Source organism: Parendozoicomonas verongulae (assembly GCF_009711465.1).
Taxonomy (GTDB): domain Bacteria; phylum Pseudomonadota; class Gammaproteobacteria; order Pseudomonadales; family Endozoicomonadaceae; genus Sansalvadorimonas; species Sansalvadorimonas verongulae.
This window is the reverse complement of record NZ_SMME01000853.1, coordinates 1,726-48,828: the sequence shown is the minus strand read 5'-3', so window position 1 is coordinate 48,828 and position 47,103 is coordinate 1,726. Positions and strand designations below refer to the sequence as shown.

Below are 47,103 nucleotides of genomic sequence, written 5' to 3'. Positions count from 1 at the left end.
CGCGGTGTTGCATGGGCACGAATAGTTTTGCGAATATAGGTTTGCAGCACATCATCCAGCTTGATACCGTCACGCAGTCGAACAAACAGCACAACCCGCTCATCATCGTCTTTACGTTGCCCTACAGCTAACGACTCCAGCACCTGATCGACCTTTTCCACCTGCCGGTAAATTTCTGCAGTGCCGATACGCACGCCGCCGGGATTTAATACAGCATCGGAGCGGCCGTGGATAATCACTCCACCCTCAGCGGTCAGTTCACCGTAGTCACCGTGGGTCCAGATATTTTTGTAACTGGAATAATAGGCTTTCCTGTACCGGCTACCATCTTTGTCTCCCCAGAACATCACAGGGCGACTGGGGAAGCTTTTTAAACATACCAGTTCACCACGTTCACCGGTCACAGACTGGCCTGTATCACCATAGAACTGCACAGCCATCCCTAACCCACGACACTGCAACTGTCCGCGATAAACCGGTTTTACAGGGTTACCCAGAGCGAAGCAGGAGACTATATCGGTACCACCAGATATGGACGACAGAATCACATCACTCCTGATAGAGCGGTAAACAAACTCAAAACCCTCGTGGGGCAGGGGAGACCCGGTGGAGAGAACAGTACGCAGATTAGGAAGAAAGCACTCTTTAATCGGTTCAAAGCCAGATTTCTGCAAAGCCCCCAGATAGCGAGAACTGGTACCCAATACAGAAACATTCTCCTCTTCCGCCATCCTCCAAAGAGCCTCTGGCCCCGGATAAAAGGGTGAACCATCAAACAGCACCAAAGTTGCGCCAGTCATCAAACCAGAGACCAGCCAGTTCCACATCATCCAGCCGCAGGTGGTGAAGTAGAAAAAGCGTTCCCCCGGACGCAGATCTGTGTGCAGTGCCAGTTCCTTACCATGCTGTAACAGCGTTCCCCCATGGCCATGTACAATACACTTGGGAACGCCAGTGGTACCGGAGGAGTAGAGAATGCAGAGAGGGTGATCAAAAGGCACCTGTGTAAAACAGAGAGAGCTATTACTATCAAGGAAATCGCTCCAGGCAACGCCTTGTTGATACTCAGCGTCCATATGCCCTGTGAAAGGAACCACAACAATGTTTTCAACAGAGGGAAGCCGCTCAGAAAGTTCTGCGATGCGGGGGAGGCAATCAATAGGTTTGCCGTTGTAGTGATAACTGTCAGCAGCAATCAACAGTTTGGGTTCAATCTGCTCAAATCGATCCAATACTCCTTGGCTACCGAAGTCCGGAGAACAAGACGACCAGATAGCACCAAGGCTGACAGTGGCCAGCATAGCAATAACCGTTTCCGGCATATTGGGCATAAAGCCCGCAACCCGATCACCTTGAGTAATGCCTGCTTTGCGCAGAGCATTGGCTGTACGACCAACCTGTTCCCTCAATTGGTTACGGCTCATCTCACGGCGACTGCCGTCTTCTCCTCGAAAAATGATGGCTGTTTCCGAGCCTTGGTGACGCAGGAGGTGTTCAGCATAGTTGATAGTGGCCCCGGAAAACCACTTGGCAGAAAACATACCATCCGACTCATCAACCACAGACGTATAACCGGAAAGTGGAAGCTCAATAAAGCGGGCAAGGTGAGGCCAAAATTCTTCCCGCCTCTCACAACTCCATGCATAAAGCTCATCGTAACTGGCAAACTGCTTATCAAAGGTGTCGTTAACCGATTGCAGAAACTGCCAGAGCTGAGTCTGCGAAATATGCTCCGGTGATGGAGTCCATAAAGGCTTCTCTGACATAAGCGACTCTTTCATCTTATTCTATTTATAAATCAGTGAGTTAGTTGATATTACTGACATTCACCTCAAAACCTTTCCCGTGCCGTTAACAAAGCTTTTGCTGTACGAGAAAAATTCGGAAAATCACCCTGACTGCAAACAAGAGTATTCACATCCAGCAGTCTGTCCATATTCACACCTGTTTCAATGCCCAGGCCATTCAACATAAACAAAACGTCTTCTGTCGCAACATTGCCAGAAGCGCCCTTAGCATAAGGACAGCCCCCTAAACCAGCCACAGCACTGTCGATAATGGTAATACCAGACTCCATAGCTGCATACAGATTGGCCATGGCCAGCCCATAGGTGTCGTGAAAATGGGCTGCCAGCACTTCAACCGATAACTGCCGTGTTATTTTTTCAATCAACTGGCGTACCCGAACAGGGTTACCTACACCGATAGTGTCACCAAGGGAAATTTCATAACAACCCATCTGGTGTAACTCCCAGGCAAGACTGGCTACCTGATCAAGAGCAACCTTCCCCTCATAGGGGCAACCCATGGTGCAGGATAGGTATCCTCGTACCAATACACCGGCCTGAGAGGCTTTTTCGATAAGGGGCTGAAACCGCTCAAGGCTTTGAGCAATAGAGCATTGAATATTTTTCTGGGTAAAGGTTTCTGAAGCACCCGTAAACACTGCAACTTCTTTTACACCTGCCTCTAAAGCTGCATCAAGGCCCTTCATGTTTGGGGTCAGGGCGCAATAACGAACACTTGCTGTTGCCGGAAGCCGAGCCAGTACCTGATCCGTATCCCGCATAGCCGGGATACGTTCGGGGTTCACAAAACTGCCCGCCTCAATACGGCTTAAACCGCTGGCAGCAAGGCTGGAAATCAAAGCAACCCGCTGTTCAACAGACAATACTGTTTTCTGGCCCTGCAGCCCATCCCTTGGGCCCACTTCAACAAGCGTCACTGCTCCTGGCAAGCTCATGATTCAGATTCCTCACAGAAACTCAGAAGCGGCGCACCTTCTTCCACAAGGCTTCCGGCCTGATGGAGAATCTGATCGATAATGCCGCTATGGGGGGCACGAATGGTTTGCTCCATTTTCATGGCTTCCAGTACCACCAGAGGCTCACCCTCTTCCACTGCCTGACCATCTCTGACCATGACCGCTACAATACGACCGTTCATAGGGGCAGTCAGATCGTTTTCATCTGCTTCTGCCACAGCATAATCCGGCTGAGAGAGAGGTAATGTCAGGGCAGGGGATATGGCAGTCACACCACCATCAGCGTTTGCATAAACGGCAATGTGGTTTTGCTTTCCAGCAAACGTTATATCTACGGCATTATTCTCAATAAATATGTTATCGAAAGCCGTGATCTGACCATTCACTTTTAACGCCCAGCCCCGTCGAGCATCAAACGAAATATTTACACTGTAATGTTCACCTTCACACTGCCAGCAGCTATACCACTGTTTTTGCCCCATTAACCGCCAGCCACTACCAGCATGCCACGGAGAGTTATCAGCAGCTGTGGAGTGAGCCAGTAATGTGGCCGCTGCCATGGCCATCAAGCGCTCTTGTGGTTCAACACCAAAAAGTTGCTCCTGATTATGGGAAATAAATCCGGTATCCGGTATCTCACTGAAGGCAGGCTGGCGAAGAGTGCGCAGCAGAAAATCCCGATTACTGGTTAAACCGGTTAAATGAGTCTGATCGAGAGCCTGAACCAGGCGCTCTGTCGCCTGTTCACGGTCATGGCCCCAGGTGACCAGCTTGGCAATCATGGGGTCATACCATGTGGTGATTTCATCGCCAGCACGTACGCCTGTTTCTACACGCAGCCAGGGCTGAACGGGAGGCCAGCTCAGAGTTTGGATTGTGCCTGTTGCTGGCAAAAAATCACGCTCAGGTTCTTCCGCATACAGACGCACCTCAAGGGAGTGACCGGACACCTTAAGCTCATGCTGGGATAAGGGCAGGGGGTGACCCTGTGCAACACGAAGCTGCCACTCCACCAGGTCCAGACCCGTGATCATCTCGGTAACCGGGTGCTCTACCTGCAGGCGGGTATTCATTTCCATGAAGTAAAATTCGCCATCGGTATCCAACAAAAACTCAACCGTTCCTGCCCCTACATAACCGATGGAACGCCCTGCAGCTACGGCCGTCTCCCCCATGGTTTTACGAAGCTCATCCGACAGCCCTGGAGCCGGTGCTTCTTCCACTACTTTTTGGTGACGTCGCTGAATGGAACAGTCCCGATCAAACAGATAAACTCCTTGTCCTGCCTGATCAAAGAAAATCTGAACTTCAATATGCCGTGGAGCAGCCAGGTATTTCTCGACCAGCATAGTGGTATCACCAAAGGCTTTCTCTGCCTCACGGCGGGCTCCATCGAGTGTGACCGGAAAATCATCAGGGGAATAAGCAATACGCATACCCTTGCCACCACCACCGGCGGCGGCTTTCAGCATCACTGGATAACCAACATCGGCAGCGGCCTGTCTGAGGGTTTCATCATCCTGTTCCAGCCCATGGTAACCGGGAAGCAATGGAACACCAGCTTGCTCCATCAAACGTTTAGCTTCACTTTTGGACGCCATGCTTTCCATAGCGCTGTCAGGGGGGCCGACAAACACAATATCGTTCTGAGCCAGCAGGTTAGAGAACTCAGCGTTTTCAGAAAGAAAACCGTAGCCTGGATGAACAGCATCCGCACCCCAGTGTTTAGCCGTATCAACAATTTTTTGTTGATCCAGATAACTGGCACTGGCTTGTGCTGAACCAATCACAAAGCAGGCATCAGCCATTTCAACCGCCAGACTGTTTGCATCAGGTTCCGAGCAAACAACAGCTGTTTCTATACCTAGCGCCTTGGCTGTTTTAATAACTCGGCAGGCAATTTCGCCACGGTTAGCAATCAGCAGCTTTTTTATTGTTAGTGTTGTCATCATCTATTCTTCTCCTGCCTGCTTTTGCCAGCTTGGTGTGCGCTTTTCCAGAAAGGCTCCGAGACCTTCCTGCCCCTCTGGTGTATTGCGAATCTCAGCAATAGCGTTGCTGGTTAGCTGCAGAAGTTCATCATCAATCTCTCGTCCGGATATATCAGCAATAAGCTGTTTACAGGCACGTGTTGCTTCAGGGCCATTGTTGCGAATGGTGGCAACAAGCTTTTCAACGGCACTGGCAGCATCAGCCTGCTCATCGAACAGGTGATGAATGATATTCATGGAGAGAGCCGACTCAGCTGAGATCAACTCCGCCGTCAGCATATAACGTCGTGCATTGCGTTCCCCCATCGCTCGCACCACATAAGGGCTTATAACGGCTGGGATAATGCCAAGTTTGACTTCACTCAGACAGAAGCGAGCATCAGTGCTTGCCAGCACAATATCGCTGGTACAGATAATGCCAAGAGCACCACCAAAGGCAGAGCCCTGTACCAACGTAATAACGGGAGCAGGGAAGCTATCCAGCAACTTCATCATCTGAGCCAATCCCTGGGCGTCAGCCAGATTGGCCTCATAGTCCAGTTTGGCTGTGCGCTTCATCCAGCCAAGGTCAGCCCCTGCACAAAAGGTGTCGCCTTGTGCTGAAATAACCAGTGCCTGGATAGTGTCGTCGTCATGCCAGCCCTGCAAAGCAGATGTGATGGTGGCAATCATGGCATCATCAAAGGCATTACGCTTTTGGGGGCGATTCAGCACCAGTCGGGCAATCCCTTCACTGACAGTCGTTTGTACTGGTGAGGTATGGGTGTCATTCGTCATAATCATTTACCTCACATGCGGAACACGCCAAAACGGGTCTCTTCAACCGGTGCATTCAAGGCAGCGGCCAAACTCAAACCCAGCACGTCCCGGGTATCTCTGGGATCTATAATACCGTCGTCCCAGAGGCGCGCGCTGGCGTAAAGAGGGTGACCTTTCCGGTCATAGTCGTCGATGACATCCTGTTTGCAGGCTTGATCCTGATCCTCCGTCCAGGGCTGACCTTTCTTTTTAGCCGATGCACTTTTCACCATACTCAGCACCCCAGCGGCCTGTTCACCACCCATGACAGAAATACGAGCGTTTGGCCAGCTCCACAGAAAGCGCGGATCATAGGCTCGACCACACATGCCATAGTTGCCCGCTCCAAAACTACCACCGATGATCACCGTCAGCTTTGGAACCCTGGCACAGGAGACGGCGTTAACCAGCTTGGCACCATGCTTGGCAATGCCGCCTGCTTCATAACGAGCACCCACCATAAAGCCAGTGATATTCTGGAGGAACACTAGAGGAATTTTGCGCTGGCAACACAGCTCTACAAAGTGCGCGCCTTTTTGAGCAGACTCAGAAAACAGAATACCGTTATTGGCCACAATGCCTGCGGGGTAACCATGGATGCGTGCAAAACCGGTGACCAGAGTTGTGCCAAAGTTTGCCTTGAACTCGTCAAACTCTGAGGCGTCCACAATACGTCCAATCACTTCCCGTACATCATAGGGGGTTTTCAGGCTGGCAGGGATAACACCGCACAGTTCATCCGGGTTCAATTTGGGAGGTTGGGCTTCGATTTTATCGGGAAGAGGGGGAGGGGCTGTATTCAGTCGAACCACAGACTGCCGGGCCAGCTGCAAAGCATGATGATCATTTTCGGCAATATAGTCCACGACACCGGATACCTTGCCATGAACTTCAGCTCCACCCAGTTCTTCCGCTGTCACGTCCTCGCCCGTAGCGGCTTTAACCAGCGGAGGCCCTGCCAGAAAAATCGTACCCTGGTTGCGCACGATAATGCTCTCATCTGCCATAGCCGGCACATAGGCGCCACCTGCCGTACAAGAGCCCATAACCACAGCAATCTGGGCGATCCCCTGGGAGGACATATTCGATTGATTAAAGAAAATTCGCCCAAAATGTTCCCGGTCCGGGAATACATCGTCCTGTCTGGGCAAATTGGCTCCGCCAGAATCCACAAGATAGATACAGGGCAAATGGTTTTCCGCTGCAATGGTCTGGGCGCGGAGATGTTTTTTTACCGTCAGGGGATAATAACTACCGCCCTTTACCGTGGCATCATTAGCAACAATCATACAGAGTCTGCCAGATACCTGCCCAATACCGGCTACCGCTCCCGCCGCAGGAACGTCTTCACCATACACATCGTGAGCTGCAAAACGACCCACTTCAAGAAACGGTGAGCCTGGGTCCAGCAGGGCGTTTATGCGATCCCGCACCAGTAGCTTACCCCGGGACTCATGACGATCACGGGATGCTTTCGGGCCACCGTCCTGAATGGTAAGAGAAAGCTGGTCTATCGCCTCTATCTGCGCCAGCATATCATTACGATTACTTTCATATTCAGACGACGATATGTCTATTTTACTTGAGATAACGGGCATAGTCTTTTGAATTCCTGTTGCTTTTTATACGTTATATAGAAACAGCTCAGATACTATTTTCCGGCAAAAAGCTCACGACCAATCAACATACGACGAATCTCTGATGTGCCCGCACCAATCTCATAAAGTTTGGCATCGCGGAGCAAACGACCGGTTGGGTACTCGTTTGTGTAACCATTGCCGCCTAACAACTGAATGGCATCAAGCGCCATCTGGGTTGCCTTTTCGGCACAGTATAAAATCACTCCAGCAGCATCTTTGCGGGTCGTTTCTCCACGATCACAAGCTTTGGCGACAGTATAAAGATAAGAGCGACAGGCATTCATTGTGCTGTACATATCGGCCACCTTACCCTGTACCAATTGGAACTCTCCGATGGGCTGACTGAACTGTTTGCGCTCATGAATGTAGGGCAACACCGCATCCAGACAAGCCAGCATAATACCGGTGGGACCAGCGGACAGAACCACTCGCTCATAGTCCAGACCACTCATAAGCACTTTCACGCCTGCATTCTCTGTTCCCAGAATATTTTTCCTTGGCACAGGCGTGTTTTCAAACACCAGCTCGCAGGTGTTTGAACCGCGCATGCCGAGCTTGTCCAGGTGGGGTGAACGAGAGAAACCAGTGAAATCCCGCTCCACAATAAAGGCAGTAATACCGTGGGCTTTCTTTTCCGGTGCGGTTTTGGCATAGATGACATACGTGTCCGCATCCGGACCGTTGGTGATCCACATCTTGCTGCCGTTAAGAACAAAGTGATCGCCTCTGTCTTCCGCCCGCAAGCCCATGCTTACGACATCAGAGCCAGCGTTGTGCTCACTCATTGCCAGTGCGCCGACCTTGTCACCACTGACCAAATCAGGAAGGTACTTTTGTTTTTGTTCTTCTGTACCATTTAAACGAATCTGATTGACGCAAAGGTTTGAATGGGCGCCGTAGCTCAGAGCCACAGAGGCTGATGCACGACTGATCTCTTCCATCACCACCGTATGAGCCAGGTAACCAAGACCAATACCTCCGTACTGCTCCGGCACAGTCATACCCAGCAGGCCCATATCACCAAATTTCTTCCAGAGATCCATGGGGAAACGGTTGTCTCTGTCGATCTCCGCCGCCCGGGGGGCAATCTCGGCTTTAGCAAACTGCCGTACCTGCTCGCGGAACATATCGATGGTTTCACCCAGGCCAAAATTCAGATCAGTCATTGCGATCACGGTTTTACCCTCTGTGTGGTTTTTATTGTTCTTGGATGTCTTTAAGTGCCTGCCTGCAGCGAGATTCCGCATCATCCAACTCATGCACCATTACTTGAATATCATGAAGCTGCTGGGCGAGGTTAGCACGATGGGATTCGATCGTTGCCAGCATGGTGTTCAGCTGACGACGGTTACCGCTATCAGGGTCATATAGGTCAAAAAGTGCCTTCGACTCATCCAAAGTAAAACCAAGACGTTTACCCCGCAGAATCAGCTTTAGACGAACCCTGTCGCCCGGCGCATAAATGCGTACTTGACCACGGCGGGCAGGGGAGAGCAGCCCCTGCTCTTCATAGAAACGAATGGTGCGTGGCGTGACATCAAACTCACGGGCCAGATCCGAGATGGAATAGGTTTTTCCAGATGCGCTGAGAGTCTCTGCACTCATAAAAAGGAACCCTGTCAAAAGCCATTATTATTTTTATAGCGTCATTGTATGCACTAATAACCTTTACGTAAACGTAAGCCTGTAAATAAAAAAATAAGCCTGAAATCTAGTCCCAGGCTTGCTGAAAAAGCTATCAATCTGTGTTTCTTGCAAAAGTGTCGTTTATAGCTGTGCCCAGACAGGAGCGTGATCTGATGGTTTATCCATTCCTCGCACATCGTAATCCACACCGGCACCCGTGCAGTTCATCAGTAAGGTCGCCGTCACCAGAATATGATCAATACGCAAACCACGTTTGGGGTCACGCTCAAAGCCTCGTGAGCGATAGTCAAACCAGCTGAAATGCTCCGCTGCCGTTGGGTAAAGATGGCGATAGGTGTCGGTCAGTCCCCAGTTCAATAGTTTTTGATACCACTCTCGTTCTTCGGGGAGGAAGCTGCATTTGCCGGTTTTCAACCAGCGCTTGGCATTGTCCGGGCCTATGCCTATATCGGTATCTTCTGGTGAAATATTGAAATCCCCCAGTACAACAATAGGCTGATCGGGCTTACAGCTGTTTTCCAGAAACGACTGCAAGTTCTCATAGAATCGTGTTTTGTTAGGAAACTTCTCAGGATGATCACGGTTTTCCCCCTGAGGAAAGTAGCCGTTGATAATTTTGATAGTGCTTCCTTTATAGGGCAGATCAACCATCACCATGCGACGCTGAGCATCTTCCGGCTCATCTTCAAACCCTTTCTGTACAGCCACAGGCTTTTCCCTGGTCAGTGTAGCGACACCATAATGGGTTTTCTGACCATGAAAAGTGGCATGATAGCCCAGTGCTTCAATCTCCTGAACAGGGAAGTCAGGATCGGAGACTTTGGTTTCCTGAATGCCGATTACATCGGGCTGATAGGTTTGAATCAATGCTTCCAGTTGATGTATTCGCATGCGAATACTGTTGGCATTGAATGAGATGATTTTCATAACAATTATATTCCTGGCACCACCTTTGTTTGGGGATTGAACAGGACAATGACGCTATAGGCAAGAAGAATCAGGAGCCCCTCAGCCGATCATTGCTTTTTTAACATAATATACATTATGCGCATTTTGAATCATTCCGAATCCTGAGCCAGATAGCCAAGATAATCCAACAATGCCTGAATCTCACCATCACTCAAATCCGGGTTACCCGGCATTTTCGAGTAACGAAATGCTGATGGCTGTTTGATAAACTCTTTCAAAAACTCCTGGGAGCGGTACGACACAATCGCTCTGGGAGCCAATAAATCCGGCCCCTTATCTCCACCGTGGCGGTTCAGCCCATGGCACACCATACAGCGATGGCGGAACAGCTCATAGCCTTTATAAACGCTGGAATCTCTGGGAGCTTGCTTGGGCACGGCATGGGCGTATTTGTCCTGATAATTCCCCAGTTCGATAGCAACTAGCCGTGCTGGCCACGGATACCCCACCTCAGCTCTTTCATGGTCACCCGCCCAAACCAGATAAAACGGCCCCATAGTCTTCGCGCCACCCCTGGGCTCCCAACCGCCTTCCCAGCTTAAATCCTCAATAGCCAGCCAGCCGCCCTTTCTGTTCAGGCCTGATGACAGTGTCGGGTTGTAACCGTCCTGTGCATAGAATGTCAGGGTGTCCTGATTCAGGGGAAATGGATACCCGAGGGCTAAGGCTTCATCCAGCCTGAAAGCCTTATAGGTTTTCTGCTTTTTATAATAAGGGTCATAAAGGGCGATTCGGTGAATTTGCAGCTTCTGCTTCATCTCTTCCAGCGAAACCACCCTGTTATAATCCGTGCCGCGAAACTCCAGCTGATCAGCCTGCAATAATCCAGATAGAAGACACACAATAGAACACCACACCCGTATTATTATTGGATACCTCATCCTGGACGCCTTTATTTGCTCGTTTAATTTCACCATAAAGCTAGATGATTTTGGCTATTTTTGTTTTATTTATAATTCAGCAGTAAATAGTCGTACGACAAAAGCAGATTTTTTTATGAAGTTGTTTGCATATAGAGTCAGCTTCTGTCTAGTATTTAAGCATGGTGAGAATTGGCGGAGCTGTGAATCGCTATTTCGCCATAGTGATTAAGAACAATAAGAACGTAAAAAGAACAGGTAATAGCCAACAGGTTCTCACCACGTCGTTTTTGGCTGACTCATACCCGTAATAAATGTCATGGGAAGACACATACAAAGAGGGTTTAAAAATGACACTCAAAGGACTAATTAAGCTCACCGGTATTATGCAGGCTCAGCCTCTGACAATCATTCAGTGGCAGATTCTGCTGGTTGTTGCTGAAAACCCCGGTGAAACCATTACTGACCTGGTGAATGACGGTAAACTGGATTGCGGCACTCCCAGCGATATCGCCGTTAGTGTGAAGCGTCTGGGCGAAGGTCGTCACGACCGTCCAGGTCTCGGCTTGCTGAAAAAAGTACAGCATGAGGACGATGGCCGCTATTTCCGCCTTAGCCTCAGCCCGAAAGGCAAGAAGCTGGTTGATAAGTTGAAGCAACAGATTAAGTCTGTGAAATAACCAGTTCCAGCCTATTGCCCTGAGCCCTTCCCCGAGGGCTCAGAGGCCTTCTCTCAAAGCTCTCTTCTGATCATCCATAGCTTTTTCACCGTTTTCTGGCAAACTATATTAAAAAGTGCCTCACACTACAGGAACCCCCATGGCCAAGGAAACAACTGTTCGTGCACGCATCAGTGAAGAGCTCAAGCAGGATGCTGAAAGTATTCTCAAACAGCTCGGATTAAATACCTCCCAGGCAATTAATCTGTATTTCAGCCAGATAGTTCTCCGTAAAGGGCTCCCCTTTGATGTCGTCATTCCTGAGGAAGAACCCTCTCAGGATCATCCTTATTAAAGGCTGGTAACTCTTGGCCAGAGCCTGATTCTCAGGCTCTTTGTTATTATTCCTGACAAAACTGTTATTTACCGGCAACTTTCCCCTCTTACTCTGTCTAATCATGCATTCACCACTTGTTCATGAATTCAGGGAGTCATCACATTATGTCAGGTCCATCATCTATTACTCGTCCAGTATCCACACCATCCTGCGGTGAGAGCTGTGCTATTTGCCTGGAAGATATGCACAATATCTCTCCGGTAGATAACACTCAAAACGCCAATGAGCGCTTCGGTTTAACCCGGGATGGTCGCCATGTTCGCTTAAGCTGTGGCCATACATTCCACAAGGATTGTGCCGTTGGATCCAGAGAAAGCAAAGGCTTCCTGAGGATGAAAACAGAGTGTCCAACCTGTCGACACGGTGTTGAGCCTCATGTGCTCCACAATATCAATCGCAAACTGGGAACGGATCTCAAGCCAATTTCAGCCGTTGAGAATATGAACAGTGTTCTTCGTGATGATCTGGAAAATGGCCACCACGATGTCAACAGTGAAGAAAACCAGATGCTATGGGAAGCCGAACTCCACCAGCGAGCGTCTCACCCCGATCAGACGCGGCCTGCAGCCCGTTCTACTGCAAGAGCCAACGATCTGGACCTGTATTCAATGCTGTTTGGCTTCCCCTCCCTCCCTCATAGAGTAGTCAGGCAGGAAAGAGCACCTGGCAGTCTGAGTAGTCTGGTGGGCCGACTGCTTTCTGAGGCATCCAGTCCACGGCGGTGCACACATGAGCACAGGTCAGAATCACGTAACCGTACAGGGAATCAAAGCCGCCGTAGACATAGGCAAGAACAACAGCCACTACGCACATACCAGCGCTTATCGCGATCAACGGAATCTTACCGGAGCCGTATTGACGATAACAGCAGCTACATTTCGCACGCTCCCAGCAGAAATACCACTGCGCCGATGTTCCACTACAACCTGGCTATGCCTGCGTTTACACCTCGTCCGCGTCTTAGCTTCGGCCTGTTTGACACATTCAATATGCTGAATGCTCTGCAGTTCAGTACTCCCTGTGCTCGCCCAACATGCGGATCTGCTTTCGGAGGATATTTTGGTTTCCCCCAACCCGTGGGAAATTTCTGGCTGGGAGATAGCTTGATGATGAGCCCTACTCGTATCAGAATCCTGATCTAGGGCTTATTGAGATTTCGTTATACCAGTGGAAGTGGAGAAGAAATAATCCCGTTGTTATCGGCATACACATAGGAGCCGGGTACAAAGGTCACGCCATGGAAGGTGACCGGGATATTCACTTCTCCAATACCTTTCTTATCGGTTTTCATGGGATGTGCCCCCAGCGCCTGCACACCTAGAGGTAGCTCCGCCAGTACATCTACATCCCGGACACAGCCGTACATAATGATGCCGGCCCAGCCATTCTTTACGGCTTTCTCTGCCAGCATATCTCCCAGACACGCCCGGCGCATAGAACCACCAGCATCCACCACCATGACCTTGCCGGTACCGTCTTCGTCCACCAGCTCTTTTACCCGTGAGTTATCTTCAAAACATTTCACAGTGACGACTTTACCGCCAAAGGACAATACTCCGCCAAAATTCCGGAATCCTGGCGCGGCTGCTACGACCTGATCCGGGTGCTCGTCACAAAGGTCTGGCGTTACATACGTCATTACAGCTCTCTCTTTTATGATTATTCGTTAAACGTAAAGAGCCTTTTATACTGGAACCTAAGCCGTTAGAAAAGCAGGGAAAGCGTGTTATGTCAGTTTCAGGAATAGATGGCCCAAGCACTGCTGGAGAATCAAAGCCCGGCCGCCATAAGCGGAAAATTGCTATTGGCAGCTACCGTCGCCGTCGAGTGGAGAGTGCCTTTCTTGGCAAGCGTCTTGGTCATAAAGCTCCCAAGCTGACACCCGGCGAGCGCAAAGCCCTGCGTAAAGCAGCTCGATTACAGAAAGCTGCGGAAGAAGCGGTTCAGAAAACGGAAAAGGCCGAAGCCATCAGTACTGCCAGAGCAGAAATGCGCAGGGATTATAGCGACCCGTTTACCGTCGTTCTGGAGCTGGCCCGTATCGCCGACAAAATGCACCCAGAGGATTACTTCGATCAAGGGGAATATATAAAGGCCGTAACGGCCATCAACACCCTGATCTCAACCCTGCTCAAGGAGATCGACAAGCAGCAAGAGCGTAAAGCCGAGCGAGAACGTGAAGAACACGATCAGGACGTACAGGACCAAAAATGTCTCGAGGAGCGCCGAAAGCAGGAAAAGAGGAAAGAAGTTGCTGCTCTTAAAGAGATTGAGCACGCCAATCAGCTCAGGGAAGAGTGGCTGAAAAGCATCCCCCCTTCCCCAAAAGCCTGACGGGGAACGTTACTTCACAAAACGCTGGTAAATGCAGGAGAAGTCTTTTTCCCCCAACCCCTGTTCACTCTGCTCCTGAAACAAAGTTCTTGCCCTTTCCCCCATGGGGGTTTGCTGATCGCTGCCTTTTGCAATATCGAGAGCCAATCCCAAGTCCTTCAACATCAGGTTCACCATAAAGCCTCCCTGATAATCGTTACTGGATGGCACATTCGGCATCACATCCGGCGCAGGGTTGTACTTCTGCAAAGACCAGTTACTCCCGGAGCTTTGCAACATAATTTCCGAGAGCACCTTGGGATCAAGGCCATTAGCCGCACCGAGAGCCAAAGCTTCCGCTGTACCTGCCATATGCACCGCAAGAAGCATGTTGTTACACATTTTCACCAACTGGCCATTACCCGCTGCACCAGCGTGGAAGGTATTCGCTCCCATAATATCCAGAACGGGTTGGGCGCGGGCAAAAGCTTCACTGTCACCACCCACCATAAACGTCAGAGTGCCTGCCACAGCTCCCGCAGTACCGCCAGAAACAGGGGCATCTATAAACTGCAGCCCCTGCCTCTGGGCTTGCACAGCCATATCCCGAGCCGTTTCCAGATCGATAGTACTGGAATCAATCACCAGGGTTTGTGGTAACAGCCTGCCAAAAAGGTTGTCCTTGCCGGTATAGAGATCCCGTACAATCTGCCCGTTTGGTAACATGGAAATCACAACATCCACGCCTTCTACAGCCAATGCCGGGCTGTCCGCAACCGTGCCGCCCACTTTCCGAAAAGCCTCAACTGATGCAGGAGAAAGGTCAAAACCTTTCACTGTATGCCCGGCTTTCACAAGGTTGGCCGCCATGGGACCACCCATGTTACCAAGGCCAAAAAATGCAATATTCATAACCTGCCCTCTCACTTTTCTTATTATTTGAGGTTAATGGTCATATTCGGGCCAGAAGCTTTGGTGCTAGCGCCTTCAAACCAGCGACTGGTCACCGTTTTGGTTTCCGTATAGAAACGCACCGCCTGTTTGCCATAGGCGTGCTGATCTCCATAGAAGGAACCTTTCCAGCCGGTAAAGGAGAAGAACGGCAGAGGGACAGGAATCGGCACATTGATACCCACCTGCCCTACTTCCACTTCATGGCGATAGCGGCGTGCAACTGCCCCACTGTCGGTAAAAATAGAGGTGCCATTGCCATAAGGACTGTTATTGACCAGCTCTAATGCTTCATCCAGGTTATCAATCTCCATACAGCACAAAACCGGACCGAAAACCTCTTCCTTATAAATTGTCATGTCAGGCGTTACACCGGAAAACAGCGTAGGCCCAACCCAGTTACCATTGGGCAAACCATCAACCGTACAGACAGAACCATCAAGCAGGCACTCAGCACCCTCTTCCTTGGCCTGTTGAATCAAAGACAAGACCCGTTCACGGGCCTGAGGGCTGATCAGCGGGCCAAAAGCCGCATCAGTGTCATTCCAGGCACCCGGGCGTACAGCAGCCAGTGCTTCTTTGATGTCAGGCAGCCATTCACGGGCTTCACCCACAAGTATCACCACACTGATTGCCATACACCGTTGCCCTGCTGCGCCGACAGAGGCACCGACAATATTATTGACAACCTGTTCTTTACTGGCATCAGGCATCACCACCATATGGTTCTTGGCACCGGCAAAGCACTGGGCACGTTTCAGGTTATTTGTCGCTGTGCGGTATACGTGTTGTCCGACGTTCACAGACCCTACAAACGACACGGCTTTTATATCATCATGGTTAAGCAGTGTATCCACCTGCTCCTTGCCACCATGAACCACCTGAAGCAAACCTTCAGGGGCACCGGCCTCCCGGAACAGCTCGGCAAGGCGTATAGGGGTATGAGGGTCCTGCTCAGAAGGTTTCAGGATAAAGGTGTTACCACAGGCAACCGCCATGGGAAACATCCATAAGGGAATCATGGCCGGAAAGTTAAAGGGAGTGATACCGGCACATACCCCCAGAGGCTGGATATAACTCACCGTATCAATATTGGGCGCCACATTTTCAACAGACTCTCCCATTAACTGGGAGGCAATATTGGCAGCCTGCTCCACCACCTCAATGCCGCGCCATACATCGCCCCTGGCATCGTCAAACACCTTGCCGGTTTCCTGGCTGAGAATTTCTGCCAGCTCATCGTGGTGCTCTTTCAACAGTGCCTGATAGCGCAGCATCAAACGGGAACGTTCCGGGACCGGCACATTTTTCCAGGTTTGAAATGCCGTCCTGGCATCGGCAATGGCTTTTTCCATTTCCTGAGAGGTCGTGAACGGTGCCTCCGACAGCACCTCACCGGTTGCAGGGTTGGTAACAGGAATCGCCTGGCTGGCGTCAGACTCAACCAGCTTATTATTGATGAACAACGGAACACGCTTTGTCATGGTGTAGCCTCCAAGTCTTTATTCTTATTAGATGGTGGTTTTGTGGTACAGGTTACTCTGAAGGCACTCGAACCCACCCTTCCATCAGAATTCGGGCACTCCGACTCATAACGGCTTTTTTCGCACACCACTCACCGTTAACGCACTCTGCCTCAGCTCCCACGCGAAGAGTACCAGAGGGGTGACCGAAACGAACTGTCGTTCGCTCCTCTCCCCCCGCAGCCAGATTCACCAGCGTACCGGGAATTGCTGCTGCCGTACCAATGGCTACAGCAGCGGTTCCCATCATCGCATGGTGCAGTTTGCCCATAGAGAGCGCACGTACCAGAATATCAATATCCTCAGCATTCACCTCTTTGCCACTGGACGATGTGTACGATGTTGGCTTGGCGACAAATGCAATCTTGGGTGTGTGCTGGCGCTGCTCCGCTTCCCCAATGGTCTTAATCAGCCCCATCCTGAGCGCGGCATGGGCGCGAATAAGCTCAAAGCGCGCCAGTGCCTCTTCATCGTTGTTGATGGCATCCTGCAGCTCAGTACCTACATAGCCAATATCTTCCGCATTAACAAAGACCGTGGGAATCCCGGCATTGATAAGGGTGGCTTTGAAGGTCCCCATACCCGGAACCTCCAGATCATCCAACAGATGCCCTGTAGGAAACATAGAACCTTCACCGTCAGAAGGGTTCAAAAATTCCACCTGCACTTCTGCTGCCGGGAACGTCACGCCATCCAACTCAAAGTCACCGATTTCCTGAGCCTCACCATTGCTCATGGGAATACAGGCGACGATGGTCTTTTCGATATTCGCTTGCCAGATACGCACAGTAGCCAGCCCGTTCTCAGGAATGAGACTGCGGTCCACTAAACCATGACTGATAGCAAAAGCACCCACAGCAGCAGTCAGGTTGCCGCAGTTACCACTCCAGTCCACAAAGGGTTTATCGATAGAAACTTGCCCAAATAGATAATCCACATCGTGATCAGCCTTAGCGCTCTTCGAAAGAATGACCGTTTTACTGGTACTGGAAGTTGCCCCGCCCATACCGTCTATCTGTTTACCATAAGGGTCGGGGCTGCCGATAACGCGCAATAACAGTGCATCACGCGCTGGCCCTGCAACACGGGCAGCTTCAGGTAAATCGTCCAGCTTGAAGAAAACCCCCTTGCTGGTGCCGCCACGCATATAAGTGGCGGGAATTTTCAGTTGTGGTTTGTAACCCATACCCTTCCCCTTTATGCGCCCTGGCTGTAAGAAGCGGTAGCCAAAAAGTCTTTGGCAAAGCGTTGCAAGACGCCACCGGCCTCATAAACAGAGACTTCTTCCGCTGTATCCAGACGGCAGGTCACCGGCACCTCAACAGTTTCACCACTGTGCCTGTGCACCATGAGGGTTAAAGTCGCTCCCGGCGTGCGCTCACCTACCACGTCATAGGCTTCCGTGCCATCCAGCCCTAAAGTCTTGCGCGTGGTTCCAGAATGGAACTGCAGCGGAAGTACACCCATACCAACAAGGTTGGTGCGATGAATACGTTCAAAGCCTTCCGCAACAATCGCCTCGACACCAGCCAGCCGAACACCTTTGGCAGCCCAGTCCCGTGAAGAACCTTGCCCGTAGTCCGCTCCGGCCACAATAATCAGGGGCTGCCTGCGCGCCATGTAGGTTTCAATCGCTTCCCACATACGGCTTTCCTGACCTTCCGGCTCAATACGAGCCAGTGACCCCTGTTTAATCTCACCTTTGTCGTCCAGACACATTTCATTCAGCAGTTTCGGGTTAGCAAAAGTGGCTCGTTGCGCTGTCAGATGGTCCCCTCTATGGGTGGCGTAGGAGTTAAAGTCTTCTTCCGGCAGCCCCATCTTCGCCAGATACTCCCCTGCGGCACTGGAGGCAAGAATGGCATTAGAAGGAGACAGGTGATCCGTCGTGATATTATCACCGAGTATCGCAAGGGGGCGCATCCCTTTCAGGGTACGCTCCCCAGCCAGAACACCTTCCCAGTAGGGAGGGCGGCGGATGTAGGTACTCATCGGGCGCCAGTCGTACAATGGGCTTTCCGCCTCTGTCGTTTTGCCCATCTCAAACATGGGAATGTAAACCTGTTTGAACTGCTCCGGTTTGACATATTTTCCCACAATGCCATCAATCTCTTCATCGCTGGGCCAGATATCTTTCAGAGTGATGGGGTTGCCGCTCTGATCATAACCCAACGTATCTTTTTCGATATCAAAACGCACAGTTCCGGCAATGGCATATGCCACCACCAGAGGAGGTGAAGCCAGAAACGCCTGCTTGGCGTAGGGGTGAATGCGTCCATCAAAGTTACGATTTCCAGACAACACCGCAGTGGCATACAGATCCCGTTCAATCACCTCTTGCTGAATCACAGGATCAAGGGCACCACTCATGCCGTTACAGGTTGTACAGGCGTAAGCAACAATACCAAAGCCCAGCTTTTCCAGCTCAGGGAGCAAACCCGCTTCTTCAAGATAAAGCCGGGCCACCTTGGAACCTGGGGCAAAAGACGACTTTACCCATGGTTTACGAGTCAATCCTAAGTCGTTGGCTTTCCTGGCAATAAGCCCGGCTGCGACAACGTTACGGGGGTTGGAAGTGTTGGTGCAACTTGTGATAGCGGCAATGATCACTGCACCATCAGGCATCTTACCTTCAGCCTCTTCAGCCTGCGCTTTCTCCAGATCAACGGCAATGCCACGAGCATTCAGATCGGATGTTGGCAGACGACGGTGGGGGTTCGATGGTCCGGCCAGATTTCGAACCACCGTAGACAGATTAAACGTCAGTACACGTTCATATTCTGCTTCTTTTAAACTGTCAGCCCATAAACCTGTGGTCTTGGCATAATGCTCAACCAGTTCCACCTGTTCAGGTTCACGGCCTGTCAGTTTCAGGTAGTCAATAGTCTGCTCGTCGATATAGAACATACCGGCAGAGGCACCGTATTCCGGTGTCATATTGGAAATGGTGGCACGATCGCCGATGGTCAGGGTTGCCGCTCCGTCCCCAAAGAATTCCAGGTAAGACGACACCACCCGCTCTTTGCGCAGAAATTCAGTGATAGCCAGAACTATATCTGTAGCCGTAATACCCGGCTGTCGCTGCCCCACCAGTTTGACACCGACAATATCCGGCAACCGCATCATAGATGGACGCCCCAGCATTACGGTTTCCGCTTCCAGACCGCCTACGCCAATGGCAATCACACCCAAGGCATCCACGTGGGGAGTATGGCTGTCGGTTCCCACACAAGTATCCGGGAAGGCTACACTATCCCGTACCTGAATCACTGGCGACATTTTTTCCAGATTGATCTGGTGCATAATGCCGTTGCCCGCAGGGATCACATCCACATTTTTGAAAGCGGTTTTCGTCCACTCAATAAAATGGAAGCGGTCTTCATTACGTCGCTCCTCAATCGCGCGGTTTTTCTCAAAGGCTTTTGGGTCAAAACCCGGTGCCTCAACGGCCAGAGAGTGATCCACAATCAACTGGGTGGGTACAACCGGGTTCACTTGAGAGGGATCACCGCCCTGCCCGGCTATTGCATCCCGTAAGCCAGCCAGATCAACCAGTGCTGTTTGCCCGAGAATGTCGTGGCATACGACCCGCGCCGGATACCACGGAAAATCAAGATCACGCTTACGTTCAATAATCTGTCTAAGAGACGCAGTTAAAGCCTCTGGAGCACAGCGGCGCACCAGCTGTTCCGCCAAAACCCGAGAGGTGTAAGGCAGCTTGTCATACGCACCGGGGTGAATGTCTTCAACAGCTTCACGGGCATCATAATACTCAAGTTGAGATCTGAGCTGAGAACCGGTCAGCGTCTTTCTATATAAGGTATTCATAACAACACGACCCAATTAACGGTTCTCGATATCCACCCATTCAGCATTTTCAGGCCCGGTATAATCTGCAGACGGGCGAATGATTCGATTGTTAGAGCGCTGCTCCATCACATGGGCCGTCCATCCGGCCACACGGGAGCAAACGAAAATCGGAGTAAACAGTTTGGTAGGAATATCCATAAAGTTGTAGGCCGAAGCGTGGAAAAAGTCGGCATTACAGAACAGTTTCTTCTCCCGCCACATCACTGATTCAACCCGTTCGGATATCGCGTACAGGCGCGTGTCGCCTACCTCTTCGGAAAGCGTCTTCGACCACTCTTTGATAATGGCGTTACGAGGGTCAGACTCCCGGTAAATAGCATGGCCAAAGCCCATAATCTTGTCTTTACGGGCCAGCATACCGAGGATGGCCTCTTCCGCTTCATCGGCAGACGACCATTGTTCAATCATATCCATTGCCGCTTCATTGGCACCACCGTGGAGCGGGCCACGCAGGGAGCCGATTGCACCTGTGACACAGCTATGAATATCGGAAAGTGTGGAGCCACACACACGGGCGGTAAAGGTGGAAGCGTTAAACTCATGCTCGGCATATAGAATCAGTGAGGCATGCATCACCTTCACATGGAGAGGCTCCGGTTTCTTATTGTGGAGAGTCCAGAGGAACTGCTCTGCAATAGAGTCAGCGTCCGTTTCCGTCTCTATGGGAATACCGTTATGGCTGAAGTTGTACCAGTAGTTAATCATACCCGGGAAAATTGCCAGCAGCCGGTCAATATGGTCCAGCTGCTCGTCAAAACCCTGTTCGGTTTCCAGGTTACCCAGCATGGAACAGCCGGTGCGCATGACATCCATAGGGTGTGCAGATGCAGGAATCTGTTCCAGAACCGTTTTCAGTGCTGACGGCAGTGCACGCATGTTTTTCAGGCGAGCTTTATAAACACTCAGTTCAGCCTGATCAGGCAGTTTGCCGTAGAGCAGCAGATAGGCCACTTCTTCAAACTGAGCTTTATCCGCCAATACATTGATATCGTAACCGCGGTAGGTCAGCCCGGCACCGGTTTTACCTACGGTACACAGAGCAGTCTCACCTGCAGATTGTCCGCGCAGTCCTGCTCCGCTCAGCTTTTTAGCTTCAGCCATTGATTCGTCTCCCCACCCACCTGTCAGAATGTTGTTTGCTATTTGTTTTTGTGTATATTTTTGTCTTGAGCAAATAACCGATCGAGCGTTTGCTCGTAATCGTGATAACCCAGAAAATCGTACAGTTCCATACGGCTTTGCATAGCGTCCAGAACCTGTTCCTGGGAACCGTCACGGAGCAGTGTCTCATACACGTTCAACGCCGCCTTGTTCATAGCGCGAAAGGCACTGAGAGGATAGAGCACCAAATCAATACCGACGCTGTCCAGCTGTTCACAGTTAAATAATGGCGTAGCTCCAAACTCGGTAATATTAGCCAGAGTTGGTACCTTAACCGCCTCAACAAAACGCTGATACTCTTCCAGCGTGTGCATGGCTTCCGGGAAAATCATATCAGCACCGGCTTCCACACACAGGCAGGCACGTTCGATAGCCGCTTCCACCCCTTCTACCTGCAAGGCATCAGTGCGGGCCATAATCACAAAGTCATCGTTGGTGCGAGCATCAACGGCAGCTTTAACCCGATCCACCATCTCTTCTTTAGAGACAATGGCTTTATTCGGGCGATGGCCACAACGCTTCTGGGCGACCTGATCCTCAATATGAACGGCGGCAGCACCGGCTTTTTCCATATCCATGATGGTTTTGGCGATATTGAAAGCGCCACCCCACCCGGTATCAATATCAACCAGCAGAGGCAGACTGGATGCGGACGTGATACGACGCACGTCTTCCAGTACGTCGTTCAGAGAGGTCATACCTAAATCCGGTAAGCCATAGGACGCATTCGCAACACCGCCACCAGAGAGATAAATCGCCTGATGGCCTACTTTCTCTGCCATCATCGCGGTGTAGGCATTGATGGTACCCACGACCTGCAGAGGGTTATTCGCTTCAACGGCATCACGAAACCGATGCCCGGGGGACAATGTACTTATAGGTTTACTCACAAGACGGCTCCACTCTCACTGTATTCTTTGTTGTTATTCGCTGGTGTGTGCATGCGCTCAAGGCGTAACCGAGCTGTGCGTATATGCCTGCGCATCAGTAATTCAGCCATTTCACTGTCCCTATCGGCGAGAGCATCCACAATCTGGCGGTGTTCGCGGAACGCTTTTTCCGGGCGTCTGGGGCTGGTACTGGTCTGGTAGCGATACATACGCACCAGGTGGTAAAGCTCGCCGCAGAGATTGTCAATCAAGCGCTGGTTGCCAGAGGCCATAACAATCCGATAATGAAAGTCCAGGTCCCCCTCTGCCTGGAAATAGGCGACACCTTCTCGAAAATCCACCTGCTGGCTATGTTCATCCAGCAAAGTGTACATATCCGCTACCTGATCTTCGGTCATATTCTTTGCAGCAAGGCGGCAGGCTAACCCCTCAAGTACCTCACGCACCTGATAGATATGGATCAGCTCTTCATGATTCAGGGAAACAACACGGGTACCGCTATGGGGGGTACGAACAACCAGCCGGCGCCCTTCCAGACGATGAATAGCCTCACGCAGTGGCCCACGGCTGACACCGTACTGGCTGGCCAGGCTGGTTTCACTCAAACGGGTGTTGGCAGGAATGTCCCCACGCACTATCGCCTGTTGCAATTGCTTAAACAGCTGATCGGATAATGTGCGTGAAGAACCAGCAACCATAACGCCCAGAGAATTGTCGACAATTTGTTGTTATTTTCAGGATGGCTGTGAGCTTATTGCGGCAAACACGTATCGTCAAGAAAAGGTTGTCGACAATCTGCCGTGATTCCGCTCTCTGCTCTTTTCCTGTTCTATAGCTACAAGTACAATGCCTGCAGAAGTTATTACAAGGCGTTCTATTCTGTGCCTCATTTGCCCTATCGCCCCGACCCGGCTGACTGGCTCGAGCCTCTGCGACCACTTGGTTATGCGTTATTGCTCGACAGTTCTGACAACACCAAAAGCAAACCCCAGCCCGCGCCTACATCCAGCGCGAGCCGCTTCGACATTATCACAGCAGCTCCCGAGCTGGTGACTGTCGTCGATGGTGAGACTATTGTCGTCTATGACCACAATAACAAAACATCTTCACACAGTACTCACACGATTTTTGAAACCCTTAATCAACAACTGCAAACCCTTGAAGACCAGAACTTCAGCCACTTGCCCTTTGCCGGTGGTCTCGCAGGCTTTTGGGGTTATGAACTCAATCACCTGCTGGAACCTGGCCGTATTCCTCCAAGGAAGCAAAACCAGCCAGACATGGTTGTGGGCCTGTATCTCTGGGCGGTGATAACCGATCACCATAAGAAAACTACGGAACTGTTCTTTCATCCATCCATGGAAGAAGAGAAAAAACAGCAGATTTTAACTCTGTTATCCGAATACAAGGGTGGACGAGAGAACGAGCAGCCTGCATTCAGTCTGGACAGTGCCTTTCAGCCAGCTATCACGCGGGAACGTTATCACGATTCCTTCAATCGTATTCAGGAATGGATTGGCTCTGGCGACTGCTATCAGGTTAACCTCACCCAGAAGTTCTCCGCTTCTTATTCCGGCGACCCATGGCAGGCTTATAAGAAGCTGCGGACAATTACGCCTACACCATTTTCCGCCTATCTGGATTTCCCACAGTTAAAAATTCTGAGTCACTCACCTGAGCGCCTGTTGCTCTCAGAAAACCGCCAAATTGAAACCAAGCCCATCAAAGGTACACGACCAAGGGGGGAAACCCCTGTCCAAGACAAAGCGTTCGCCAATGAACTGCTTACCAGCACCAAAGATCGTGCTGAAAATCTGATGATTGTGGATTTATTGCGCAATGATCTTGGCCGCAACTGCACACCCGGCAGTATTCGTGTACCCACTCTGTTTGGCCTGGAAAGCTATGCCAACGTGCACCATATGGTCAGCACTATCACCGGCGAGCTTGCAGACAACCGCAGCAACATTGATTTGCTGAGGGATGCTTTCCCTGGAGGTTCCGTAACAGGCGCCCCCAAAATTCGGGCGATGGAAATTATCCGCGAGCTGGAACCTGACGCCCGCTCTGTATACTGCGGTGCTATCGGCTATATCAGTTGCAATGGAAGAATGGACACAAATATCCCCATCCGCACACTCGTCGCCGATGGCAAGGAGATCAGCTGCTGGGGTGGCGGTGCGATTGTTGCGGACTCTGAATGCGAGAGCGAGTATGAAGAGTCTGTCACCAAAGTTCGCAACCTTATTCGTGGGTTAGAAGAGTTTTTTTCTGAAAGTGAGTAAGAAATAATCCATGTGTTGGGTTGTACCTCGACAACCCAACACATGAATGGTAGACAGTGGGTTAAGGATTCAAATCCCGTTCACTGGCCTTGCAAAACTCCATCTTCAACGCCTCATAAGTATCCACTGCCGGAAACTGGGGAAACTCAGCAATCACATTATCTGGTGCCTTAAATAAAATCCCAGCTTCGGCCTCGGAAAGCATAGACGTATCATTGTAAGAATCCCCTGCTGCAAGCACCCGATAGTTCAAGCTATGGAATGCCTGCACTGAGCAACGTTTAGGGTCCGGCTGACGAATTTTATAATCCTCAACATGACCACTCTCAGCAACCGTCAGTTTATGGCAGAGCAGCGTTGGGAAACCCAGCTGACGCATGAATGGCTGGGCAAATTCATAAAAGGTATCGGAAAGAATCACCACCTGAAAATGCTCACGGAGCCAGTCAATAAAGGAACGCGCTCCGGGCATGGGAGCCATTTCTGCAATCACGGCCTGAATCTCACGAATCCCAAGACCATGCTTTTCCAGAATAGAGAGCCGCATTTTCATCAGCTCGTCATAATCAGGGATATCTCGCGTAGTGGCTTTCAGCTCTTCAATGCCGGTTTGTTCGGCGAAGCGAATCCAGATTTCTGGTATCAGAACCCCTTCCAGATCAAGACATGCAATCTCCATAGCCACTCCCCAGCTTAACGTACTTTTTATTATGTCCGATATTACAGGTATTTATACGACTGAACTCTAACGTCCCCCCAAGCCTGATTCAAGGTTATATTTTTATGCTTCTTTATTATTATCCTGCACTGTCGAGCCATTGGTACACTTTGCCAATAGAGCAGATCAACAATAACGAATACAGGTATCACCATGTTATCGCCCGCAAAAATCACCATGGTCAAAAAAATCATGATGGACGGCAGCCCTTGTCAGAAATGCGTGCAGGTGATGGAAAAACTGGAAAGCTCCGGCCATATCAACAGCATCAGCCGTATCGTAGAAGCCCGGGAAGATGATCCAGGCAGTGAAGGCATGCAACTCTCCAGCTTACTGGGAGTCGACAAAGCGCCGTTTTTTGTGGTGGAGCGGGAAGGACAAACGCCTGAAGTGTTTACTATTTACTTCAAGCTGGTTAAAGAAGTTTTAGAAGCCTGAGTATGCAACCCTGGAGAGTCGACGAGCGCCGCAGGACAAGAAAATCCATCGGCGCGGGACACGACAGGTTATTTTATCAGCAATAATCGCTAAAAGGGTTTTCTGTAGGCAATTGCACCTCACGCCCCTGCAAAACAACCTTCTCACGGGAAACAGAAACCTCTTCCGGGGTAATCACCCCTTCCCCAAAGTTATAGATCGGAGAATCTTCACCAGTCTGTTTCAGGCTCTCAGCTTCTGCCTGCCTGGCAGATACCCGCTCATTGCGTGCGGCCCATAATGCCATGGCTTCTTTGCCATAACGACGTTCCAGCATGTCCTGAGTTTTATGGGGTGCAATCACCGTCGCCGTGGCATTGTTACCGCCAAAGCCTTTGGCATTCAGCAGCGCCATATCCATACCGTTGACACCGGTTTCCAAGTGATCCGTCAGCAGGTTCAGGTTCTGATTATGAATATCATCTGCCAGCACGCCGCCGATGGTCTGGATACCCGGAATAACACCGTGACGCCAGGCACCGAGGGTGGACATCATCTGATCTGCTGCAGCCGTTGCCAGAGAGTGGCCCACGTAACTCTTCACCGCACTCACTGTCCAGTTTTCAATGCTAAAGGCTGCAGCCACATCATCGAGAATGGCCGATTCCGTCACACGATTCTGGGCGGTACCTGTACCGTGAGCCTGAACAAAGGAACGACGCTGGAGAGATTCATCACCCAGAATATTGCGGCCAAGGGCTGCAGCACGGGCAACAGTCAGGTAGTTACCGGCACCGGGACCGGAGATAGATTTCTTGGGGCCATCAGCATTCACAAACACACCAGCAACAGAACCCAGAATCTCAGCCCCCACTTCAAGCGCCAGTTCATCATCCATCAGCACAAAGAACTGGGCAGACTCCGCCAGGGTAAATCCGCAGTTTTCACCAAATGGACGGCAAGCCTTGCGGTAATCGGGCTCTGCAGATTCCGCCAGCCCTTCCAGAGCACGCAAGGCCTTGTCTGAAGCCAAGGCTCCCATTGTCGCGTAACCTTCAATCACTTCGGGTGTGATAGGTGCTTCACTGTTGCCCACCAGAGCCACGCGAGTGCGACCACTCTGGATATCATCCACAGCATGGCGCAGGTTATAAAGGAACGTGGCGCAGGCCCCCATGCTGGTACCGGTGGAACCCAGACTGCCGAGAATATAGGCATTCACAAAATCAGCAGGCATTTCCGCAAAGCCCAGAGGCAACTGTTTAGACGTTACACGTTTGCCCTTCAGTCGTGCCTGTAGCAAACCGCCATTGCCGTTCTGATCAAGCTGACTCATGCTGCTGCCCGCGTACACAGACACCTGCTCAGGTGAGACCAGTTTATCCAGCACATCCCAGTCAACGCCCATGGAGCTGACAGCATCAGATGCACCGTAAACCGTCATTGCCAACCCTCGGGGATGGTTACGGGACGCATAAAGCTTCTCGGGGCGAAAACCGGTGGGCAACTGACCCGCTGCATGAACAGGCAGAGCAAACGTTTCCGGGATCAGCATGGGCTGTCCTTCCGGGATAGTGACCTTAACCAGTGCCTTGTCTTGCGTATCGGTCACCTGCCAGGAGGCGGGAACAGGGATTGGCAGCTGTTTGCGAGACAGCAGCATTTCGCTGGCACCCTTGGTGTTCAAAGCCTTATGGCGCAGCACAGCATCAGCATCAAACAGGGTGCCATCCAGCTTGCGTACCAGCGTGGCATTCAGCAGACCATCGCGGTCATCTGCCTTAATTCCTGTGAGGCGAGACAAGCTGTTCAGGGTGGCCATGGCATCAGCCGTGTCCATTTTATCCATAACCAGCCGGCGATAGGCGTGAAAGCCGGACGTACGGCCAGCCGGGCCGATGCCACCCTGAGCAACGATCAGGGGTAAACGTGTAGAGAGTCGGGACATGCGCAACCTCGACCTGAATAAATTTCAAAATGATGACAGAAGTTTATTCCCCATTATTTCCAAGTGATTGAACTTTTCGGCCATCTAATGATACTAATTAGCCATATGTAACCTTGTTTTATTTAGGAGCGTGACTTGTCTGTCTACCTGCTGGCCCTCAATGGCATGATTGCCACCAGCCTTACACTGCCTCTGGAGATGCTGAACGCTGCTCGCCATATGCACCGGGCAAGTCGCCAGAGAAGTGCGATTCCCAGGCTGATTATCGTAGGCGAGAAAACGGCTCCGGTCATCACAACCGGTGGACTGACTCTGATTCCCGATCAGGCTTATGATGATTTACCCCAGGCGGATATTATTTTCGTTCCCTCTTTCTGGCGAAACCCCAAACCTCTAGCTGATCAATGGCCACATATCTGCGAGTGGTTAAAGCAGCAGCATGAAGGAGGGGCACGTCTATGTGCCACGGGTACGGGAGTGTTTCTATTGGCTCAGACCGGGCTTTTGGATGGCAAGCCAGCCACCACCCACTGGTTCTATCTCAACCTGTTGCATAAGATGTTTCCGGATCTGTTATTAAAACAGAACCACCTGATCACCCAGTCGGGCAGGTTGTTTTGTGCAGGAAGCGTGAATTCGATTGCAGACCTGACTATACACCTGATCGAATCTCTGTTCGGACAAAGTATCTCCGCCCGGGTGGAGCAACAGTTTTCACCGGAAATCCGCCGCCGCTACAGCGACCTGTTTTATTCCTTTGAGTCCAGTGCCCCGCACCCGGATGAGACCATTGTACTGGTGCAGCAGTGGCTTCATGAGCATCAGCAGGACGTGATTTCTATGGAGAATGTAGCCAGGTTGTTCACCATGAGCCAACGCACTCTGAATCGCCGTTTTCTGGACGCAACAGGCATGACACCGACTCAATGGCTCATTCGCCTGCGTATAGAAACAGCCCGTGATCTACTGAACAGCACCAATCTGGACATTGGTGATATTGCCCTGCGGTGTGGTTTCAGTGATGCCGGTTACTTTAATCGTGTGTTCCGGAAACATATGGAAATAACGCCGGGGCAATATCGAGCCAGTGTGCGGGGCAAGCTGTTCAAGCCTTGACTATACTGCCCCGCTTCGTTTCACAGGGTTACGGCAGACACACGTATGGGGCCTCGAATAACATCTTCCCGGATCTGGCAGCAGATCGTACACACTCTTTTGCTATTTGCGGCTTTGGGGGCAGCAGCAGACGCACCCCGCGGATATCTGGACGACATCAACAGTCACCTGATCACCCCACAGGCGATACTGAGCGAAATTGAAAGCGTTGCTGATGAGATAGCCGCTCTGGAAAGTCAGGGGGAAGTGACCCACACCATTGCATTGGCCACCTATTCCGCTCTTACTGTGATGGCAACAGGTCTTATCAGTCAGGGAATCGCCCGTTACTTTTACACAGCAAAACCTTTGATCACAACCTGCAACCCTATCGACAGCTATGTCTCAGGCACGTATATCCGCGAGGGGTTGGCGGTCATGCTGCGCTACATCCTCCCAGCCAGTGTTTACGGCTCCCTGCTTGCCATAGTGTCACGCTATGGTGTCTGGCCTGCCATGCAAAGTCATGAATTCCCCAATATTATCAGTACGCAACTGTTGACCACTCTCGTTGCAACAGGGCTGGGAATACTCGACCACACACTGATCGGGAAGTCCGGTGTTCCCGATATTCTGAATCCCTACCGGGCTACAACATTGGCCATGGCTGCCGGGGTTGTAACAGCCATTTTTGCTGTGGGTGTCATGCGCTACAAGAAACACTTTACCTACATGCAATTGAAACTGCAGATTCACTCCCTGCGCAGACAGTACGCCCGTGCACTCAATGTGGTACTTAGACAAAATACAAATGGGCACTTTTCTTACTGAAATCATACTCACTGCCATCATCAAAGCGCACTTTGAAATCTGTCCCGGTTTCCGAGAGTACCTTGCCCTGTCCGAAGATAGAGTGATTAACCTGGGATTTCTGCCAAGGTAAAGAAAGCTCGCTATGAATTGCAGCCGCTTTGTCACTCCAGGTTAACGTGACTTCGGGGCGTACCGTTTTCACATAGGCTTCCACAATATCGGAGCGGGGAAAATCCAAAGGTATTTCCGCCTCCTTATTATCACTGCTGCTACTTTCGTGGAGAAACCGGCCCACCTGACAGGAGAGCTTATCCCGCAGCTCACCTATAAAGCGACTGGGCATGCGATCCGCCGATTGCGTTGGGCGACTTTGGTGAGGGTCAGGCGCTGTCACAAGATACAGTTCATCTCTGGCGCGGGTCATGGCGACATAGAACAAACGGCGCTCTCCCTCGATGCCACTTTCCCCCAAGGGCTCATCGCCTACGGCACAGGGCAGTTGTTTATCCAGCAACCCCGGCAGAATCACCACCGGCCATTCCAGCCCTTTGGCTTTGTGCATACTGGTGAGCAGCAATGCGTTTTCACGGCTGCGTTTTGTTTTCTTGTTGTTCTTGGCATTTGCACCTTCTTCCCGCTTTTTCTTGAGTTCATCGAAGAACTCACAGGCAGATACAGCATCCCGTTTGCTGGATGCAAGGTAACGAACAAAGCTGTCTATGGCGAGTATCTGTTCTTCTGCCCGATCACGATCCAAAGCAGATTCAATAATCCAGTTTTTCAGCTCTGAATCAATAAGGTAGCGATTCAGCAGTTTGGCCGCAGCAACACCGCCCTGCTCTATGCGCAGCCACAGCCGACCGCGTTCCAGCAAACGGTTTTTCTGGTAGTTGCTCACATCGGGCAGATACCCTTCCGCCTGTTTCATCACCCAACGACCGTAATCTCCCGCCCGATCGCTCAGCGCACGGCAGAATGTTTTCAGCCAGTCATCCCGAATGCCCACGTGGGGAAATCGCAACAGCTGCCAGAAACGCTGATAGCGCACTTCCGAAGTCATCATCTGAAAACGCCCGGCTGCGAGTTCCAGCAAAGAGATCAGGAACTGAATTTCCTGTCGGTCGAACGCTCCTTTTTCCGCTTCGCTGATGAAAGGGATACCGGTCTCAAGCAGTGCCAGCTCCAAGGTGACCGCCTGACTCCATAACCGCACCAGCACAGTGATATCAGACAACGAACGTCCACCAGCATTCAAAGCTGTGACATGCTCTGCCAGCCAGCGGGCATGATCGTTTTTCTCAATGCGTTCAACCCGGGTATCCGGCGTTGAGGTATGGGCAATACAGAGCGTATTCCCCCGACCGCTGTTTTTGGTAATCAGGTGGTCCGCCACCAGTGCCAATCGGTGACCATAACGGAAGGTGTAGCTCAGAGAGTAATGAACAGGATTGGGGAAATCGTCTGCGAAAGTTTTCAGGATATATTCTGGCCGTGCACCGCGAAACTCATAAATCGTCTGATCCGGATCTCCTACGACCATCACTTGTGCACGACGCCCGGCAATCATTTGCAGCAAAGTATGCTGCACTTCGTTGGTGTCCTGGTATTCGTCCACCAGCATCAGATCCATCTTATTGGTAATGCGCTGCACAAGTTCCGGCTGACGCAGCATCAGCATAACCGGCTGATACAGCATGTCTGCATAGGTAATGGAGGCCGTATTCAAACGCCACTCTTCAAAGGCGTGATATCCCTGCAACAAAAGCTTTTTGCGGGAATCGTACTCATATTCCTCAAATACCAGCTCAGGCGCGCGGGTTGTGCTCTTCACCAGATCAATAAACCCGGTTAACTCACTGATCCACGTACTTTTATTATTTTTAAGGGCGTCCATCATGCTCGCCGGAGCAATACGCTGGAGGATTTTCCAACACTCAAAATCCATACGCGCAGAGGATAAAGGATCACCCTGCCAGCGAGGCAAGAGTCCGTCTTTAGCAAAGTATTGGTAAAGCCTCAGCCCCATAGAGTGATAGGTGCGAATATCCGGCATAGCCAGATCGAGATGTGCACTGCGCGCCAGCTTGCGCTGAAAATCTTCACGGGCGCTGCGGTTAAACATCAGTACCAGCATGCGACCGGGATCTTGCCCACGCTCCAGCTGCCTGAGAACATGGGCCACCAACGTACTGGTTTTACCACTGCCAGCCACGGCCGTCACAATAGCATGGCTGCCATGGTGTCCAATGACGGCCTGTTGCTCCCCGGTCCAGTGCTTATCCAAAGAAATGTCCACTCAATCAACTGCTTACACGCGAAAACCCAAACAGCCCTTAGACTAACGACACTGGCAGTTATTGACAATCCGGTAGAGGATACAAACAGGCCATTGAGAACCCTTGTTTTCTCTTATACCATCCATCGGTTATTTCAGAATCCCCCCCGATCAGGCGCTATGGCTCATGACTGTTGAATCCAAAAAAGCTGTTGTCATCTACTCCGGTGGCATGGACTCCTTCACCGTTCTTCACAAAGCCCACGAAAAGGGTTATGAGCTTTATGCCCTGTCTTTCAACTATGGTCAGCGCCATAGCAAAGAACTGGAGTATGCAGCGAACGTGTGTAATGAGCTGGGTATTCCCCATAAGGTTGTAGACATAACCGCCATTAATGATCTGGTGGGTGGTTCCGCACTGACTTCCGATGACATCGAAGTGCCCGAAGGCCATTACGAAGAAGACAGCATGAAAGCCACGGTGGTGCCAAACCGCAATATGATCCTGCTGTCTCTGGCTACCGGCTACGCCCTGTCTATCGGTGCAGGCAAGGTGTTTTATGGCGCTCACTCTGGTGATCACACCATCTACCCGGATTGTCGCCCTGAGTTTGTAGAAGCCGTTAACGAAGTCACCAGAATCTGTGACTGGCAACCCGTTACTGTAGAAGCCCCCTACCTCTACGCAAGTAAGATTGAAATCCTTAAGGATGGTCTGTCCATGGGGCTGGATTACGGTCAATCCTGGACCTGCTACAACGGCCGTGAAAAAGCCTGTGGCAAATGCGGCTCCTGTAAAGAGCGCCTGGAAGCATTCCAGCTGAATAACGCCATAGACCCTCTTGCCTATGAAAAGCAGCCAGCCTGATGTACAGCGTTAAAGAAATGTTCTACACCCTGCAGGGTGAAGGTGCGAATGTCGGCCGTCCTGCGGTGTTCTGCCGATTCAGCGGCTGCAATCTGTGGAGCGGTTTGGAGCGGGATCGTGCAGCCTCTGTCTGCAACTTCTGTGACACCGACTTTCGTGGCACCGATGGCGAAGGCGGCGGCAAGTTTAAAACCGCACAGGCATTGGCCGAGGCCATTTTAGAAAAATGGCCTTCCGATTATCAAAACGAACACTGCACTCCCCTGGTCGTCTGCACAGGTGGCGAACCATTATTGCAGCTGGATAAGGATGCCATTGTTGCTCTGCATGATGCCGGTTTTGAAATTGCCATTGAAACCAACGGCACTCAGCCTATTCCAGAAGGGATTGACTGGTCTGTAGTCAGCCCGAAGGGGACAGCAGAGATTGTGATCACAGAGTGCGATGAACTCAAGCTGGTATACCCTCAGCCTGACGCAATGCCCGAGCGTTTTGAGTCTATCAAGGCCAGCCACTTCTACCTCAGCCCCATGGCCGACCCCCATAGACAGGCCAATGATCTTCTGTATCGGGACAGCTTAACCCGTGAGGTTATCGACTACTGCCTAAAACATCCAAAGTGGCGGCTCAACCTGCAAACTCACAAGATTATCAATATCCCATAGAAGTACGGACCATTTAACTTGTCACAACGCTAGCTATTGCTGACAATGGGTGAGCATCTCCTTTTATCGGATAGCGGAGAATCCGTTGCTCACCCTTTACCATTCCAATAGTCTGAACGACCTGAAAGAGATGCTGATCAAACTGATTAGCGTCGATCCCCTGACCAACCCTCTGGAAGCCGAACAGATTCTGGTGCAGAGCCCGGGTATGGCCCGCTGGCTGCAGCTGGAAATGGCCGAAGCCTTTGGCATAGCCGCCAGCATTGATTTCCCCCTGCCTGCCACATTTTTGTGGAATATGTTTATCCAGGTACTGGATGATGTCCCCCCCCGCTCCGCCTTTGCCAAAGAGAGCATGACCTGGAAGCTAATGGGTCTCCTTCCCGGATTAATGAACGTACCGGATTTTGCTCCTCTGCAGCGTTACACCGAGAACGACGAAGACGGTGTGCGCCGTTACCAGCTGGCAGGAAAGATTGCAGACATATACGACCAATACCTTGTGTATCGCCCCGAGTGGATTGCCGAATGGGAAGCAGGCAACAATCTGCCCGAAATTACAGAAGGCCAGGAGTGGCAGCCCATTCTCTGGCGGGCATTGGTGGAGCGTACTCAGCAGCTCAACCAGCCCCATTGGCACCGGGCCAATATGCACACTCGCTTTGCAGAGATACTGCGTGCAAAAGATTTTTCAGCCCGGTTGCCCAAGCGTTTGTTTGTATTTGGAATTTCAGCCCTGCCACCAGGTTACGTCGAAGCCCTGAGTGCCATTGGCGAGCAGTGTGATGTACATCTTATGATAACCAACCCCTGTCGTTATTATTGGGGGGATATTCGTGATGCCCGCTATCTTGCAAAAATCAAAGTCAGTCGTTTTCGGGAAGGCATTACGCCGGAACAACCCAATTCCTTTGAGGAGAAGTTTGACCCTGATGCCAATCCACTGCTGGCCTCCATGGGTAAGCTTGGCCGTGATTACCTGTACCAGTTACAGGAGCTGGCCAGCGGTAACCAACCGGTGAATGAGATAGATGCCTTTGAAGATATTCCTACCGATAGTCTACTCCACCATATTCAGCAGGACATTCTGGAGCTAAAGGACAGTACCGGGCTGGCTACACCGATAAAATCAGAGGACAACTCCCTCACATTTCACGGTTGCCACAGCCCGCTTCGGGAAGTGGAAGTCCTGCATGATCATTTGCTGCACTTGTTTAACAACGACCCGACTCTCACTCCCCGGGATGTGATTGTGATGGTGCCGGATATCGACAGCTACTCACCATTTTTGCAGGCGGTTTTCGGCAGCGCTGTGGATGAGCGCTACATTCCCTTTGCTCTGTCGGACCGCAGCGCCAGTCAGGAGCACCCGGTATTAGGAGCCTTCACCAGACTGCTGACACTGGATCAATCCCGCGCCAGTGGCCCCGAGCTGATTGAACTGCTGGAAGTGAAAGCGCTGCAAGCCCGCTACAAACTGGATGCTGACGGTTTAGCCACTCTCAGCCTGTGGGTAGAAGAAGCCGGGATACGCTGGGGCTTCAATGGCTCACATCAGGCCAGGTTCGATGTACCCTCCCGTGAAGAGAACACCTGGCTGTTTGGCCTGCGTCGTATGCTACTGGGCTACGCCATGCCCCAAGCCATGGGTTTATATAACGATGTGCTACCCACAGACCTTGTACAGGGTATGAATGCGGAGCTGGCGGGTTGTCTGGCTGACTTTGTGGAAAGCTGCGAGTGGCTGCTGACAGAATTGGATGAGCCCCGCGATGCCGATGGCTGGACAGTGTTCCTTAACCAGCTGCTGGAACGCTTCTTCCTGCCGGATGAAGAAGACGAACAGGCCCTGCAGAACATTCGTAAAGTACTGGAGAGCTTCCGCGAGCATCTCAGCGATGCTCAGTTTAATGATCTTCTGCCCCGTGCCGTTATGGTGGATTGGTTACAGGAGCATCTGGGCAACACCCGCAATAGCCAGCGTTTTCTGGCCGGGCAGGTGAATATCTGTACTCTGATGCCGATGCGCTCCATTCCCTTCAGGGTGGTGTGCCTGTTGGGAATGAACGACAGTGCCTACCCACGCAGCCTGCCCCCCATGGGTTTTGACCTGATGGCCCGCCACCCTCGCCGGGGCGACCGTTCCCGCCGTGAAGATGACCGCTACCTTTTCCTTGAGGCCTTGCTGTCGGCTCAAGAGCAGCTTTATATCAGCCATGTCAGCCGCAACATTCGGGATGATAACCCCAAGTTCCCATCGGTGCTGGTGACGGAACTGCAAAATCTGATTCGGGAGAGTTTTGTTCTGGAAGGTGCCGAAGAGGAGACAAACGACGACCGACTTCTCAAAGCCATCACTTACCAGCACACGCTGCAGTCTTTTAGCGCCGATAATTTCAAGGCCAGCGACCCCCTGCGCAGTTTTGCCAGAGAATGGCTGCCTGCCGCACAGGGAGCAGGGAGCGTACCGGAGCCATTTTTTGAGCAGCCGCTGGAGCCATTGCCGTTACCGGATAACAATGATCTGGAGCTCCCCCTCGCTCAGCTGCTCAGTTTCTGGAACAACCCCTGTCAGGCGTTTTGTCAACAACGCTTAAAAGTATTCTTTGACGATGATGACGATTCAGCCGAAACCCGCGAGCCTTTTGCTTTGGGAGGTTTAACCGGCTGGCAACTGAAAGACTCACTGGTTCATAAACATCTGGAAGGCGCCAGCGAAACAGAGTTCCGCCACCATGCCCGTGCGGCTGGTGTACTCCCCCATGGTAACTTTGGTGAGTTAGCCATTGATGAGCTGTGCAAAGAGGCCACAAGTCTTGCACAGCTGGTGGAGCCCTGGCTTAAAAACCACAAAGATGACGTGGAAGTGAACCTGTTTTTGAACGACAGTCGCCTGACAGGTTGGCTCGACGGCATTCACCACCATGGTCAGGTATTCTGGCGCACCGGGAAACTGCGTGACAAACACCGCTTCAGTGCGTGGATTCAGCATCTGTGCCTGTGTGCCGCTGGAAAACCTGCTCCCAGCTTTTATCTGACGGCCGATACCCAGTTCCGCCTTAATCCAGTTGAGCCTGATCAGGCACTCTCCTATCTCTCTGATATGGAACGCTTGCTTCGGGATGGTTTGTCCCGCCCTCTGCCCTTCTTTCCCAAAACCACCTGGGTCTGGCTGAATGAAGTGGCCAATGGCGTGACAATTTCCGATAACGAAAATGATCTGGAAAAAGCCCTGAGTAAAGCCACTGATGCTTTTTATGGCACAGGTTTTGGAGGCCCGGGAGAAAGTGCTGACCCTTACATTCAACGCTGCTGGCCTGATCTGGAAAGCATTTACCCGGAAATGATTGCTTTGGCGAATACCCTGCTGTTGCCGTTGTTCACCCATCTGCAGGATTTGGAGAAGGGGGAACAGCCTTGAGCGAATATAAAAGTATGAACGAAGCGTTTAACCTCAATCCCCTGACACTGCCCCTGCATGGCCATAGACTGATTGAGGCCAGTGCCGGTACCGGCAAAACCTGGACAATTGCAGCACTCTACCTACGCCTATTGCTTGGTCATGGTCGTACAGATGGTACGGCTCACCCCGAGCCACTCAATGTGGATCAGATACTGGTAGTAACCTTTACCGAAGCAGCCACAGAAGAGCTGAGGGATCGTGTACGGAGCAGGATCCATGGAGCCCGGCAGGCTTTTCTTAAAGGGGAGAGTGACGACCCGTACCTGGAAGAGCTTCTGGCTGATCTGGATGATTATCCCCGTCAGGCTGAAAAACTGCTGGCCGCAGAACGGCAAATGGATGAGGCAGCCATCTTCACTATTCATGGTTTCTGCCAGCGAATGCTCAAACAGCATGCCTTTGAGAGTGGCACCCTGTTTACCAGTGATTTGATGGAAGATCAGTCGGAGCTGGTGACTGATACTGTGGCTGACTTCTGGCGACGCACCATGTATCCACTGAGCCGGGAGCTGGCAGAACTCACCCGTAATATCTGGATGACACCAGCCGCGTTGGAAAGTGACCTTTACCAGTGGATTGGTCAGAGTGAATTACAGATTGACGAACGACATATTCCTAAGTCTTTAAATGAGTTACAGCCATTTATTGATAACGTTTGTGAAATTAAACGTCTCTGGCTTAATGAACAGGATGTTATCGAACACGAGTTGGCGAACGCTCTGAAAAAAAACAGCAAGCCATGGAACCGATTGGCCAAAATGCACGCTTTCGCCCAGGGGGCTGCGCTGGTACCTTTCTTTCAGAAAGAGGTGAACTGGCAGCATTACACTCCTGAAGCACTGGAGAAAGCCTGCGGCAAAAACAAAAGTGCCCCTGATCTGGAAGTCTTCCGTCGCATACAAGCCTTAGAGGACAAAGGCATCGACCTGATATCCTCCTTCCGCTCCATGATGTTGCGGGATGCGTTAAATGATGTCAGAAGCCGCTTGATTGAGCGCCGCGCCCAGCTACGCAAGATGTCCTTTGATGATCTTCTCAGCAAACTCGATGAAGCTCTGGAAGGCTCAGGTGGAGAACATCTTGCCGAGCATATTCGCGCCACTTTCCGTGTAGCACTGATAGATGAGTTTCAGGATACCGACGGGGTGCAGTACCGCATCTTCAACAATCTGTATCCCTTGTCTGATCAACCCGAAAAAAAGGACGACACGGGCCTGTTTTTGATTGGTGACCCAAAGCAGGCCATTTACGCCTTCCGTGGCGCGGATATTTTTACCTATATCCAGGCACGGCGGCAGATGGAAAGCCGCTATACCCTATCTAAAAATTGGCGTTCAGCGGCCTCCATGATCCAGGCCACCAACCATATCTTCGAACAGGCCAGGTCACCGTTTATTTACGACAGTGATATTCCTTTTCAGCCCGTGGACTTCTCGCCGGGCTCTGACAGCTATGGCCTGTTTATTGACGATCTCCCCCAGCCGGCCCTGCAGGTGTGGCATCAGAATAATGGTGAAAATGCCGTAGGCAAAGGAGACTACGAAAGCGAAATGGCGCAGGCTACGGCTAATGAGATTAACCGCCTGCTCACACTGTCCAAGCATGGGCGTTGCCATACCGTACGCAAAAGTGGTCAACAGCCTCTGAGCCCAAGAGATATTGCCATTCTGGTGCGCACCGGTACTCAGGCCGACAAAGTGCGCAAGGCACTGGCAGAACAGAATATTGCCAGTGTGTATTTGAGTGATCGCAGTTCGGTGTTTGATTCGCCGGAAGCACTGGACCTCAGCCGTCTGCTGGCTGCCTGCCTTGAGCCTTCCAACGAACGTTATCTCCGTGCAGCGATGGCCACCCCACTTCTGGCACTGCAGGCGGAACAGTTGGATGAACTCAACAACGATGAACAGTGCTGGGAAGATGCCGTTGAGGAGTTTACTGAATACCACGAGCTCTGGATGCGTCGCGGCGTTCTCCCCATGATACGCACCCTGATCACCCGCAGAAATCTGGCCGAAAACCTGCTGGCTGAAGTGAACGGCGAACGCCGCCTGACCGATCTCCTTCACATTGGGGAGCTGTTAGCCACGGCCGCACGTGAGAAGGACACGCCCCACGCCCTGCTGCGCTGGCTGCAGGAGCGCATGGGCAGCCCTGATCAGAATGCCAAGGACCAGCAGCTTCATCTGGAAAGTGAACAGCATCTGGTGCGTGTCGTCACCATTCATAAATCCAAAGGTCTGGAATACGGGCTGGTCTTCCTGCCTTTTGTCTGCACCTGGCGGCCTCAGGAGCAGGGGATTTACCACGACGACAACCAACAGCTGATTGCTGACCTCAGCGCCCAGCCAGAAGCGATAGAAAAAGCGGATAAAGAACGGTTGGCGGAAGACCTTCGCCTCCTCTACGTGGCCCTGACCCGTTCGGAACATGTGTGCTATCTCGGCGTTGCGCCAGTCAAACTCCGTGCTGGCGCCAAAACCACAGACACTGACCTGAATAAAACAGCTTTGGGACATTTGCTCACCAATGGTGATGTCATAACCGCCAATGACCTCACCGAGGCTCTGAAAACACTGGAAGACAACTGCCCATCAATCACAATCACACCACTGCCAGAATCCTGTGATGCACCCTACTCATCACCAGAAGCTGAGAAGCCCGAACTGGCTACCCAGACGTTTACTGGCTCCATACCCCGGGACTGGTGGATGACCAGCTACTCCGCCCTCTCCCGCAATGCGCAACATGCCGCCAAATCCACACCGGATGCCAGTCATGAACAACCGGGCTTTGATCTGGAGGTACAGGGACAAGCTCAACAGAAAACAGTGGACGACGTTGAACGGGCACCCTATACGTCACTGTTTGATTTCCCCCGTGGTGCACGGCCCGGTACTTTCCTCCATGAGATTTTTGAGCGTATAGCTTTTGAAAATCCTGTGCCGGAGGAAGTCGAAGCCATGATCCGCGAACAGCTGTTGCTCAATGGTCTGGAGGAAGAGTGGCTGCCGGTTCTGCAGAGTATGGTCAACAGCACTCTGAATGCGCCTATCTCCCATGACGGCAGTAGCTTCCGTCTGGCGGATTTGCAGGCTGGAAGTTATAAGGCGGAACTGGAGTTCAATCTCTCTCTGGGAATACTGTATGCCAGCCGGTTAAACCAGCTGCTGCAGTCGTCTACCGACCCACTGGCCAGCCGCGCGGGTGACCTGACCTTCCAGCGCGTTCAAGGATTGCTGAAAGGCTTTATTGATTTGACCTTCCAGCACAATGGTAAATGGTATGTGCTGGACTGGAAATCCAACTGGCTGGGGGATTGTGCTGCTGCCTACACCCGCGAAGCCATGGCGGATGCGATGATTGATCACCGCTATGACCTCCAATATCTGATTTATACCCTCGCCTTACATCGTCTGCTGAAAAACCGCCTGCCGGATTATGACTATGACACTCATATTGGTGGTGCCATTTATGTTTTTCTCCGGGGTATTCCAGAATCCCCAGACTCTGAGGAGTCCACTGGCATCTATCACCACAAACCGAACAAAAACTTGATAGAAAACCTGGATCAGCTTTTTGATGGTAAGAAAGCAGGCGAGGAAGCAGCACCATGCTAAATACTCTCAAACACCTCGCAGAAATAAACATTATCCGGCCTCTGGATTATCATTTTGCTCGCCTTCTGGCGGAGCAAAGCAGCAATCCGGTTGTGCTTCTCGCTGCGGCATTAACCAGTCGGGAGCTGGGTAATGGTCATACCTGTCTGCATCTGGGAAAAACCGACCTGTTCCATACTCTTGGAGCGAATCGTTACCTGGATGCCATTAAGAGATGCCCACCGCCTAATCAGTGGGCCAGGATTCTTCAGGATGAAAGTGCTATAGGCGACGGTAAACAGGCGACTCCCCTTGTGCTGGATAATGGTCGTTTATATCTGATGCGCTACTGGCAGTACGAAATGGCGATTGCCCACCGGCTGAACAACAGTAGCCACACACCTTATACCCCCTCCAATGCTGAGAACACGGCAGCGATTCTTAATCGCCTTTTTCCTGAGCAGGATGATGGCGAGATTAACTGGCAAAAGGTTGCAGCCGCTGTCGCTGCGAGCCGCAGAGTCTCTGTTATCAGCGGTGGCCCCGGCACTGGTAAAACCACGACGGTTACCCGTTTACTGGCCCTGCTTGTGGAACAGGCTCTGGAGGAAAACCCGGATCGCCCTCCCGTCATTCGCCTGACTGCCCCCACAGGTAAGGCCGCAGCACGGTTGACTGAATCCATCGGTACTGCCCGCTGGAAGCTCAACTGCAGTAAAGAGGTGCGCTATGCCATCACCGATCAGGCCACAACTCTACACCGGTTGCTGGGCGTGATTCCCGGCCGTACCGAGTTCCGTCATAATCGGGATAATCCTCTGCACCTGGATGTTCTGGTGGTGGATGAGGCTTCTATGATTGATGCGTCGCTCATGGCGCGCTTGCTGGACGCCCTGCCAGAAACAGCTCGCCTGATTTTCCTGGGAGACAGGGATCAGCTGGCTTCTGTGGAAGCCGGCAGTGTGTTAGGGGATATCTGCGCCAACATCAACAGCGGATACTCTCACCAGCAGATAAAACATTTGCAGCAGCTGACCGGAGCCAACCTGATGACTTTTGTCTCCGGTCAGGGGCCTGCGATTCGGGACAGCCTGTGCCTGCTTCGCAAAAGTTATCGTTTTGATGCTAACTCTGGTATTGGTCAGCTGGCCAGAGCCGTCAACAACGGTGACCTTCCTCAGGTTGAAGCGGTGTGTCAGGCCAAGCTGGATGATCTGGAGTTGGCTTACAGTGAAGATATTCAAAAACAACTGCTGCAAACAGCGGTGGATGGATACCGCCCCTATCTGGAAGCCATGCAGGATGATAAGCCTGCTGAAGACGTTTTGGACATGTTTGATCAGTTCCAGACACTTTGTGCTCTTCGGGAAGGAAAGTGGGGAGTAGCCGGCCTGAATAACACGATTCGTTCAACGCTCGCCAGGAAGGGGCTAATTCCCGAAGAGGGTATCTGGTATCACGGGCGCCCCGTGCTCATCACCCGTAATGACCCGGCTCTTGAGTTGTATAACGGTGATATCGGTATCACCTTTCGTCGGGAAGATGGGCGTTTTCGTGTGGCTTTCCCAACCCCGGACGGCAAGGTACGCTACCTGCTACCCAGCCGCTTACCTGAGCATGAGACTGTTTTTGCCATGACGGTACACAAGAGTCAGGGTTCAGAGTTTCGGCGGGTATCTCTGGTTCTGCCGGATACTGTGTCTCCGGTGCTAACGCGGGAGCTGTTGTATACAGGCATTACACGCGCCAAGAAATCGTTGGTGCTGTTCTCTAAGCCAGACATTCTTGTATCTGCCGTGAATCACCCTATTGAACGGGTGACAGGGCTGGCGGATCGTTTGTTATAAACATAGGGGGGCGGTCATAGTGGGGGAGAAATGAGCGTGGAAAAGCGTGAGAAATGAACGGGGAGATTGTTCGCCCGGAGGTTTAGGAGGATGGCGGGAAAAATCCCGCCTCCTGATCGATCCATGGCAACACGGAACGATTGAAGCTCTATTCCCGAAAGGGATCAGATCACTTCAATTTCTTCAGCCTGAGGACCTTTCTGGCCCTGAGTTACAGTGAAGCGAACCTGCTGACCTTCGGTCAGGGAACGGAAGCCATCACCCTTGATCTGACGGAAGTGAGCAAACACGTCAGGGCCGTTGTCCTGAGCGATGAAGCCAAAACCTTTCTCGTCGTTGAACCACTTTACAGTACCGGTAGTAGTAGACATTACGTCATCCTTTTCTTTCAAAAATAATGGTGCCTTGCAGGCAAGACGGTTGAGCTAGAAGTGTCTCTCTTTTCACCTTGAAAAAGAGAAACTGTTATTTATGAAAAACCGGACGAGCTACTACACCCGAAACACAAAATCTTTGCATAAATCAAACACACTTTTAACGTGCCGCCACTTTTAAGTACTGACCCCCAAAAGGGTCATGGGTATAGTAATCGAATTTTCATGAAAGTCTCGCAACAACGCAAAAAAATAGAAAAAAATTACCATTTTTTCTGTTTATCGAAGCTCTACTAAGGAAATTGACTACTTTTCCAGCGAAACTATACCAGCAAAAGGAGTATCTAGTATATTCTCAAGCGTCGTAGCATCATCTGGGCATCCAGAAACTCCCGATAGTCGCTGTAGTCCATCCCCGCATCAAACACATAACTTGTTACCAGAGAACGCACGCAACCTACCAGCTTATCGACGTTCCAGGGTTTATCAAAGTAGTGGTGTATACCCGCCTGATTGATCGCATTGATGGTATCGATATGGGTGGCCTGACCGGTCAACAGTACTCTGCGTGTGTGTTCAAAACGGGGGTCGGCGGCAATCTCAGCTAACAGCTCTACGCCTGTTTTATCGGGCATAACGTGATCTGATATCACTACAGCCACCATCTGCCCTTCGGCATCCAGTTCTTCCATAAGCTCCAGGGCTTCCGCAGCACTCTCACACTCCTCAATATTGAGCCACTGCTTGAGAGGTTTTAGATCCTGCTGTACGGCATTGAGCACTTCTGGCTGGTCATCTACACAAATTACATTGAATTTATTCATTGCTGTTCCAGGGAGCTAATCGAATGCGAAATATGGTTTTTTCGCGGTCACTTTTTACCGCGACGGAGCCGTTGTAGTTCGAGGCTATGCGCTTCACAATGGAAAGCCCCAGACCCAGCCCGAAAGACAGCCCTGTTTTTTTTGTAGTGAAGTCCGGCTGAAAAATTTTACGACGGGTCTCTTCCGTGATCTCCGGGCCATTGTTACCGATGGTCACGTAGTACCAGCCATTGCTGTAGCGAGTATGTATATGGATCTCTGGTGCGATGGTACTCTTCAGGGCATCGCAGGCATTTTTCAGGATGTTGATCCACATCTGCATCAGCTCAGTTTGAGAGCCTGTAAAAGCTGGAAGCGTACCCGGCTCAAAATGTACGCTAACCCCTCGCAAATCACTCTTCAGCAGGGCTTTGGCCTGCATAATAGTGTCGTTAATATTGATCACTTCATCGTGGGAAATTTCTGTGCGGCCAAGTTGTTTGACAGATTTCACAATCCCTACGGTATGCTGGGAGGCCAGCTTCAGGTCATACAGGTCTCGCCCCAACTGCCAGGCTCGGATAGCGACATCATGCTGTTTCATCCACGTCTCAATGTGACCTTCTCTGGGAATGGCCCGGGCCAGTTCACGGGCCTGATCTTTCGGCAGTCTATACGTTTTCTCAAAGGTTTTACCCCGTTCCCGTACCTCTCTGGAAGTAAGGACCTGCCCTTGGATAAGACCGGTTTCAAAGAAGGTTGCCAGCTCCGGGTTCGCCTGGTTAATCAAACTGGAGATGGCAGCTTCCAGCCGCACCGCCTTGCTGCTCACAACACCGGTAGCATTATTCAGCTCATGGGCAATACCGGCGGCAAGCTGGCCAAGGGTTGTCATCTGCTCTGCCGTATAGAGTTGCTGCAAAGCCTTCTCTTTGGCCAGGGATTCCCGCATCGCCCGAATTTGCCGTTGAGACAGTTCATTCACTATCAACGGCATAAATTGAGCGGTCAGGGCGCTGTAATCATCAGGGCTTTCGGTATCCGCCCGTTCAATCCATGCCAGCTGCGAATCAACCTGAGCAATAACGGTGGAAGAGGCCGTCCAGGTTCCGGAAAAGAAACTGTGTACTCCCACAAACTCCCCGGTTCCGGCAGAGAGCACCTGCGTTGACTCGCTGCCCTCTTCAGATTCCTCTGCTTCCGAATAAAACCCCGCCAACTTTCCTGAGCGGACATAGTACAGCCGCTCATTGTTACCGCCCTGCTCAATCAGAACCGTTCCGGCCTCAAGTAGCATCTGTCGCTCGGGCGTGCTGAAGTAGCGATCTATAAGGGGTTTGAGTTTTTCTTCATCCATACCTGCTCTCCTGATCACCCAAGAAACCCAGTGATATTCAACACCCAGACCATCACAAAGCTCAGGATTGTACCAGCAACACCGAGGATGCTGCCCACCTTTGCCATCTGCTGGCTTTGAATATGACCGGTTGCATGGGCCAGTGCATTAGGAGGCGTACTGATTGGAAGGGACATGCCCAGAGAAGCAGCAAAAGTGACCACCAGAATCAGTGTAACTTCTCCGCCAAGAGGGGTAAGTGACGCCATAGAGGAACCCAGTGCGGCCATAATCGGCATCAGCAGGTTGGCTGTTGCCGTATGGGACATAAAGTTCGCCATCAGCAGACACAAAGCGGCCGCCCCTGTCAGTACCACATAGGGGGAGAACTCACCAAAAGGAATGCTGTGCACCACCAGCTGTGCCAGCCCTGTTTTATCCAGCGCCAGCCCCAGAGCGATACCCCCGGATACCAGCCAGAGCACATCCCAGGAGATTTTCTTCAGATCCTCTCGGGTGATAATGCCGGTGATGGAGAAAATGGCTACAGGAATCAGTGCCACTGTAAAGGAGTTCATACCATGGGAAGAACCCATCAGCCACAGGAGAATGGTTGCAGCAAAAGTAATATAGACAACCATCGCCTTCGGTGTTTTCAGAAAGTGGCTTTTAATATTGATGTCGATCGTATCCTGTCTGGCCCGAAACAGAGTGTTAATCAGCAGCCATGCAGCCACCATCATCACGATGACAAAGGGCACCGCAAATACCATCCACTCTCCGAAGGTAATCATGTTGTCTTCCGCCAGATACTTCAGGGCAATAGCATTGGGAGGAGTGCCGATGGGTGTACCAATACCACCAATATTAGCCGCCACGGGAATGCACAACGCAAAAGCGACCCGTGCGGGATCCTCAGGGGTCAAAACAGCAACCACCGGGGCCAGAATCGACAGCATCATAACCGTGGTCGCAGTATTGGACATAAACATGGAAAACACTGCAGTAATCAGCATCAGTCCGAGCATGACGTATTTTGGATCCTGGCCAAAGGGGGCCAGTAAAACACGGGCCAGATTCACATCCAGACGATATTTCGTAGCTGCCATGGCAAGGAAGAATCCCCCAAGAAACAGCATGATAATAGGGCTGGCAAACGTTGCCATAATTTCATGGTGAGCAAGCAGTTCACCGAAGTGACTCTGCCCCTCTTCCAGACGCAGCACTCCTATCCCCTTATCGGACACCAGCAACAGTTCCAACACAATAATTACAACAGATGTTGCATAAATTGGGATCGGCTCAAACACCCAGCACAGGGCTGCCAGAAAGAAAATCGCAACTACTCGCTGCTGGATAACCGTCATTCCTTCAAAGGGAAAGGCGGAAAGAGGTAACAGCAATAACAAGAGAGGCACCATCAACGGGATGATGTACTTCAGGCGGGGGCGCATGGCAATACTACTCTATGGCAATTTATTGGGTGTTTTAACCGTGCCGTAGTCGTTCTTGGGTGGCACTTATATTGGTTGAATTATTATGAAGGGATTATGCTTCGGAATACCCGTACCAGATCAATAAAACTTAAGATGTAATAGAATATCTACTGCTATTTTCCGCCCTTGCTGCATCACAACTCTGGTCACGTAGCGGGCCACGCTCCCGACGCTTTGGCCACAGCAAACACAAAATTCTAACCATAAGTACCCGGACCATTGATTTCGCATAGTCTGGGTACTTATTGTTAGAAGATGGTTGTGATAGAACGCTGGCAGGCACTTAGCCAGAAGAATGATTTCCCACTCTATTACCTGTACTGTCAAAATACGCCACGCTGTCACTCTCTAAACACCAGACATGTTCATAACACGCGGTTGGTATGACAAGTGCCTACTTCAGAGCTATTCGCCCCCCCAGGGTTGTCAGAATAAGACCAGGAAGTAGAATTACCAACATACTCATTGACGCAGCCTGGGGCTCTTTTTCCAGTACCGCACTGACAGCCCAGGCAACAGCGAACAGGATGGTTGCCATACCCGCAGTCATCAATGCGAGAGAAGGCCAGCTGGCTTGTTTTTTCCAGCGTATCCATATGAGCCCCTGAACAGTTGCCAAAGTGGCAACCCCCATCCAGAAAAAGAGAACTTCAATCCCGGTAAAAATAGCC

38 protein-coding genes are annotated in these 47,103 nt (G+C 51.3%); 13 read left to right on the top strand and 25 right to left on the bottom strand.

What is annotated here, in order from left to right:
* The 9 genes from E1189_RS15640 to E1189_RS25940 all read right to left on the bottom strand — a co-directional run.
* On the bottom strand, positions 1–1,766 hold a 1,766-nt coding region (locus tag E1189_RS15640), incomplete at its 3' end, for an acetoacetate--CoA ligase (RefSeq protein ID WP_196221470.1).
* Between the two features lie 65 nt (positions 1,767–1,831).
* Positions 1,832–2,743 (bottom strand): hydroxymethylglutaryl-CoA lyase, encoded by a 912-nt coding sequence (locus E1189_RS15635; protein WP_155161264.1) that lies wholly within the window; start codon positions 2,741–2,743, stop codon positions 1,832–1,834.
* Positions 2,740–4,716, bottom strand: a complete 1,977-nt coding sequence (locus tag E1189_RS15630; protein WP_196221469.1) for an acetyl/propionyl/methylcrotonyl-CoA carboxylase subunit alpha — start codon at positions 4,714–4,716, stop codon at positions 2,740–2,742. The genes E1189_RS15635 and E1189_RS15630 overlap by 4 nt, the downstream gene beginning before the upstream one ends.
* A complete protein-coding gene (locus E1189_RS15625; protein WP_155161263.1) occupies positions 4,717–5,532 on the bottom strand; it encodes an enoyl-CoA hydratase-related protein in 816 nt (271 codons plus the stop codon).
* 11 nt (positions 5,533–5,543) lie between these two features.
* Positions 5,544–7,151 (bottom strand): carboxyl transferase domain-containing protein, encoded by a 1,608-nt coding sequence (locus tag E1189_RS15620; RefSeq protein ID WP_155161262.1) that lies wholly within the window; start codon positions 7,149–7,151, stop codon positions 5,544–5,546.
* Between the two features lie 53 nt (positions 7,152–7,204).
* On the bottom strand, positions 7,205–8,359 hold the full coding sequence (locus E1189_RS15615; RefSeq protein ID WP_155161261.1) for an isovaleryl-CoA dehydrogenase: 1,155 nt from the start codon (positions 8,357–8,359) through the stop codon (positions 7,205–7,207).
* A 31-nt stretch (positions 8,360–8,390) separates the two neighbouring features.
* A complete protein-coding gene (locus E1189_RS15610; RefSeq protein ID WP_155161260.1) occupies positions 8,391–8,798 on the bottom strand; it encodes a MerR family transcriptional regulator in 408 nt (135 codons plus the stop codon).
* A 162-nt stretch (positions 8,799–8,960) separates the two neighbouring features.
* Complete coding sequence (gene xthA / locus E1189_RS15605; RefSeq protein ID WP_155161259.1) at positions 8,961–9,767, bottom strand: exodeoxyribonuclease III; 807 nt, start codon at positions 9,765–9,767, stop codon at positions 8,961–8,963.
* A 131-nt stretch (positions 9,768–9,898) separates the two neighbouring features.
* Complete coding sequence (locus tag E1189_RS25940; RefSeq protein WP_196221468.1) at positions 9,899–10,651, bottom strand: c-type cytochrome; 753 nt, start codon at positions 10,649–10,651, stop codon at positions 9,899–9,901.
* 368 nt (positions 10,652–11,019) lie between these two features.
* Here E1189_RS25940 and E1189_RS15595 point away from each other — a divergent pair, with 368 nt between their 5' ends.
* From E1189_RS15595 to E1189_RS15585, 3 genes are all read left to right on the top strand, one after another.
* Positions 11,020–11,349 (top strand): MarR family winged helix-turn-helix transcriptional regulator, encoded by a 330-nt coding sequence (locus E1189_RS15595; RefSeq protein WP_155161257.1) that lies wholly within the window; start codon positions 11,020–11,022, stop codon positions 11,347–11,349.
* A gap of 139 nt (positions 11,350–11,488) precedes the next feature.
* Positions 11,489–11,683, top strand: a complete 195-nt coding sequence (locus E1189_RS15590; RefSeq protein WP_155161256.1) for a type II toxin-antitoxin system RelB/DinJ family antitoxin — start codon at positions 11,489–11,491, stop codon at positions 11,681–11,683.
* 146 nt (positions 11,684–11,829) lie between these two features.
* Positions 11,830–12,867, top strand: a complete 1,038-nt coding sequence (locus E1189_RS15585) for an RING finger protein (protein ID WP_196221467.1) — start codon at positions 11,830–11,832, stop codon at positions 12,865–12,867.
* A 17-nt stretch (positions 12,868–12,884) separates the two neighbouring features.
* Here the strand turns inward: E1189_RS15585 and rraA are convergent, their stop codons facing one another.
* Entirely contained in the window at positions 12,885–13,364 is a 480-nt protein-coding gene (gene rraA / locus E1189_RS15580; protein ID WP_155161254.1) for a ribonuclease E activity regulator RraA, read from the bottom strand.
* An 89-nt stretch (positions 13,365–13,453) separates the two neighbouring features.
* Here rraA and E1189_RS15575 point away from each other — a divergent pair, with 89 nt between their 5' ends.
* Complete coding sequence (locus E1189_RS15575; RefSeq protein ID WP_155161253.1) at positions 13,454–14,059, top strand: hypothetical protein; 606 nt, start codon at positions 13,454–13,456, stop codon at positions 14,057–14,059.
* Positions 14,060–14,068: 9 nt separating this feature from the next.
* Here the strand turns inward: E1189_RS15575 and mmsB are convergent, their stop codons facing one another.
* The 7 genes from mmsB to E1189_RS15540 are packed head-to-tail and all read right to left on the bottom strand — an operon-like array spanning position 14,069 to position 23,131.
* On the bottom strand, positions 14,069–14,950 hold the full coding sequence (gene mmsB / locus E1189_RS15570; protein ID WP_155161252.1) for a 3-hydroxyisobutyrate dehydrogenase: 882 nt from the start codon (positions 14,948–14,950) through the stop codon (positions 14,069–14,071).
* A 23-nt stretch (positions 14,951–14,973) separates the two neighbouring features.
* Positions 14,974–16,473, bottom strand: coding sequence for a CoA-acylating methylmalonate-semialdehyde dehydrogenase (locus tag E1189_RS15565; protein ID WP_155161251.1), 1,500 nt, complete (start codon positions 16,471–16,473; stop codon positions 14,974–14,976).
* A gap of 52 nt (positions 16,474–16,525) precedes the next feature.
* Positions 16,526–17,698 carry a 2-methylaconitate cis-trans isomerase PrpF gene (gene prpF / locus E1189_RS15560; RefSeq protein WP_155161250.1) on the bottom strand — a complete coding sequence of 391 codons (1,173 nt, stop codon included), beginning with the start codon at positions 17,696–17,698 and terminating at the stop codon, positions 16,526–16,528.
* An 11-nt stretch (positions 17,699–17,709) separates the two neighbouring features.
* On the bottom strand, positions 17,710–20,340 hold the full coding sequence (gene acnD / locus E1189_RS15555) for a Fe/S-dependent 2-methylisocitrate dehydratase AcnD (protein ID WP_155161249.1): 2,631 nt from the start codon (positions 20,338–20,340) through the stop codon (positions 17,710–17,712).
* Positions 20,341–20,355: 15 nt separating this feature from the next.
* Entirely contained in the window at positions 20,356–21,483 is a 1,128-nt protein-coding gene (gene prpC / locus E1189_RS15550) for a bifunctional 2-methylcitrate synthase/citrate synthase (RefSeq protein WP_155161248.1), read from the bottom strand.
* Between the two features lie 38 nt (positions 21,484–21,521).
* Positions 21,522–22,433, bottom strand: a complete 912-nt coding sequence (gene prpB / locus E1189_RS15545) for a methylisocitrate lyase (RefSeq protein WP_408014754.1) — start codon at positions 22,431–22,433, stop codon at positions 21,522–21,524.
* Positions 22,430–23,131 carry a GntR family transcriptional regulator gene (locus E1189_RS15540; protein WP_155161247.1) on the bottom strand — a complete coding sequence of 234 codons (702 nt, stop codon included), beginning with the start codon at positions 23,129–23,131 and terminating at the stop codon, positions 22,430–22,432. Before E1189_RS15540 ends, prpB begins: the two co-directional genes overlap by 4 nt.
* 102 nt (positions 23,132–23,233) lie before the next feature.
* Between E1189_RS15540 and pabB the strand changes: the two genes are divergently transcribed.
* Positions 23,234–24,718 (top strand): aminodeoxychorismate synthase component I, encoded by a 1,485-nt coding sequence (pabB, locus tag E1189_RS15535; RefSeq protein WP_329602065.1) that lies wholly within the window; start codon positions 23,234–23,236, stop codon positions 24,716–24,718.
* Between the two features lie 61 nt (positions 24,719–24,779).
* Here pabB and thrH read toward each other — a convergent pair whose 3' ends face one another.
* The gene (gene thrH, locus E1189_RS15530) at positions 24,780–25,397 is read right to left on the bottom strand and encodes a bifunctional phosphoserine phosphatase/homoserine phosphotransferase ThrH (protein WP_155161246.1); all 618 of its coding nucleotides are present in this window, start codon (positions 25,395–25,397) and stop codon (positions 24,780–24,782) included.
* Positions 25,398–25,589: 192 nt separating this feature from the next.
* Here thrH and E1189_RS15525 point away from each other — a divergent pair, with 192 nt between their 5' ends.
* Positions 25,590–25,874 carry a hypothetical protein gene (locus E1189_RS15525; RefSeq protein WP_155161245.1) on the top strand — a complete coding sequence of 95 codons (285 nt, stop codon included), beginning with the start codon at positions 25,590–25,592 and terminating at the stop codon, positions 25,872–25,874.
* A gap of 76 nt (positions 25,875–25,950) precedes the next feature.
* Here E1189_RS15525 and E1189_RS15520 read toward each other — a convergent pair whose 3' ends face one another.
* Positions 25,951–27,801, bottom strand: a complete 1,851-nt coding sequence (locus E1189_RS15520) for a beta-ketoacyl synthase (RefSeq protein ID WP_155161244.1) — start codon at positions 27,799–27,801, stop codon at positions 25,951–25,953.
* A 135-nt stretch (positions 27,802–27,936) separates the two neighbouring features.
* On the opposite strand from E1189_RS15520, the gene E1189_RS15515 reads away from it, so the two are divergent.
* Together E1189_RS15515 and E1189_RS15510 are read left to right on the top strand one after the other, a co-directional pair.
* Complete coding sequence (locus E1189_RS15515; protein WP_155161243.1) at positions 27,937–28,917, top strand: GlxA family transcriptional regulator; 981 nt, start codon at positions 27,937–27,939, stop codon at positions 28,915–28,917.
* A 45-nt stretch (positions 28,918–28,962) separates the two neighbouring features.
* On the top strand, positions 28,963–29,727 hold the full coding sequence (locus E1189_RS15510) for a hypothetical protein (protein ID WP_155161242.1): 765 nt from the start codon (positions 28,963–28,965) through the stop codon (positions 29,725–29,727).
* On the opposite strand, the gene E1189_RS15505 is transcribed toward E1189_RS15510, so the two are convergent.
* Positions 29,693–32,005 (bottom strand): ATP-dependent helicase, encoded by a 2,313-nt coding sequence (locus E1189_RS15505; RefSeq protein WP_329602064.1) that lies wholly within the window; start codon positions 32,003–32,005, stop codon positions 29,693–29,695. The two genes, E1189_RS15510 and E1189_RS15505, sit on opposite strands and share 35 nt — an antisense overlap.
* A gap of 166 nt (positions 32,006–32,171) precedes the next feature.
* Here E1189_RS15505 and queC point away from each other — a divergent pair, with 166 nt between their 5' ends.
* The 5 genes from queC to recD all read left to right on the top strand — a co-directional run bounded on the left by queC (position 32,172) and on the right by recD (position 42,423).
* Positions 32,172–32,852 (top strand): 7-cyano-7-deazaguanine synthase QueC, encoded by a 681-nt coding sequence (gene queC, locus E1189_RS15500; RefSeq protein WP_155161240.1) that lies wholly within the window; start codon positions 32,172–32,174, stop codon positions 32,850–32,852.
* Positions 32,852–33,517: a 7-carboxy-7-deazaguanine synthase gene (queE, locus tag E1189_RS15495; protein ID WP_155161239.1), complete on the top strand. Its 666-nt coding sequence runs from the start codon at positions 32,852–32,854 to the stop codon at positions 33,515–33,517. The genes queC and queE overlap by 1 nt, the downstream gene beginning before the upstream one ends.
* 85 nt (positions 33,518–33,602) lie before the next feature.
* The gene (gene recC, locus E1189_RS15490) at positions 33,603–36,938 is read left to right on the top strand and encodes an exodeoxyribonuclease V subunit gamma (RefSeq protein ID WP_155161238.1); all 3,336 of its coding nucleotides are present in this window, start codon (positions 33,603–33,605) and stop codon (positions 36,936–36,938) included.
* Positions 36,935–40,597 (top strand): exodeoxyribonuclease V subunit beta, encoded by a 3,663-nt coding sequence (gene recB / locus E1189_RS15485; protein WP_230460434.1) that lies wholly within the window; start codon positions 36,935–36,937, stop codon positions 40,595–40,597. Before recC ends, recB begins: the two co-directional genes overlap by 4 nt.
* Complete coding sequence (gene recD, locus E1189_RS15480; RefSeq protein ID WP_155161237.1) at positions 40,591–42,423, top strand: exodeoxyribonuclease V subunit alpha; 1,833 nt, start codon at positions 40,591–40,593, stop codon at positions 42,421–42,423. The genes recB and recD overlap by 7 nt, the downstream gene beginning before the upstream one ends.
* A 164-nt stretch (positions 42,424–42,587) precedes the next feature.
* Here the strand turns inward: recD and E1189_RS15475 are convergent, their stop codons facing one another.
* From E1189_RS15475 to E1189_RS23975, 5 genes are all read right to left on the bottom strand, one after another.
* Positions 42,588–42,794 (bottom strand): cold-shock protein, encoded by a 207-nt coding sequence (locus tag E1189_RS15475; protein ID WP_155161236.1) that lies wholly within the window; start codon positions 42,792–42,794, stop codon positions 42,588–42,590.
* A 347-nt stretch (positions 42,795–43,141) separates the two neighbouring features.
* Positions 43,142–43,621: a response regulator gene (locus tag E1189_RS15470; protein ID WP_155161235.1), complete on the bottom strand. Its 480-nt coding sequence runs from the start codon at positions 43,619–43,621 to the stop codon at positions 43,142–43,144.
* Positions 43,614–44,957, bottom strand: a complete 1,344-nt coding sequence (locus E1189_RS15465) for an ATP-binding protein (protein ID WP_155161234.1) — start codon at positions 44,955–44,957, stop codon at positions 43,614–43,616. Before E1189_RS15465 ends, E1189_RS15470 begins: the two co-directional genes overlap by 8 nt.
* A 14-nt stretch (positions 44,958–44,971) precedes the next feature.
* A complete protein-coding gene (locus tag E1189_RS15460) occupies positions 44,972–46,390 on the bottom strand; it encodes an SLC13 family permease (protein WP_155161233.1) in 1,419 nt (472 codons plus the stop codon).
* 436 nt (positions 46,391–46,826) lie between these two features.
* A partial coding sequence (locus tag E1189_RS23975) for a hypothetical protein (protein ID WP_196221466.1) occupies positions 46,827–47,103 on the bottom strand: 277 nt, incomplete at its 5' end.

What these genes read in the sequence shown, in the direction of transcription:
- rraA (WP_155161254.1), bottom strand. Translation starts at nt 13,364, where the DNA reads ATGACGTATGTAACGCCAGACCTTTGTGACGAGCACCCGGATCAGGTC.
- queE (WP_155161239.1), top strand. Translation starts at nt 32,852, where the DNA reads ATGTACAGCGTTAAAGAAATGTTCTACACCCTGCAGGGTGAAGGTGCG.
- E1189_RS15625 (WP_155161263.1), bottom strand. Translation starts at nt 5,532, where the DNA reads ATGACGAATGACACCCATACCTCACCAGTACAAACGACTGTCAGTGAA.
- E1189_RS15565 (WP_155161251.1), bottom strand. Translation starts at nt 16,473, where the DNA reads ATGACAAAGCGTGTTCCGTTGTTCATCAATAATAAGCTGGTTGAGTCT.
- E1189_RS15540 (WP_155161247.1), bottom strand. Translation starts at nt 23,131, where the DNA reads ATGGTTGCTGGTTCTTCACGCACATTATCCGATCAGCTGTTTAAGCAA.
- E1189_RS15460 (WP_155161233.1), bottom strand. Translation starts at nt 46,390, where the DNA reads ATGCGCCCCCGCCTGAAGTACATCATCCCGTTGATGGTGCCTCTCTTG.
- E1189_RS15525 (WP_155161245.1), top strand. Translation starts at nt 25,590, where the DNA reads ATGTTATCGCCCGCAAAAATCACCATGGTCAAAAAAATCATGATGGAC.
- E1189_RS15520 (WP_155161244.1), bottom strand. Translation starts at nt 27,801, where the DNA reads ATGTCCCGACTCTCTACACGTTTACCCCTGATCGTTGCTCAGGGTGGC.
- prpC (WP_155161248.1), bottom strand. Translation starts at nt 21,483, where the DNA reads ATGGCTGAAGCTAAAAAGCTGAGCGGAGCAGGACTGCGCGGACAATCT.
- E1189_RS15610 (WP_155161260.1), bottom strand. Translation starts at nt 8,798, where the DNA reads ATGAGTGCAGAGACTCTCAGCGCATCTGGAAAAACCTATTCCATCTCG.
- acnD (WP_155161249.1), bottom strand. Translation starts at nt 20,340, where the DNA reads ATGAATACCTTATATAGAAAGACGCTGACCGGTTCTCAGCTCAGATCT.
- E1189_RS15615 (WP_155161261.1), bottom strand. Translation starts at nt 8,359, where the DNA reads ATGACTGATCTGAATTTTGGCCTGGGTGAAACCATCGATATGTTCCGC.
- E1189_RS15465 (WP_155161234.1), bottom strand. Translation starts at nt 44,957, where the DNA reads ATGGATGAAGAAAAACTCAAACCCCTTATAGATCGCTACTTCAGCACG.
- E1189_RS15635 (WP_155161264.1), bottom strand. Translation starts at nt 2,743, where the DNA reads ATGAGCTTGCCAGGAGCAGTGACGCTTGTTGAAGTGGGCCCAAGGGAT.
- E1189_RS15595 (WP_155161257.1), top strand. Translation starts at nt 11,020, where the DNA reads ATGACACTCAAAGGACTAATTAAGCTCACCGGTATTATGCAGGCTCAG.
- E1189_RS15475 (WP_155161236.1), bottom strand. Translation starts at nt 42,794, where the DNA reads ATGTCTACTACTACCGGTACTGTAAAGTGGTTCAACGACGAGAAAGGT.
- E1189_RS15590 (WP_155161256.1), top strand. Translation starts at nt 11,489, where the DNA reads ATGGCCAAGGAAACAACTGTTCGTGCACGCATCAGTGAAGAGCTCAAG.
- E1189_RS15575 (WP_155161253.1), top strand. Translation starts at nt 13,454, where the DNA reads ATGTCAGTTTCAGGAATAGATGGCCCAAGCACTGCTGGAGAATCAAAG.
- prpF (WP_155161250.1), bottom strand. Translation starts at nt 17,698, where the DNA reads ATGGGTTACAAACCACAACTGAAAATTCCCGCCACTTATATGCGTGGC.
- E1189_RS15470 (WP_155161235.1), bottom strand. Translation starts at nt 43,621, where the DNA reads ATGAATAAATTCAATGTAATTTGTGTAGATGACCAGCCAGAAGTGCTC.
- E1189_RS15510 (WP_155161242.1), top strand. Translation starts at nt 28,963, where the DNA reads ATGGGGCCTCGAATAACATCTTCCCGGATCTGGCAGCAGATCGTACAC.
- xthA (WP_155161259.1), bottom strand. Translation starts at nt 9,767, where the DNA reads ATGAAAATCATCTCATTCAATGCCAACAGTATTCGCATGCGAATACAT.
- E1189_RS15585 (WP_196221467.1), top strand. Translation starts at nt 11,830, where the DNA reads ATGTCAGGTCCATCATCTATTACTCGTCCAGTATCCACACCATCCTGC.
- mmsB (WP_155161252.1), bottom strand. Translation starts at nt 14,950, where the DNA reads ATGAATATTGCATTTTTTGGCCTTGGTAACATGGGTGGTCCCATGGCG.
- queC (WP_155161240.1), top strand. Translation starts at nt 32,172, where the DNA reads ATGACTGTTGAATCCAAAAAAGCTGTTGTCATCTACTCCGGTGGCATG.
- E1189_RS15620 (WP_155161262.1), bottom strand. Translation starts at nt 7,151, where the DNA reads ATGCCCGTTATCTCAAGTAAAATAGACATATCGTCGTCTGAATATGAA.
- thrH (WP_155161246.1), bottom strand. Translation starts at nt 25,397, where the DNA reads ATGGAGATTGCATGTCTTGATCTGGAAGGGGTTCTGATACCAGAAATC.
- E1189_RS15630 (WP_196221469.1), bottom strand. Translation starts at nt 4,716, where the DNA reads ATGATGACAACACTAACAATAAAAAAGCTGCTGATTGCTAACCGTGGC.
- recD (WP_155161237.1), top strand. Translation starts at nt 40,591, where the DNA reads ATGCTAAATACTCTCAAACACCTCGCAGAAATAAACATTATCCGGCCT.